Origin of the sequence: Acidovorax sp. FG27 (genome assembly GCF_040365715.1) — a bacterium.
Lineage (GTDB): Bacteria > Pseudomonadota > Gammaproteobacteria > Burkholderiales > Burkholderiaceae_C > Paracidovorax.
The window spans coordinates 1-53737 of record NZ_BAABVY010000007.1; the positions used below are offsets into that span (position 1 = coordinate 1).

61 protein-coding genes and 1 tRNA gene are annotated in these 53737 nt (G+C 67.5%); 19 read left to right on the forward strand and 43 right to left on the reverse strand.

The window, feature by feature from the left end; all coding sequences use genetic code 11:
- Positions 1–78 precede the first annotated feature (78 nt).
- Together ABWV53_RS04300 and ABWV53_RS04305 are read right to left on the reverse strand one after the other, a co-directional pair.
- Positions 79–732 carry a DUF3016 domain-containing protein gene (locus ABWV53_RS04300; RefSeq protein WP_353363312.1) on the reverse strand — a complete coding sequence of 218 codons (654 nt, stop codon included), beginning with the start codon at positions 730–732 and terminating at the stop codon, positions 79–81.
- A gap of 56 nt (positions 733–788) precedes the next feature.
- Positions 789–1727 (reverse strand): LysR family transcriptional regulator, encoded by a 939-nt coding sequence (locus ABWV53_RS04305; RefSeq protein WP_353363314.1) that lies wholly within the window; start codon positions 1725–1727, stop codon positions 789–791.
- Positions 1728–2056: 329 nt separating this feature from the next.
- On the opposite strand from ABWV53_RS04305, the gene ABWV53_RS04310 reads away from it, so the two are divergent.
- From ABWV53_RS04310 to ABWV53_RS04335, 6 genes are all read left to right on the forward strand, one after another.
- Positions 2057–4267 carry a malate synthase G gene (locus ABWV53_RS04310; protein ID WP_353363316.1) on the forward strand — a complete coding sequence of 737 codons (2211 nt, stop codon included), beginning with the start codon at positions 2057–2059 and terminating at the stop codon, positions 4265–4267.
- A gap of 184 nt (positions 4268–4451) precedes the next feature.
- The gene (locus ABWV53_RS04315; protein WP_353363318.1) at positions 4452–6020 is read left to right on the forward strand and encodes a methyl-accepting chemotaxis protein; all 1569 of its coding nucleotides are present in this window, start codon (positions 4452–4454) and stop codon (positions 6018–6020) included.
- Positions 6021–6226: 206 nt separating this feature from the next.
- Positions 6227–6466, forward strand: a complete 240-nt coding sequence (locus ABWV53_RS04320) for a cysteine-rich CWC family protein (RefSeq protein ID WP_353363320.1) — start codon at positions 6227–6229, stop codon at positions 6464–6466.
- A 68-nt stretch (positions 6467–6534) separates the two neighbouring features.
- Positions 6535–6723, forward strand: coding sequence for a 4-oxalocrotonate tautomerase (locus ABWV53_RS04325; protein WP_353363322.1), 189 nt, complete (start codon positions 6535–6537; stop codon positions 6721–6723).
- A 13-nt stretch (positions 6724–6736) separates the two neighbouring features.
- A complete protein-coding gene (locus ABWV53_RS04330) occupies positions 6737–8209 on the forward strand; it encodes a DHA2 family efflux MFS transporter permease subunit (RefSeq protein WP_353363324.1) in 1473 nt (490 codons plus the stop codon).
- Positions 8210–8247: 38 nt separating this feature from the next.
- Positions 8248–9021: a class II glutamine amidotransferase gene (locus ABWV53_RS04335; protein ID WP_353363326.1), complete on the forward strand. Its 774-nt coding sequence runs from the start codon at positions 8248–8250 to the stop codon at positions 9019–9021.
- A gap of 178 nt (positions 9022–9199) precedes the next feature.
- On the opposite strand, the gene ABWV53_RS04340 is transcribed toward ABWV53_RS04335, so the two are convergent.
- From ABWV53_RS04340 to ABWV53_RS04350, 3 genes are all read right to left on the reverse strand, one after another.
- Positions 9200–9352: a hypothetical protein gene (locus ABWV53_RS04340; RefSeq protein WP_353363328.1), complete on the reverse strand. Its 153-nt coding sequence runs from the start codon at positions 9350–9352 to the stop codon at positions 9200–9202.
- A gap of 137 nt (positions 9353–9489) precedes the next feature.
- Positions 9490–10155, reverse strand: a complete 666-nt coding sequence (locus ABWV53_RS04345; RefSeq protein ID WP_353363330.1) for a ChrR family anti-sigma-E factor — start codon at positions 10153–10155, stop codon at positions 9490–9492.
- Positions 10152–10742 carry a sigma-70 family RNA polymerase sigma factor gene (locus ABWV53_RS04350; RefSeq protein WP_353363332.1) on the reverse strand — a complete coding sequence of 197 codons (591 nt, stop codon included), beginning with the start codon at positions 10740–10742 and terminating at the stop codon, positions 10152–10154. The genes ABWV53_RS04345 and ABWV53_RS04350 overlap by 4 nt, the downstream gene beginning before the upstream one ends.
- Positions 10743–10922: 180 nt before the next feature.
- On the opposite strand from ABWV53_RS04350, the gene ABWV53_RS04355 reads away from it, so the two are divergent.
- Positions 10923–12314, forward strand: coding sequence for an NAD(P)/FAD-dependent oxidoreductase (locus tag ABWV53_RS04355; protein WP_353363334.1), 1392 nt, complete (start codon positions 10923–10925; stop codon positions 12312–12314).
- A 48-nt stretch (positions 12315–12362) separates the two neighbouring features.
- On the opposite strand, the gene ABWV53_RS04360 is transcribed toward ABWV53_RS04355, so the two are convergent.
- Together ABWV53_RS04360 and ABWV53_RS04365 are read right to left on the reverse strand one after the other, a co-directional pair.
- Positions 12363–12438, reverse strand: a tRNA-Arg gene (locus ABWV53_RS04360).
- A 52-nt stretch (positions 12439–12490) separates the two neighbouring features.
- A complete protein-coding gene (locus ABWV53_RS04365; protein ID WP_353363336.1) occupies positions 12491–13174 on the reverse strand; it encodes a TetR family transcriptional regulator in 684 nt (227 codons plus the stop codon).
- A 130-nt stretch (positions 13175–13304) separates the two neighbouring features.
- Between ABWV53_RS04365 and ABWV53_RS04370 the strand changes: the two genes are divergently transcribed.
- The 4 genes from ABWV53_RS04370 to ABWV53_RS04385 all read left to right on the forward strand — a co-directional run bounded on the left by ABWV53_RS04370 (position 13305) and on the right by ABWV53_RS04385 (position 19933).
- Positions 13305–14585, forward strand: a complete 1281-nt coding sequence (locus ABWV53_RS04370) for an efflux RND transporter periplasmic adaptor subunit (protein WP_353363338.1) — start codon at positions 13305–13307, stop codon at positions 14583–14585.
- 24 nt (positions 14586–14609) lie between these two features.
- Positions 14610–17768 carry an efflux RND transporter permease subunit gene (locus tag ABWV53_RS04375; RefSeq protein ID WP_353363340.1) on the forward strand — a complete coding sequence of 1053 codons (3159 nt, stop codon included), beginning with the start codon at positions 14610–14612 and terminating at the stop codon, positions 17766–17768.
- Positions 17769–17800: 32 nt separating this feature from the next.
- Entirely contained in the window at positions 17801–19270 is a 1470-nt protein-coding gene (locus tag ABWV53_RS04380) for an efflux transporter outer membrane subunit (RefSeq protein ID WP_353363342.1), read from the forward strand.
- Positions 19271–19381: 111 nt separating this feature from the next.
- Entirely contained in the window at positions 19382–19933 is a 552-nt protein-coding gene (locus tag ABWV53_RS04385; protein ID WP_353363344.1) for a c-type cytochrome, read from the forward strand.
- A 75-nt stretch (positions 19934–20008) separates the two neighbouring features.
- Here ABWV53_RS04385 and ABWV53_RS04390 read toward each other — a convergent pair whose 3' ends face one another.
- From ABWV53_RS04390 to ABWV53_RS04400, 3 genes are all read right to left on the reverse strand, one after another.
- A complete protein-coding gene (locus ABWV53_RS04390) occupies positions 20009–20566 on the reverse strand; it encodes a DUF2946 family protein (RefSeq protein ID WP_353363346.1) in 558 nt (185 codons plus the stop codon).
- A complete protein-coding gene (locus ABWV53_RS04395) occupies positions 20559–21596 on the reverse strand; it encodes a YheT family hydrolase (RefSeq protein WP_353363348.1) in 1038 nt (345 codons plus the stop codon). Before ABWV53_RS04395 ends, ABWV53_RS04390 begins: the two co-directional genes overlap by 8 nt.
- 61 nt (positions 21597–21657) lie before the next feature.
- Positions 21658–22113 carry a YybH family protein gene (locus ABWV53_RS04400; RefSeq protein WP_353363350.1) on the reverse strand — a complete coding sequence of 152 codons (456 nt, stop codon included), beginning with the start codon at positions 22111–22113 and terminating at the stop codon, positions 21658–21660.
- Positions 22114–22268: 155 nt separating this feature from the next.
- On the opposite strand from ABWV53_RS04400, the gene ABWV53_RS04405 reads away from it, so the two are divergent.
- From ABWV53_RS04405 to ABWV53_RS04415, 3 genes are all read left to right on the forward strand, one after another.
- Positions 22269–22871 (forward strand): LemA family protein, encoded by a 603-nt coding sequence (locus tag ABWV53_RS04405; protein WP_353363352.1) that lies wholly within the window; start codon positions 22269–22271, stop codon positions 22869–22871.
- A 23-nt stretch (positions 22872–22894) separates the two neighbouring features.
- Positions 22895–23845, forward strand: coding sequence for a TPM domain-containing protein (locus ABWV53_RS04410; protein WP_353363354.1), 951 nt, complete (start codon positions 22895–22897; stop codon positions 23843–23845).
- Between the two features lie 157 nt (positions 23846–24002).
- Positions 24003–24539, forward strand: a complete 537-nt coding sequence (locus ABWV53_RS04415; protein WP_353363611.1) for a TPM domain-containing protein — start codon at positions 24003–24005, stop codon at positions 24537–24539.
- A 269-nt stretch (positions 24540–24808) separates the two neighbouring features.
- Here ABWV53_RS04415 and ABWV53_RS04420 read toward each other — a convergent pair whose 3' ends face one another.
- From ABWV53_RS04420 to ABWV53_RS04460, 9 genes are all read right to left on the reverse strand, one after another.
- Positions 24809–25228: a F0F1 ATP synthase subunit epsilon gene (locus ABWV53_RS04420; RefSeq protein WP_056662531.1), complete on the reverse strand. Its 420-nt coding sequence runs from the start codon at positions 25226–25228 to the stop codon at positions 24809–24811.
- A 132-nt stretch (positions 25229–25360) separates the two neighbouring features.
- On the reverse strand, positions 25361–26794 hold the full coding sequence (gene atpD / locus ABWV53_RS04425; protein WP_353363356.1) for a F0F1 ATP synthase subunit beta: 1434 nt from the start codon (positions 26792–26794) through the stop codon (positions 25361–25363).
- A gap of 36 nt (positions 26795–26830) precedes the next feature.
- A complete protein-coding gene (atpG, locus tag ABWV53_RS04430) occupies positions 26831–27700 on the reverse strand; it encodes a F0F1 ATP synthase subunit gamma (protein WP_353363358.1) in 870 nt (289 codons plus the stop codon).
- An 18-nt stretch (positions 27701–27718) separates the two neighbouring features.
- Positions 27719–29272 (reverse strand): F0F1 ATP synthase subunit alpha, encoded by a 1554-nt coding sequence (atpA, locus tag ABWV53_RS04435; RefSeq protein ID WP_056662523.1) that lies wholly within the window; start codon positions 29270–29272, stop codon positions 27719–27721.
- Between the two features lie 43 nt (positions 29273–29315).
- Positions 29316–29861 (reverse strand): F0F1 ATP synthase subunit delta, encoded by a 546-nt coding sequence (locus ABWV53_RS04440; RefSeq protein WP_353363361.1) that lies wholly within the window; start codon positions 29859–29861, stop codon positions 29316–29318.
- 13 nt (positions 29862–29874) lie between these two features.
- Positions 29875–30345 carry a F0F1 ATP synthase subunit B gene (locus tag ABWV53_RS04445; protein WP_056662516.1) on the reverse strand — a complete coding sequence of 157 codons (471 nt, stop codon included), beginning with the start codon at positions 30343–30345 and terminating at the stop codon, positions 29875–29877.
- 34 nt (positions 30346–30379) lie between these two features.
- Complete coding sequence (atpE, locus tag ABWV53_RS04450) at positions 30380–30628, reverse strand: F0F1 ATP synthase subunit C (protein WP_011793551.1); 249 nt, start codon at positions 30626–30628, stop codon at positions 30380–30382.
- Between the two features lie 58 nt (positions 30629–30686).
- Complete coding sequence (gene atpB / locus ABWV53_RS04455) at positions 30687–31565, reverse strand: F0F1 ATP synthase subunit A (protein ID WP_353363364.1); 879 nt, start codon at positions 31563–31565, stop codon at positions 30687–30689.
- 15 nt (positions 31566–31580) lie between these two features.
- Positions 31581–32057, reverse strand: a complete 477-nt coding sequence (locus ABWV53_RS04460; RefSeq protein ID WP_353363366.1) for an ATP synthase subunit I — start codon at positions 32055–32057, stop codon at positions 31581–31583.
- A 361-nt stretch (positions 32058–32418) separates the two neighbouring features.
- Here ABWV53_RS04460 and ABWV53_RS04465 point away from each other — a divergent pair, with 361 nt between their 5' ends.
- From ABWV53_RS04465 to lipA, 3 genes are read left to right on the forward strand one after another with little or no spacing between them, the layout of a single operon-like run.
- Positions 32419–32733 carry a YbeD family protein gene (locus tag ABWV53_RS04465; protein WP_353363368.1) on the forward strand — a complete coding sequence of 105 codons (315 nt, stop codon included), beginning with the start codon at positions 32419–32421 and terminating at the stop codon, positions 32731–32733.
- A gap of 28 nt (positions 32734–32761) precedes the next feature.
- Entirely contained in the window at positions 32762–33454 is a 693-nt protein-coding gene (lipB, locus tag ABWV53_RS04470) for a lipoyl(octanoyl) transferase LipB (RefSeq protein WP_353363613.1), read from the forward strand.
- A 15-nt stretch (positions 33455–33469) separates the two neighbouring features.
- A complete protein-coding gene (lipA, locus tag ABWV53_RS04475) occupies positions 33470–34459 on the forward strand; it encodes a lipoyl synthase (RefSeq protein WP_353363370.1) in 990 nt (329 codons plus the stop codon).
- A 132-nt stretch (positions 34460–34591) separates the two neighbouring features.
- Here lipA and ABWV53_RS04480 read toward each other — a convergent pair whose 3' ends face one another.
- The 8 genes from ABWV53_RS04480 to ABWV53_RS04515 all read right to left on the reverse strand — a co-directional run bounded on the left by ABWV53_RS04480 (position 34592) and on the right by ABWV53_RS04515 (position 40926).
- A complete protein-coding gene (locus tag ABWV53_RS04480) occupies positions 34592–35359 on the reverse strand; it encodes a GGDEF domain-containing protein (protein ID WP_353363372.1) in 768 nt (255 codons plus the stop codon).
- Complete coding sequence (locus ABWV53_RS04485; protein ID WP_353363374.1) at positions 35359–35748, reverse strand: DUF1987 domain-containing protein; 390 nt, start codon at positions 35746–35748, stop codon at positions 35359–35361. The genes ABWV53_RS04480 and ABWV53_RS04485 overlap by 1 nt, the downstream gene beginning before the upstream one ends.
- A gap of 32 nt (positions 35749–35780) precedes the next feature.
- Complete coding sequence (locus tag ABWV53_RS04490) at positions 35781–36353, reverse strand: SiaB family protein kinase (protein WP_353363376.1); 573 nt, start codon at positions 36351–36353, stop codon at positions 35781–35783.
- Between the two features lie 14 nt (positions 36354–36367).
- Positions 36368–37606, reverse strand: a complete 1239-nt coding sequence (locus ABWV53_RS04495) for a SpoIIE family protein phosphatase (protein ID WP_353363378.1) — start codon at positions 37604–37606, stop codon at positions 36368–36370.
- Positions 37607–37759: 153 nt separating this feature from the next.
- Positions 37760–39520: a phosphoenolpyruvate--protein phosphotransferase gene (gene ptsP / locus ABWV53_RS04500; RefSeq protein WP_353363380.1), complete on the reverse strand. Its 1761-nt coding sequence runs from the start codon at positions 39518–39520 to the stop codon at positions 37760–37762.
- 82 nt (positions 39521–39602) lie between these two features.
- A complete protein-coding gene (locus tag ABWV53_RS04505; RefSeq protein WP_353363382.1) occupies positions 39603–39872 on the reverse strand; it encodes an HPr family phosphocarrier protein in 270 nt (89 codons plus the stop codon).
- Positions 39841–40293, reverse strand: a complete 453-nt coding sequence (locus ABWV53_RS04510; RefSeq protein WP_353363384.1) for a PTS sugar transporter subunit IIA — start codon at positions 40291–40293, stop codon at positions 39841–39843. Before ABWV53_RS04510 ends, ABWV53_RS04505 begins: the two co-directional genes overlap by 32 nt.
- An 84-nt stretch (positions 40294–40377) precedes the next feature.
- The gene (locus ABWV53_RS04515) at positions 40378–40926 is read right to left on the reverse strand and encodes a hypothetical protein (protein WP_353363386.1); all 549 of its coding nucleotides are present in this window, start codon (positions 40924–40926) and stop codon (positions 40378–40380) included.
- Between the two features lie 210 nt (positions 40927–41136).
- Here ABWV53_RS04515 and ABWV53_RS04520 point away from each other — a divergent pair, with 210 nt between their 5' ends.
- Positions 41137–41640 (forward strand): TlpA disulfide reductase family protein, encoded by a 504-nt coding sequence (locus tag ABWV53_RS04520; RefSeq protein WP_353363388.1) that lies wholly within the window; start codon positions 41137–41139, stop codon positions 41638–41640.
- Between the two features lie 315 nt (positions 41641–41955).
- On the forward strand, positions 41956–42399 hold the full coding sequence (locus ABWV53_RS04525) for a GNAT family N-acetyltransferase (protein ID WP_502903832.1): 444 nt from the start codon (positions 41956–41958) through the stop codon (positions 42397–42399).
- Positions 42400–42711: 312 nt separating this feature from the next.
- Here ABWV53_RS04525 and ABWV53_RS04530 read toward each other — a convergent pair whose 3' ends face one another.
- The 16 genes from ABWV53_RS04530 to rpsL form a co-directional block, all read right to left on the reverse strand.
- Complete coding sequence (locus ABWV53_RS04530; RefSeq protein WP_353363392.1) at positions 42712–43218, reverse strand: peroxiredoxin; 507 nt, start codon at positions 43216–43218, stop codon at positions 42712–42714.
- Positions 43219–43392: 174 nt separating this feature from the next.
- The gene (gene rpsQ, locus ABWV53_RS04535) at positions 43393–43662 is read right to left on the reverse strand and encodes a 30S ribosomal protein S17 (protein ID WP_353363394.1); all 270 of its coding nucleotides are present in this window, start codon (positions 43660–43662) and stop codon (positions 43393–43395) included.
- Between the two features lie 12 nt (positions 43663–43674).
- Positions 43675–43872 (reverse strand): 50S ribosomal protein L29, encoded by a 198-nt coding sequence (gene rpmC, locus ABWV53_RS04540; RefSeq protein ID WP_056662461.1) that lies wholly within the window; start codon positions 43870–43872, stop codon positions 43675–43677.
- Positions 43873–43886: 14 nt separating this feature from the next.
- Complete coding sequence (gene rplP / locus ABWV53_RS04545; protein WP_056662458.1) at positions 43887–44303, reverse strand: 50S ribosomal protein L16; 417 nt, start codon at positions 44301–44303, stop codon at positions 43887–43889.
- A 2-nt stretch (positions 44304–44305) separates the two neighbouring features.
- Positions 44306–45190, reverse strand: coding sequence for a 30S ribosomal protein S3 (gene rpsC / locus ABWV53_RS04550; protein ID WP_056662455.1), 885 nt, complete (start codon positions 45188–45190; stop codon positions 44306–44308).
- 14 nt (positions 45191–45204) lie between these two features.
- Entirely contained in the window at positions 45205–45537 is a 333-nt protein-coding gene (gene rplV / locus ABWV53_RS04555; RefSeq protein ID WP_005796970.1) for a 50S ribosomal protein L22, read from the reverse strand.
- Positions 45538–45546: 9 nt separating this feature from the next.
- Positions 45547–45822 carry a 30S ribosomal protein S19 gene (gene rpsS, locus ABWV53_RS04560; protein ID WP_027997031.1) on the reverse strand — a complete coding sequence of 92 codons (276 nt, stop codon included), beginning with the start codon at positions 45820–45822 and terminating at the stop codon, positions 45547–45549.
- Between the two features lie 10 nt (positions 45823–45832).
- A complete protein-coding gene (gene rplB / locus ABWV53_RS04565) occupies positions 45833–46657 on the reverse strand; it encodes a 50S ribosomal protein L2 (RefSeq protein WP_056662452.1) in 825 nt (274 codons plus the stop codon).
- Positions 46658–46972: a 50S ribosomal protein L23 gene (rplW, locus tag ABWV53_RS04570; protein ID WP_056662449.1), complete on the reverse strand. Its 315-nt coding sequence runs from the start codon at positions 46970–46972 to the stop codon at positions 46658–46660.
- Positions 46969–47589, reverse strand: a complete 621-nt coding sequence (rplD, locus tag ABWV53_RS04575; protein WP_056662448.1) for a 50S ribosomal protein L4 — start codon at positions 47587–47589, stop codon at positions 46969–46971. The genes rplW and rplD overlap by 4 nt, the downstream gene beginning before the upstream one ends.
- Complete coding sequence (rplC, locus tag ABWV53_RS04580; protein WP_056662445.1) at positions 47589–48263, reverse strand: 50S ribosomal protein L3; 675 nt, start codon at positions 48261–48263, stop codon at positions 47589–47591. Before rplC ends, rplD begins: the two co-directional genes overlap by 1 nt.
- Positions 48264–48503: 240 nt before the next feature.
- Complete coding sequence (rpsJ, locus tag ABWV53_RS04585; RefSeq protein ID WP_005796953.1) at positions 48504–48815, reverse strand: 30S ribosomal protein S10; 312 nt, start codon at positions 48813–48815, stop codon at positions 48504–48506.
- Between the two features lie 24 nt (positions 48816–48839).
- Positions 48840–50030: an elongation factor Tu gene (gene tuf / locus ABWV53_RS04590; protein ID WP_353363402.1), complete on the reverse strand. Its 1191-nt coding sequence runs from the start codon at positions 50028–50030 to the stop codon at positions 48840–48842.
- Between the two features lie 227 nt (positions 50031–50257).
- Positions 50258–52360 carry an elongation factor G gene (gene fusA, locus ABWV53_RS04595; RefSeq protein WP_353363404.1) on the reverse strand — a complete coding sequence of 701 codons (2103 nt, stop codon included), beginning with the start codon at positions 52358–52360 and terminating at the stop codon, positions 50258–50260.
- A 91-nt stretch (positions 52361–52451) separates the two neighbouring features.
- Positions 52452–52925 (reverse strand): 30S ribosomal protein S7, encoded by a 474-nt coding sequence (rpsG, locus tag ABWV53_RS04600; protein ID WP_056668881.1) that lies wholly within the window; start codon positions 52923–52925, stop codon positions 52452–52454.
- 170 nt (positions 52926–53095) lie between these two features.
- Positions 53096–53473: a 30S ribosomal protein S12 gene (gene rpsL / locus ABWV53_RS04605; RefSeq protein ID WP_015012185.1), complete on the reverse strand. Its 378-nt coding sequence runs from the start codon at positions 53471–53473 to the stop codon at positions 53096–53098.
- Between the last annotated feature and the right edge of the window lie 264 nt (positions 53474–53737).

The window sequence follows — 53737 nt, forward strand, 5'->3', positions numbered from 1 at the left end:
GCTATGGCGAGCATTTGCAACGCCGAGGGGGCGTGTTTTTGCGGTGCGAACGGGCATGGCGGGGTCTTTTGCACGTTCTCAGTCCGGACGGCGGCCGAGTTCGGTGGACAGCCAGTCGTCGATCAGGCCCTTCTCGTAGCGCAGCGGGTCGCTGGCGGACGGGGTGCTCCGCGCCATGAACATCGCGTCGCGCAACTGCCGCCGGCCCTGCTTGAGCACGCGGCCCTGGTCGGTGCGCAGCGTGAATTCCAGGTCGATGCGGGGCGGGTAGATGTCGCGCACGATGCGCACGTCGGCCGCGCCGCCGCCGCGGCCGGGCTCGAAGGCGCCGGCGCGCTGCACGTCGGCAAGGCGCACGTCCAACCGCTGGTCGGGCGCCAGCAGGGGCGCGGCGCGGTCGGCCAGGTAGAGGCTCAGCGCGTCCAGCCAGGCGCGGCGGGCCCGTTCGGACTCGCGCGGCGACTGGCGGGCGTCGCTCATGCGCTGCGGATCGGCATAGGTCACGCTGACGATGCCGGGCGGCACGCCCTCCTGCTTCGTGCGGGCGGGCGGCGCGCCGACGCCCGGGCCGGCGGCGGACGGCGTGGGAATGGCGGAGGTGGCCGGCCCGCCCGGCGGCGTGTGCGTGCAGGCCCCGAGCAGCACGGCGGCCGAAAGCAGCGCGGCACGTAAGGTCCACGCAGGGGCGGGGCGGGCGACGGCGAGGGGGCGAATGCGGGCGGGCTGGCTCATGGCGCAAAAACTCCTGTGGAAGGCGGTGATGTCGGGACGCGCGGGCGGCAGGCGGCTCATGCGCTGGCGCGCCGCCAGAAGTCGGGCTGCGCGTACTGGTGCTTCAGGTAGTCGATCCAGAGCCGCACGCGCAGCGGCAGGTGCTTGGCGTGCGGAAAGACCACGTAGATGCCGTTGGGCGGGGCCGCGAAGTCCTCCAGCACGGCCACCAGGCGGCCGGCGGCGATCTCGGCCTCGACCTCCCAGGTGCTGCGCCAGGCGATGCCCCAGCCGCCCAGGCACCAGTCGTGCAGCACCTGGCCGTCGGAGCAGTCCAGCGGGCCGCCGGGCTTGAAGTGCACGACCTCCTGCGGGCCGCCGCCACCCTCTTGCCGGGGCAGCCGGAAGGCCCAGCCGCGCGTCTGCGAGGCATCGCTGGATAGCGTGAGGCAGTCGTGCTGCGCCAGCTGGTGGGGGTGCAGCGGCACGCCGCGCCGCGCCAGGTAGGCCGGCGTGGCCACGCACAGGCGCCGGTTGTCGGCGATGCGCACGCTGACCAGGGACGAATCGGGCAGGTCGCCCACGCGCACGGCGCAGTCGAAGCCCTCGCCCGCCATGTCCACCACCCGGTCGCTCAGGTTGAGGGAGATGGTGACTTCCGGGTGCAGGTCGCGAAAGCGCGGCACCAGCGGCGCGACGTGCCGGCGGCCGAAGCCGGCAGGGGCGGTGATGCGCAGGTGCCCTGTGGCCTTGACGCCGCCGGCGGACACGCTGGCCTCGGCATTGGCCACGTCGGCCATCAGGCGCTGGCAGTCTTCCAGGAAGGCGCTGCCTTCGTGCGTGAGGCTGATGCGCCGCGTGGTGCGCACCAGCAGCTTGACGCCCAGGTGTTCTTCCAGCGCATCGAGCCGCCGGCCCATGATGGCCGGCGCCACGCCTTCCGCACGGGCGGCGGCGGTCAGGCTGCCGCGCGTGGCCACCGAGACGAAGGATTCGAACGCCTTGAGCTTGTCCATGGCCGGCGATTATGGGCACGGGTGTCACCACTGGACACAGTTGCTTGCGGGATTACACAGGTGCGATTACCAGCCAAATCAGCCCCCAGCGCTTGATATATAAGCGCCTACAGCTATTATTTCAATAGCAAAGAGTGGGTGCTGCGCTGCGCCCCCGCAGGGATGGGGCCGCCCCACCCCTCCACTTGTGCGCAAAAGTCACTGGTTTTGCGCTTTCCGCGCCGTTTATGTGTGTGGAGAATTCCAATACAGTGGATTCGACGGCGGCGTGCCGGCCTGCCCGTTGCGCGCCACTCCCTTGTGTTCACCCCCACCGACCGAGACCCTCCATGACCGATCGCACCACTGTCAACGGCCTGCAAGTGGCCTCTTCCCTGCACCGCTTCATCGAAGACCGCGTGCTGCCCGGCACCGGCCTGGATGCCGCCGCCTTCTGGCAGGGCTTCGGCGAGCTGGTGCGCGAGCTGGCGCCCAAGAACATCGCCCTGCTGGCCGAGCGCGACCGCCTGCAAACCGAGCTGGACACCTGGCACCGCGCCAACCCCGGCCCGATCCAGAACATGGTGGCCTACCGCGCCTTCCTGGAAAAGATCGGCTACCTGGTGCCGCAGCCCGAGGGCGTGCAGGCCACCACCGCCAACGTGGACGACGAACTCGCCACCCAGGCCGGCCCGCAGCTGGTGGTGCCCATCCTGAACGCACGCTATGCGCTCAACGCCGCCAATGCGCGCTGGGGCAGCCTGTACGACGCGCTCTACGGCACCGACGCCATCTCCGAAGAAGGCGGCGCCGAGAAAGGCAAGGGCTACAACCCGGTGCGCGGCGCCAAGGTGATTGCCTTCGCCCGCGAGGTGCTGGACCAGGCCGCGCCGCTCGCCAGCGGCTCGCACAAGGACGCCACGGCCTACCGCGTGGAAGGCGGCCAGCTGGTGGTCGAGCGCCAGAACGGCGAGACGACCGGCCTGCAGGACGCCGCCCAGTTTGTGGGCTACCAGGGCGATGCGGCCCAGCCGTCGTCGGTGCTGCTGCGCCACAACGGCCTGCACCTGGACATCCAGATCGACCGCAGCACGCCCATCGGCAAGACCGACCCGGCCGGCGTGAGCGACCTGGTGCTGGAAGCCGCGCTCTCCACCATCCTCGACCTGGAAGACTCCGTCGCCGCCGTCGATGCCGAGGACAAGGTGGCCGGCTACGCCAACTGGCTGGGCATCCTGCAGGGCACGCTGACCGAATCCTTCGCCAAGGGCGGCCAGACCGTCACGCGCGGGCTGAACGCCGACCGCGTGTACACCGCGCCCGCCGGCAGCGGCGAGGTGCGCCTCCACGGCCGCTCGCTCATGTTCCTGCGCAACGTGGGCCACCTGATGACCAACCCGGCCGTGCTGTGGACCGACGCGCAGGGCCAGGAGCGCGAGATTCCCGAAGGCATCCTCGACGCCGTGGTCACCACCACCATCGCCCTCTACGACCTGCAGGGCAAGGGCCAGAACGGCGTGCGCAACTCGCGCAAGGGCAGCGTCTACATCGTCAAGCCCAAGATGCACGGCCCGGCCGAAGTGGCCTTCGCCAGCGAGCTCTTCGCCCGCGTGGAGCGCCTGCTGGGCCTGCCGCAGAACACCGTCAAGCTGGGCATCATGGACGAGGAGCGCCGCACCAGCGTGAACCTGAAGGCCTGCATCGCCGCCGCCTCGGCGCGCGTGGCGTTCATCAACACCGGCTTCCTGGACCGCACGGGCGACGAGATGCACACCGCCATGCAGGCCGGCCCCATGGTGCGCAAGGGCGACATGAAGGCCAGCGCCTGGATCCAGGCCTACGAGAAGAACAACGTGCTGGTGGGCCTGTCGTGCGGGCTGCGCGGCAAGGCGCAGATCGGCAAGGGCATGTGGGCCATGCCCGACCTGATGGCCGACATGCTGAAACAGAAGATCGCCCACCCCCAGGCCGGCGCCAACACCGCCTGGGTGCCCAGCCCCACCGGCGCCACGCTGCACGCGCTGCACTACCACCAGGTCAACGTGGCCGAGGTGCAGAAGGAACTGGAGAAGACCAGCGCCGACGCCGAGCGCGACAACCTGCTGACCGGCCTGCTGACCATTCCCGTGTCGCCCAAGCCGCAGTGGAGCGATGCCGAGAAGCAGCAGGAGCTGGACAACAACGCCCAGGGCATCCTGGGCTACGTGGTGCGCTGGATCGACCAGGGCGTGGGCTGCTCCAAGGTGCCCGATATCCACAACGTGGGCCTGATGGAAGACCGCGCCACGCTGCGCATCAGCAGCCAGCACATGGCCAACTGGCTGCTGCACGGCGTGGTGACCGAGGCGCAGGTGCGCGCCACCTTCGAGCGCATGGCCGCCGTGGTGGACCAGCAGAACGCCGGCGACCCGCTCTACCAGAAGATGGCCGGCCGCTTCAATGAATCCGCCGCCTACCGGGCCGCCTGCGACCTGGTCTTCAAGGGCAAGGAGCAGCCCAGCGGCTACACCGAGCCGCTGCTGCACGCCTGGCGCCTGAAGGTCAAGGCCGGCCAGGCCTGAAGCGACGAAGACGGGCCGGCGCGGGAGCCGCCGCGCGCTGCCTGACGACTACCCCGGGCCGTGTCCATCGGCCCGGGGTTTTTGCTTTCCGGGCGCCCGCCTAATCCCTATGGGCTAGGTCGCAGGCCTTCAGAACGGCGCTATCGAGCCGATAGACAAGGCCTAACGAATCCCGGAGCGCAGCATGCGGCTCGACCATCTTTCCATCGGCCGCCGCCTGGCGCTGGCCTTCGTCGCGCTCATCGTGCTCACCGCCGCCATCCTGGCGATCGGCGTGTGGCGGCTGCAGGCGGTGGCCGCCGCCACCGACACGATGATGGCTCAGCCCCTGACCAAGGAACGGCTGGTGTCGGACTGGTACCGCACCATCCACACCAGCGTGCGGCGCACCACCGCCGTGGTGAAGAGCGCCGACCCGGCGCTGGCGACCTTCTTCGCCGCCGAGAACGCGGAATCGTCGCGCATGGCCAGCGAGCAGCAAAAGCAGCTGGAGGCGCTGCTGGAGTCGCCCGAGGAAAAGGCGCTGTTCGCAACGCTGTCGCAGGCCCGGCAGCAGTACGTGGCGGCGCGCGACGCGATCACGCAGGCCAAGGCGGCCGGCCAGGCGGACGCGGCAGAGCGCCTCTTCGACAGCCAGTTCCGCCCGGCCGGCGTGCAGTACCTGGCCAGCCTGCAGGCGCTGCTGGACCAGCAGCGCGCCGGCATCAACGCCACCGCCCAGGGCATCCGCGCAGGCTTCGAGCAGGGACGGGCGCAGATGCTGGCGCTGGGCGCCGTCGCGCTGCTGGCGGCGGCGGCGCTGGCGTTCTTCATCACCCGCAGCATCACCCGCCCGCTCACCCGGGCGGTGGATGTGGCCGAGACCGTGGCCCGCGGCGACCTGACGGCCCGGGCCGAGAGCACCGCCCGCGACGAGACCGGCCAGCTGCTGCGTGCGCTGGACGCGATGGGCACGCAACTGCGCACGGCCGTCAGCCAGGTGCGCCACGGCGCGGACGGCATCGCCCTCGCGTCGAGCGAGATCGCCACCGGCAACCTGGACCTCTCCAGCCGCACCGAGGAGCAGGCCAGCGCGCTGCAGCAGACCGCCGCGTCGATGGAGCAGATGACCTCCACCGTGCGCCAGAACGCCGACAACGCCGCCCAGGCGGATCATCTGGCCCGCTCGGCCAGCGACATGGCGGTGCGCGGGGGCGAGGTGGTGGGCCGCGTGGTGACCACGATGGGCGGCATCCACACGGCATCGCGCAAGATCGTGGACATCATCGGCGTGATCGACGGCATCGCCTTCCAGACCAACATCCTGGCGCTGAACGCGGCCGTCGAAGCGGCCCGCGCCGGCGAGCAGGGCCGGGGCTTTGCCGTGGTGGCGTCGGAAGTGCGCACGCTCGCCCAGCGCAGCGCCACCGCCGCCAAGGAGATCAAGACGCTGATCGACGACTCCGTCACGCAGGTGGATGCCGGCAACCGGCTCGTGGAGGAAGCGGGATCGGTGATCCGCGACGTGGTGGCGGGGGTGCGCCGGGTGACCGACATCGTGGGCGAGATCAGCGCCGCGAGCCAGGAGCAGACCTCCGGGCTGGAGCAGGTGAACCAGGCCATCTCGCAGATGGACCAGGTCACCCAGCAGAACGCCGCCCTGGTGGAGGAGGCCGCCGCGGCGACCGGCTCGCTGGAAGCGCAGGCCGCGCAGCTGGTGCAGGCGGTGGCGGTGTTCCGGATCGCGGACACGGCGGTGCGCCTGAACGCATAGGCCGCCGGGGCGCCAGGGCGGCAGCACGGACGCCGGGGGTGGGCACGCCTCGGCCGACCAGCGCATTGCTATTGTTTTTATAGCTTCCGGCGCAGCATGCATGAGCGCGGGAGCCTGTTTTGGCTTGAAAACGAGCGGCGCAGCACGCCTACACTGCGGGTTCGAGCACTCTCTACGCTCCCACCACGCCCTCGCATCGCCCCGCCGTGACCGCCACCCGCCCGCCCACCGATCCATCGCGCTGCCCGCTGTGCGGCCAGGCCAACCGCTGCGCGATCGAAGCCGGCCAGCCGGCAGCGGATTGCTGGTGCATGGCGGCCTCCGTGGCGCCCCAGGCGCTCTCCGCCGTGCCGCCGGACCAGATCGGCCGCGCCTGCCTGTGCCCGGCCTGCGCGGCCGGCACAGAGGCGCCCGACGCCCTGCCGCCGTCCCCTGCGCCGATATGATGGCCGGCTGCACATCCACCCCTGCGGGCCGCCCTCGCCGCCCGCGCAACCTCTAAGGACACACACCCATGCCCACGTACCACGTCGAGATGATGGAAGGCCGCACCGTCGAGCAAAAGAAGAAGCTGGTGGAGGAGATCACCCGCGTCTCCGTCGAGGTGCTGGGCGGCTCGCCCGAGTCGGTGGACATCCTCATCACCGACGTGAAACGCGAGAACTGGGCCACCGGCGGAAAGCTCTGGTCAGAACGCAGCTGACCGCAGGAGAGCGATGACCGCCTCCGCCGCCCTGCTGCGCGAACGCTACGGCGAGCGCTACCGCTGGCTGCTGCTCTTGTCCGTGATGGTGGGCACGATGGCCTCCATCATGTCGTCCACCATCGTGAACGTGGCCATTCCCGACATGAGCCACCACTTCGCGCTGGGGCAGGAGCGCGCGCAGTGGGTCACCTCGGGCTTCATGGTGGCGACCACCGTCGCCATGCTGACCACGCCCTGGCTGCTCTCGCGCTACGGCTACCGCGCCACCTACGTGGGCGCCATGGTGCTGCTGCTGGCCGGCGGCATCGGCGGCGGCGTGGCGGGCAACTTCGGGCTGGTACTGGTGGCCCGCGTGCTGGAGGGGCTGGCCGCCGGGGTGGTGCAGCCCATTCCGGCGGTGATCATCCTCTACGCCTTCCAGCCGCACGAGCAGGGCCGCGCCAGCGGCATCTTCGGCATGGGCGTGGTGCTGGCGCCGGCCATCGGGCCCAGCGTCGGCGGGCTGCTGGTGGACTGGTTCGGCTGGCGCTCCATCTTCTTCATGGTGGTGCCTTTCTGCATCGCCTCCATCGCGCTGGCCTTCAAGTACGTGCCGGCCAGCGGCCCCGGCGGGCGCGCCGCCGACCGGGCGGGCGACAGCCTGGACTGGCGCGGCCTGGTGCTGGGCGGGGTGGGCACGCTGTGCCTGCTCAACGGCCTGGTCGCGCTGCACAGCGGCCCGGCGATCGAGGCCGGCGCGCTGCTGCTGGCGGCCCTGGGCGCGCTGGTGGGCTTCATCGGCTGGCAGCGCCGGCTGCAGCGGCAGGGCCGCCGCCCGCTGATGGACCTGCGCATCTTCCAGTACCGCCCGTTCGCCATGGGCAGCATCGTGGCCTTCATCTACGGCACGGCGCTGTTCGGCTCCACCTACCTGCTGCCGGTGTTCATGCAGCTGGGGCTGCAGTTGTCGGCGTCGCACGTGGGCACCATCATGCTGCCGGCGGGCATCGTGCTGGCGCTCACGATTCCGCTGGTGGGCCGCATGGCCGACACGCAACCCACGCAGCTGCTGGTCAGCATCGGCCTGGCGCTGCTGGCGCTGTCGTTCGGGCTGATGGTGCTGGTCGATCTGCACAGCGGCCTCTGGATGCTGGTGGGCTTCGCGGTGCTGGGGCGCATCGGCCTGGGCTTCATCCTGCCTTCGCTCAACCTGGGCGCGATGCGGCCGCTGGACAAGCCGCTCATCGCGCAAGGCTCCAGCGCCATCAGCTTCGTGCGCATGCTGGGCGGGGCGGCGGGCGTGAGCCTGTGCGGCATCGTGCTGGAATGGCGCATCGCCGCGCACGGCGATTCGCTGCAGACGGTGGCCAGCAGCGCCGCCCGCATCCAGGCCTTCGGCGAGACCTTCCTGCTGCTGACGGCGCTGTGCCTGGCGGCGCTGCTGGCCGCCTGGCAGCTGCGCGACCCGCGCCGGCCCGTAGCGCCGGCCGCCCGACCCGAATAGCCCACCCCGACGACGAGACAAGAAAGGCCGCGACCGCCATGTGCCAGCTGCTGGGAATGAACGCCAACACGCCGACCGACGTGACCTTCAGCTTCACGGGCTTCGCGCAGCGCGCGGGCAACACGGCCGACCATTCCGACGGCTGGGGCATCGCCTTCTTCGAGGACCGGGGCCTGCGGCACTTCGTGGACCACCAGCGCGCCGTCGATTCGCCGGTGGCCGAATTGATCCGCCGCTACCCCATCCGCAGCCAGAACGTGATCGCGCACATCCGCAAGGCCACGCAGGGCAGCGTGGTGCTGCAGAACTGCCACCCCTTCGTGCGCGAGCTGTGGGGCCGCTACTGGGTGTTCGCGCACAACGGCGACCTGAAGGACTTCCGGCCGCGCCTGCATTCGCACTTCCAGCCGGTGGGCTCGACCGACAGCGAGCACGCCTTCTGCTGGATCATGCAGGAGATCGCCAAGTCGCATGCCGGCGTGCCCAGCATCGCCGAACTCACGCTCACCCTGCAGGAGCTGGCCGCGCGCATCGCGCCGCACGGCACCTTCAACTTCCTGCTGTCCAACGGGCAGGCGCTCTGGGCGCATGCCTCCACCTCGCTCTACTACATCATCCGCAAGCACCCGTTCTCGCAGGCGCATCTGTGCGACGAAGACCTGCACATCGACTTCTCGGCCCACACCACGCCGCACGACCGCGTGGCCATGGTGGTGACGGCGCCGCTCACCACCAACGAGACCTGGACCGCCTTCGACAGCGGCGAGCTGCGCGTGTTCGTGGACGGGGAGTGCCTGCCGCGCCTGGGCTGACCCGGCGGGGCAAGGCTCAGAAGGTGTGAATGAAGCCGGCGCGCCCGAGCGGGCCGCACAAACGCGTCCCGTCAAGGCGCAAAGCGCAGCCATAGCTCGGGCTATGGCGAGCATTTGCAACGCCGAAGGGGCGTGTTTTTGCGGTGCGAGCGGGCATGGCGGGTTCTTTCATACCTTCTCAGCCCAGCGGCTTCCAGATCGGCGGCTCGGGGTCGGGCAGCAGCACGGCCGTGTGGGCGCCGGAGCGCATCACCATGGCCTCGCGCTGGCGTCGGCGCTTGAGCTCGCGGGGCTTGGGCTTGTCGGGGTGCTGGCGGTAGGTTTTGGACACGGAGGTCTCCCAAAGCGGCATGGGCCCATTAAAGGGATTCCGCAAGGCACTGCCATGTCAGACGGTGCCGCAGCCTGCCATCGGTGAGGCACGGCGTCGCGCGGGGCAGACGCCGGCACCCCCGGCGCGGGCCGGGGCTACAGGCCGACGAGCCGGCCGATGGCGCGGGCGATGCGCCCCGCCGGCAGCAGGTTGCCCTGCACGCTGGCCAGGCAGACGCAGATGCCGTCGCCCGACACCACGGGCTGGTGGTGCACGGTGTCGTCGGCGCCGTCGAAGTCCCCCGCGCCATAGTGCTGGCGGCCATCGTGGAAGGAGCCGTACAGCACCTGCGTCATCTCCAGCTCGCTGTGGCTGTGCACGGGCAGCTTCCTGCCGGCGGCCATGCGCAGCAAAAAGAGATTGCTGTCCGGGTCGTGCGGTACGGTCACCCGGCTCCAGTGCATGCCCGGCCCGACCCAGCGCCAGGGCGCGACGGCGCAGCCGTGCAGCGCCTGGGGCCACCGCACGCCGGGCGGCAGCGGCGGCCGGCCCGCGCGGACCGCAACGGCAGCGGTGGTCGGACGGGGCGGCGTGGCTTGCGCGTCGATGGCGGCCAGGGTGCGCGCCAGCGCGTCGGGCTGCGGTATCGCGGGCTCGATGGTCTCCAGCAGCGCGCCGCCCAGGGCCTCGAACGCCTGCTGGCGCTGGCGGCAGTGCGGGCACTGCTCGATGTGGCTGGCGACGACGATGGCCGGCCCGGCCGGCAACTGGCCGGCGGCGTGGGCGAGCATGAGCGCGTCTTCGGGGTGGTGGCGGATCATGGCTCGAGCGCGCCCAGCAGCCGGCGCAGATGGTGGATGGCAAGCCGCACGCGCGACTTCACGGTGCCCAGCGGAATGCCCAGCTCCTGGGCGATGCGAGCATGCGGGTGTTCTTCGAAAAAGGAGAGCCGCAGGATGTGGGCCTGCTCCTGCGACAGCTGGCGCAGCGCGTCGCGCAGGCGCGTCTCGCGCTCCTGGATGCTGAGCAGCTCGTCGGGCTGCGGGGCGGTGTCTTCCAGCGCATCGGCATCGCATTCGCCCGCGTCGGCACCCAGCGCCTGGCCCTTGCGGCGCAGCTGGTCCACCCGCAGGTTGCGGGCGATGGTGAAGATCCAGGTGGACACGCCGGCATGGGCGGCGTCGTAGAGCGCGGCCTTGCGCCAGACGCTGACCATGGTTTCCTGCATCAGCTCCTCGGCCAGGCCCTCGGGACTGCCGAGCCGCATCAGGTAGGCCTTGACCCGGGGCGCGAAATGCTTGAACACGGCGGCGAAGGCCTGCCGGTCCTGGTGCGCCGCGACGGCCTGCAGCCAGGCACTCAACTCGTCGCCGTTCGGCATCGCGCCGCTGGGAGGGTTCGTGGTCACGATCGACAGGTAGGGCGGCCGCGACCTCGCTGCCGTGGCGGGCCCGTCGGACGGCGAAAAGGCGGTGGTCATGCTGCTGTTACGCAGCGCTCGCGGCATTAGATCACACCACCTTCGGGGCTCCGGCGCGCATGGAAACGTCAACCAAATCCAAACGCGGTGCGCTGCCGTATACCGCGCATGTCGTATTTGCAAGCAGAAGAAAACCCCGGCACGGGGAGCCCTCGGGAGCGGGCCGTGGGCCAGGCGCCGGACCAGGCGCTGGACGTCGCCGTGATCGGCAGCGGCATCTCCGGCCTGTCGGCCGCATGGCTGCTGTCCGCCCGCCACCGGGTGAAGCTGTTCGAGGCCGAGGATCGCCCGGGCGGCCAAGCCCATGCGGTGGACGTCGCCACGGCCCAGGGACGGATCCCGGTGGACATGGGCTTCATCGCCTACCACGAGCCGGCCAGCCCCAACCTCGCCGCCCTGCTCCGGCACCTGGGCGTGGAGACCGTGGCCGCCGACCTGTCGTTCGCCGTGAGCCTGGACCGCGGAGCGCTGGAGTACAGCGACTCCGGCTTGAGCGGCCTCTTCGCGCAGCGGCGCAACCTGCTGCGCCCGCGCTTTCTCGGCATGCTGGGCGACCTGGTGCGCTTCTATCGGCAGGGGCCGCAGCGGGCGGCGCGGTACGGGCTGGCGCCCCTCGACGATTTTCTGGACCGCCAGGGTTACGGCCGGGCCTTTCGCGAAGACCACCTCTACCCGATGGCGGCCGCCATGGGGTCCATCCCGGCCGGGCAGGTGGGCCAGTACCCGGTGGAGGCTTTCTTGCGCTGGTGCGAGAACCACCGCCTGCTCAGCCTGGGCGAGCGCCGCGACGGGCGCACGGTGCGCGGCGGCAGCCGCCAGTACGTGCAGCGGCTGGTGGCGTCCCTGGGCCCCGGCCTGCGGCTGGGCCAGGCCGCGGTGGAGGTGCGGCGCGTGCCGGGCGGCGTGTTCGTGCGCACGGCGGATGCGCGGGAGTCCGGCCGGTTCGACCAGGTGGTGATCGCCACCCACGCGGACCAGGCCCTGCGCCTGCTGCCCCGGCCGAGCGACGACGAGCGGGCGCTGCTGGGTGCGTTCGCCTACACCCGCCACCGGGCGGTGCTGCACACCGACCCGTCACTGATGCCGCGACGCAGAGCGGTGTGGTCCGGCGCGAACTACCTGGCGGACCGGGCTGCCCCGGGCGGCCCCTGCGTGAGCTATTGGATGAACCGGCTCCAGCCGCTGCCGGCCGGCCAGGACTGGTTCCTCACGCTGAACCCGCTGCAGGAGCCTGCGGCCCGGCACCAGGTGCACACGCAGACCCGCGAACATCTCCGCCTGGACGTGGCTGCGCTGCGTGCGCAGCGCGTGCTCTGGTCGCTGCAGGGCCGCCAGCGCACCTGGTTCTGCGGCGCCTACTTCGGCTCGGGGTTGCATGAAGACGGCCTGCAGGCCGGGCTGGCCGTGGCGGAGGCGCTGGGCGGGGTGCGCAGGCCCTGGAACGTGGCCGGCGAATCCGGCCGCATCCACCTGCCCGCGCAGCCGGTGCAAGCGGCCTGACGGCCGGTGCCGGCGGCCCGACGGATGCGCCGGGGCGGCGAAGGAAAATGGTGCGGCTGGCGGGGATCGAACCCACGACCCTTGGCTTCGGAGGCCAATACTCTATCCACTGAGCTACAGCCGCTTGACGGGGGCCGCGCGTGGTACGCGGCCAAGCGGCGGATTATCGCACGCCCTCAGAGCCTGAAACCCAAGCCCTTGAGATATGCGTCCACGACCATGCGGCTCACGCCCAGCAGATCGAAGTCGGCATGGTTCAGCAACCAGGTCTGCATCAGCCCCTCGAACACGGAGCGCAGGCCGATGGCGGCGCAGTGGGCGCCCTGCGGCAGCGTGATGCCCTGGGCCGCGGCGGCGGCCTGCAGGTCGTCCTCGAGTTTCTGCTGGAAGCCTCCGCACTCGGAGATGTGCCGGTCGCGCGCGGTGGCGAGTTCGTCCACGTACTCGACGCGGAACAGCGCGATCTCGAACACCCGGCAGGCGCGGGCGTCGGTGGCGATGGTGCGCAGCACGTAGTCGATGCGGTCACGCAGGCGCTGCAGCGGCTCCTCCTGCGAGCGGGAAAACTCCTCGTCGTCACGGTTCGCCCGCTGCAATGGCGACGTGGCGCGGTCCATCATCGCGGTGAACAGGTCGCCCTTGTCCTTGAAATGCCAGTAGATGGCGCCACGGGTGGCACCCGCGGCGCATGCGATGTCGTTCAACGACGCGCGGGATACGCCCTTGTCGTAGAAAACTTGCTCCGCCGCGTCCAGCAAACGCGAACGCGTAGCATCTGCATCCTGTTTGGTTTTTCTAGCCATGGGTTTGGAATGTCTCCTGCCGGCGTCGTGGAAAGCGCCGTCGTAGTAATTATACATTCATGTTTGTATGTACAATCTGCCCTCTTTCCGAAGCCCCTCCTGCGTGCTGGCGTGTGCCGGCCGGGAGGCCGACGGCTCGGAATTCCCGTTTTTTGCTTGTTGCCTTGCCTTGATCCGAAGGACTTCCATGCAGCGCCTGCCCGCCGATTCCGCCATCCATCCCACCCCCCGGCCCCGCTTCCGCACCACCGCCTCGGCCGTGGCCGCGGCCCTGGTGGCCGCCGTCCTGCTCAGCGCCTGCGGCAAGAAGGACGACGGGGCGGCCGCCTCCGCGCAGCCGCAGCAGCCGCCGCCCGCCCAGGTGGGCGTGGTGACCGTGACGCCGGGCGACGTGGGCCTGGTCACCGAACTGCCCGGCCGACTGGAAGCGTCCCGGGTCGCGGAGGTGCGGGCGCGGGCCGCCGGCATCCTGCAAAAGCGCCTCTTCACGGAAGGCAGCGACGTCAAGGCCGGCCAGCGGCTCTTCACCATCGACAGCGCGCCCTACCAGGCCACGCTGGAAAGCGCCCAGGCGAGCGTCGCGCAGGCCGAGGCCAACGTCGCCCAGGCGCGCGCGCTGGCCGAGCGCTACCGCCCCCTGGTGGCGGTGAACGCCATCAGCAAGCAGGAATACGACAACGCGGTCGCCTCCCAGAAGACGGCCGAGGCCAACCTGGCCGCCGCCCGGGCGGGGGTGACCTCCGCGCGCATCAACCTGGGCTATGCCGCGGTGACGGCGCCGATCTCCGGCCGCATCGGCCGGGCGCTGGTGACCGAAGGCGCGCTGGTGGGCCAGGGCACGGCCACCGAACTGGCGGTCATCCAGCAGATCAACCCGCTCTACGTGAACTTCACGCAGTCGGCGGCGGACGCGCTCAAGCTGCGCACGGCCATCGCCAGCGGCAAGTACAAGCAGTCGGCCAGCGGCTCGGCCAACGTGCGCCTGGTGCTGGAAGACGGCAGCGTGTACGGCCAGACCGGCCGGCTGCTGTTCACCGACCTCACGGTGGACGCCACCAGCGGCCAGGTGACGCTGCGCGCGGAAATCCCGAACCCCGACCGCCTGCTGCTGCCCGGCCTGTACGTGCGCGTGCGGCTGGAGCAGGCCCAGGTGGACAACGGCGTGCTGCTGCCGCAGCAGGCCGTGACGCGCTCGGCCAAGGGCGACACCGTGATGGTGGTCGGCCCCGACAACCACCTCACCCCCCGCACCGTGAAGCTGGGCCCCGCGCAGGGCACCAGCTGGGTGGTGACCGACGGCCTCAAGGCCGGTGAGAAGGTGATGGTGGACGGCTTCCAGAAGCTGCCGCGCGGCAAGCCCGGCGACCCCATCGTGGTGAACCCCGTGCCGTGGCAGGCACCCGGCGCCAAGCCGGCCGCCGCGCCCGCATCGGCCCCTGCAGCCGCAGCCGCCCCCGCCAAGTCGTAAGAACAAGAACAAGGAGCGCGGCACATGGCCAAGTTCTTCATCGAACGGCCCATCTTTGCATGGGTCATCACGATCTTCATCATCGTGATGGGGGGTATCTCCATCACCAAGCTGCCGATCGCGCAGTACCCGGCCGTGGCGCCGCCGACCATCCAGGTGTCGGTGGCCTACCCCGGCGCCAACGCCCAGACGCTGGAGGACAGCGTGCTCGCGGTGATCGAGCGCGAGATGAACGGTGCGTCGGGCCTGGCGTATGTCGAGACGACCAGCCAGGCCAACGGCACCGGCTCCATCACGCTGAGCTTCGAGCCCGGCACCAACGCCGATCTGGCGCAGGTGGACGTGCAGAACCGCCTCTCGCGCGCCACGCCGCGGCTGCCGAGCGCGGTGACGCAGCAGGGCGTGCGCGTGGAGCAGTCGCGCTCGAACTTCCTGATGTTCGCCATGCTGACGACGGAAAACCCGGACGTGAGCATCGAGGCGCTGAACGACTACGCCGCCCGCAACGTCGTGCCCGAGCTGCAGCGCGTGGCCGGCGTCGGCACGCTGACGCAGTTCGGCTCGGAACGCGCCATGCGCGTGTGGGTGGACCCGGCCAAGCTCAAGGGCTTCAACCTGTCGCTGGACCAGGTGAACGCGGCCATCCGCGCGCAGAACGTGCAGGTGTCTGCCGGCAACCTGGGTGACCTGCCGGCCGAAAACGGCCAGCCCGTGGCAGCCACCATCGTGGTCAAGGGCCAGCTCTCGACGGCCGAGCAGTTCGGCAACGTGGTGCTGCGCGCCAACACCGACGGCTCCTCCGTGCGGCTGCGCGACGTCGCCCGCATCGAGCTGGGCTCGCAGAGCTACAGCACCAGCGCGCGCCTGAACGGCAAGCAGGCTGTGGGCCTGGGCGTGCAGCCCACCCCGTCGGCCAATGCGCTGGCCACGGCCAAGGCCGTGAAGGCCAAGCTGGAGGAGCTCAAGAAGTTCTTCCCGCAGGGCGTGAACTATGTCGTGCCCTACGACACCTCCAAGTTCGTGTCGGTCTCCATCGAGAAGGTGGTGCACACGCTGATCGAGGCCGTGGTGCTGGTGTTCATCGTGATGTTTTTGTTCCTGCAGAACTTCCGCTACACCATCATCCCGACCATCGTGGTGCCGGTGGCCCTGCTGGGCACCTTCGGCGTACTGCTGGCGATGGGTTTCTCGATCAACGTGCTGACCATGTTCGGCATGGTGCTGGTGATTGGCATCGTGGTGGACGATGCCATCGTGGTGGTGGAGAACGTGGAGCGGATCATGGCCGAAGAGGGCCTGCCGCCGCTGCAGGCCACGCGCAAGGCCATGGGCCAGATCTCCGGCGCCGTGATCGGCGTGACCGTGGTGCTGATCTCGGTGTTCGTGCCGCTGGCGTTCTTCGCCGGCTCCACCGGCAACATCTACCGCCAGTTCGCGGCGACGATGGCCACCTCGATCGCCTTCTCGGCCTTCCTGGCGCTGTCGCTCACGCCGGCGCTCTGCGCCACGCTGCTGAAACCCGTCGATCCGGACCATCACGCGGAAAAGAAGGGCTTCTTCGGCTGGTTCAACCGCTCGTTCAAGCGCACCACGCACCGCTATGAAAGCTGGATGGGCAAGCTGCTGCGCCGCGGCGGCCGCATGATGATCATCTACGCCGTGCTGTTGGGCGCGGTGGCGCTGGTGTACACCCGCCTGCCCACGTCGTTCCTGCCGAACGAGGACCAGGGCTACATCATCACCAACGTGCAACTGCCCCCGGGTGCGGCGCAGTCGCGCACGTCGGCGGTGCTGTCGCAGGTGGAAGATTTCATGCTCAAGCAGCCCGAGGTGGAAAACATCGTCACCGTGGCCGGCTTCTCGTTCTCGGGCCAGGGGCAGAACGCGGGCCTGGCCTTCGTGATCCTGAAGGACTGGAGCGAGCGCGAGGGCGCGGACCACTCGGCCTCGGCCGTGGCCGGCCGGGCCTTCGGGGCGCTTTCGGGCATCCGCGACGCGTTCATCTTCGCGCTGAGCCCGCCGCCCATCCCCGAGCTGGGCACCGGCACGGGCTTCAACTTCCGCCTGCAGGACCGCGCCGCCCAGGGTCACGACGCCCTGCTGGGCGCGCGCAACCAGCTGTTGGGCATGGCCTCGCAGAGCAAGGTGCTGGCGGGCGTGCGCCCCGACGGCATGGAAGACGCGCCGCAGATGCAGATCGACATCGACCGCGACAAGGCCAACGCCCTGGGCATCACGTTCGACAGCATCAGCAGCGCGCTGTCCACGGCCCTGGGCTCGGCCTACATCAACGACTTCCCGAACCAGGGCCGCCTGCAGCGCGTGGTGGTGCAGGCCGATTCCGCGGCGCGCATGCAGCCCGAGTCGGTGCTGGATCTGCCGGTGCTGAACAACAAGGGCCAGACGGTGCCGCTCTCGACCTTCGCGACCACGCGCTGGATCACCGGCGCCATGCAGACGGTGCGCTACAACGGCTATCCGTCGATCAAGATCGCGGGTGACGCGGGGCCTGGCTACTCCACCGGGGACGCCATGAAGGAAATGGAACGCCTCGCCGGCCAGCTGCCCCCGGGCTTCGGCTTCGAATGGACCGGCCAGTCGCGCGAGGAGAAGCTCGCGGGCTCCCAGGCCACCATCCTCTACGCGTTCTCGCTGCTGGCGGTGTTCCTGTGCCTGGCCGCGCTGTATGAGAGCTGGACCATTCCGGTGTCGGTGATGCTGGTGGTGCCGCTCGGCGTGCTGGGCGTGCTGCTGGCGACGCTGCTGCGCGGCATGTCCAACGACGTGTATTTCCAGATCGGGCTGGTGACCATCATCGGCCTCTCGGCGAAGAACGCCATCCTGATCGTGGAGTTCGCGAAAGACCTGCAGGCCGAGGGCAAGAGCGTGCTGGAGGCGGCGCTGGAAGCCGCCCACCTGCGATTCCGCCCGATCATCATGACCTCGCTGGCGTTCACGCTGGGCGTGGTGCCGCTGTTCATCGCCTCGGGCGCGAGCTCGGCCAGCCAGCGCGCCATCGGCACCGGCGTGATCGGCGGGATGATCACCGGCACCGTGCTGGCGGTGGTGTTCGTGCCGGTGTTCTTCGTGCTGGTGCGCTCGTTCTTCAAGGGCAGCAAGCGCCAGCAGGAACACGACGCCCACCAGGCCCAGCTGCACCGCCATGCGGAGGACGCGCAATGACGCCCTGCCGCGCCTTTCTGGAGAACCGACCCATGACGCACACCACTCCGTTCGCGCGCCCCGCCGCGCTGACCGCCGTGGCCCTGGCCGCGCTGCTGGCGGGCTGCAGCTTCATTCCCACCTACGAGCGGCCCGCCGCGCCGGTGCCGGCCACCTACGGCACGCCGGGCGCCGCCGCCGCCGCATCGCCCGGCGCGAACGTGAGCGAGGGCGCGAATGCGCGGGCAGCCGCCGACATCGACTGGAAGGAGTATTTCTCCGACCCCCGGCTGCAGGCGCTGATCGGCATCGCGCTCAACAACAACCGCGACCTGCGCGTGGCGGTGCTCAACATCGAGCAGGCGCGCGCGCAGTTCCAGATCCAGCGGGCCGGCCAGTTCCCCACCGTGAACGGCGTGGCCAACGCCACCCGGCAGCCCAGCGCCGCCACCGGCCAGTACGCCAACCAGTACCAGGTGGGCCTGGCCCTGTCGGCATGGGAGATCGACTTCTTCGGCCGCATCGCCGCGCTGAAGGAACAGGCGCTGGCGCAGTACCTGGCGACGCAGGAAGCGCGCAAGGCCGCGCAGATCAGCCTGGTCGCCTCGGTGGCGACGGCCTGGTTCAACCTGCAGGCCGACGAGGAGCTGCTCGATATCTCGCGCCGCACGCTCAGCACGCGGGACGAGTCGGTGCAGCTGACCCGGCTGCGGCTGGAAAACGGCGTGAGCTCCGAGTTGGACAACAGCCAGGCCATCAGCCTGGCCGAAGCCGCCCGCGCCACCTACGCGCAGCAGCGCCGCCAACGCCTGCAGGACGAGAACACGCTGGCCCTGCTGCTCGGCCAGCCGGTGCCGGCCGAGATCCTGTCCAGCCTCTCATCGGCGCGGCTGGCCAACGCCCAGCCCATGCCGCCGCTGCCGGCCGGCCTCCCGTCGGACCTGCTGGCGCGCCGGCCGGACATCCGCCAGGCCGAGCAGCAGCTGATCGCGGCCAATGCCAACATCGGCGCGGCCCGGGCGAACTTCTTCCCGCGCATCGCGCTCACCGCCAGCGTGGGCACGGTCAGCGACGAGCTGTCGGGCCTGTTCAAGGGCGGCAGCTGGGCGTTTTCGCTCGCCCCGCAACTGGCGCTGCCGCTCTTCGACGCAGGCCGCAACCAGGCCACGCTGGAATCGGCCCGCGCCGGCCGCGAGATCGCGGTGGCGCAGTACGAGCGCTCCATCCAGTCGGCCTTCCGCGAGGTGGCCGATGCGCTGGCCGGTGAAGCCACGCTGCAGGACCAGCTCAACGCCCAGCGCACCCAGGCGCAGGCCGACAGCAAGCGCTTCGAGCTGTCGGACCTGCGCTATCGCAACGGCGTGGCCAGCTACCTGGACCTGCTGGATGCGCAGCGTTCGCTGTTCGCGTCCGAGCAGAACCTGGTGCAGACGCGCCTGCTGCGCCTGCAAAATCAGGTCGCGCTGTACCGCGTGCTGGGCGGCGGATGGAGCGAAACGCCGCAAACGGCACCACGTTCTTGACGTAGCGCAAGGGGGCGCGGGGGGCCGTTTTCCCCAACGGCCGGCCCGCGGGGCGACTCCTATAATGAAAAAATTCACGATAGCGAGCCCCCAAGCCCCACAGAGGACGTCATGAGCGACACCCACGAAGAAGCGCATACCGGACCGATCAAGAACCCCAAGCAGCTGCTGGTGACGGTCCTTTTTTCTTTCGTGCTTCCGATCTTCGCCATCATCGGGCTGGTGATGTTCGTGACCTCCGGCAACAAGCCGGCCGAGGGCGGCGCCAATCCCGAGAAGGCGGTGGCCGAACGCATCCAGAAGGTCGGCATGGTGGAGGTGCGCGACGCCAACCGTCCGCTGCGCCCCGGCGAGGAAGTCTTCAAGGGCCAATGCGCCGCCTGCCACGCCACCGGCGCCGCCGGTGCGCCCAAGCTGGGCGATGCCGCCGCCTGGGCGCCGCGCATCCAGCAGGGCTTTGCAACGCTGGTGCAGTCGGCGCTCAAGGGCAAGGGCGCCATGGCACCGCAAGGTGGCGGCGAATTCGACGACACGGAGATCGCACGCGGCGTGGCCTATCTCGCCAACTCCGCCGGCGCGAAGTTCGCCGAGCCTGACCGGCCCGGCGCGGCGCCCGCAGCGGCTGGCGCCTCCGCTCCAGCAGCGCCCGCATCGGGCGGCTGAGACACCTGGCAACGGCGCCTGGCGTCGGCCAGCCGCCTTGTTCGACCCGGAGCCGGCTTGCAGCCGGCTTTTTTCTTACGCCGGCGGCGGTGCGCTCTCTGGAGTGCCCGACGCCTGCCGAGCGGGACTGCGCACGAACCCGTAGCGCCCAGGCAGGTCGGCCGACTGCACCGAATGCGGCTCCCACCGGCCCTGCTCGATGGCATCGGCCACCTGCGGCACGTCGAGCGTGTGCACCAGGCCCAGGCCCGCGCCGCAGGCCAGGTAGACATAGCCGTTTTCATCCACCAGACAGTAGCCGCCCTCGGTCAGGCGCGCGCCGTTCTGGGCCACCGGCACGCCATCCGCGCCGAAGCGCCAGACGAGCGGCGTCGCTTCCAACTCCACGTACACGCGCTGCGGGCCGTTCTGGAAGAACCAGCGGCCCTGGGCGTCGGCCTCGTAGTTGCGCTGGATGAATTCGATCAGCTTGTCGTGCTGCAGGCGCGAGCCCCGCGCCTGCGGGAACGGGCCCTGGGCCTGCGTGGCGTCGTCGCGCATGTACCAGTGGCCGCGCGCGTCCAGGCCCAGCCAGCCGTAGCAGTCGGGAACGTGGGGCCACTTGGCGATGGCCTGCCTGACGATGTCATCCATGGGGCGATTCTGCCTGGGCGGGGTGTGCCGCCGCGTAGGTGGCGGCGCCCTGCGCGGCCAGCCAGTCGGCCACCGCGCCCGGCATGGCCCGCACGTGCCCCGGGAAGGTCCCCGCCGGGAAGCCGACATGCCCGCCGCCCGCCGGCTGCCAGAGCGTGACGTGCCGGCCCACCTGCTGCGGCGTGGGCAGGCTGGCGGCCGGCACGAACGGGTCGTTCAGCGCGTTGAGCACCAGGGCCGGCACGCGGATGGCGGGCAGCAGGGGCTGGGCCGAGGCCCGCCGCCAGTAGTCGTCGGTGTCGCGAAAGCCGTGCAGCGGCGCCGTGAACACGTTGTCGAAGGCATGGAGGTCGCGCGCCGCCAGCAGCGCCTGGCGGTCGAAGAGGCCCGGGTGCTGCTGCAGCTTGGCCAGCGCCTTGGGCACCATGCTGCGCAGGAACATGCGGTTGTAGACCTGGCGGTTGAAGCCCCGGCCGATGGCCGCGCCGCCCGCGGCCAGGTCCAGGGGCGCGCTGACGGCGGCCACGGCATTCACCAGGTGGGCGGCATGACTCCCGGCCTCGGCGGCCCAGCGCAGGAGCGCGCTGCCCCCGAGCGAAACGCCCACGGCCCACACCGGTGCGCCGGCCGGCCCGCCGGCGTGGGCCAGCCGCCGCAGCAACCAGTCGATCTCTTCGTGGTCCCCCGAGTGGTAGGCGCGGGGGCCGAGGTTGAGTTCGCCGCTGCAGCCGCGAAAGTGCGGCACGGCGAAGCGCCAGCCCCGTTCGCGGGCCACGTCGGCAAAGGCCTCGGCATAGTGGCTGCGCGACGAGCCCTCCAGCCCGTGGAACAGCACCAGCAGGGGCGGTGGCACGGCGCGCCGCACGGCATCTGGCGCCAGGAAATCCACGTCCACGAAGTCGCCGTCGGGCGTGGTCCAGCGTTCGCGGCGGTAGACGGGGCGCGGCCCGACGGTGCGGCGGGCGAACAGGGCCGGCCAGATGGTTTGCGCGTTGCCGCCCGGCAGCCAGATGGGCGCTCTATATTTCATAGCACCATGCGCCGGGCGGACGGGCGCCAGCGGGCCAAAACACCATGAACCCTGGGCGGAATCAGTGCAGCCGGCCCGCAGGCGGGGCGGACTCGGGCGCGGCGGCCGCCTGCACCGTGCCGGGGCTGGCATGGTGGGCCACCAGCCGCCAGCCCTGGGCGGTCTTGTGATAGACGTTGGTGGCCTGCACCACCGCCTCGCGCGGGCCGTCGGGCAGCATCACCTCGACCCGCTCGACCACGCTGTGCACGGCGCTGGCCAGCGCCTGCACGCGGTGCACCTGGGTCGGCCGCGCGCGCAGCGTGCCGTGCTCGAACATGGCGGCGAAGGCCGAGCGGATCGCGCCCGGGCCCAGCAGCCGGGGGCCGCCGGGGTGCACGCAGACGATCTCGTCGTCGTCCGCCCAGCAGGCCATCAGGCGGTCGATGTCGCCGGCCTGCAGTGCGTCGTAGAAGGCGGATTCGGTGTCGTCGGGCGAGCCGCCGAGCGTGGCGGCGCGCAGGGAAGGTCGGGTCATGGACGGGCGCGGGTGGACTGTGGTGGTGCGCCATTGTCCGAGGCGCCGCCCGCGTTGTCACGGACAAAGGCGGCTGGCGCCAGCAGGCACAATGCGGCCTGCCCCAGCGGCCATTGGCAGTGTCGCCGGCTTCGCGGCGCCGGGGCGGCACCACCATGAAACGTCTTTTCGCCCTGCTTGCCACCGTGCTCGCCCTCTCGGGCTGCGGCTACAACGACTTCCAGCGCCTGGACGAACAATCCAAGGCGGCGTGGAGCGAGGTTCTCAACCAGTATCAGCGGCGCGCCGACCTGGTGCCCAACATCGTCGCCACCGTCAAGGGCGAGGCGGCCTTCGAGCAGGACACGCTGACCCGCGTGGTCGAGGCGCGCGCCAAGGCCACGTCGATCCAGGTGACGCCCGAGACGCTGAACAACCCCGAGGCGTTCAACAAGTTCCAGCAGGCGCAGGGCGAGCTGTCGGGCGCGCTGTCGCGGCTGATGGTGGTGGCCGAGCGCTACCCGCAGTTGCAGGCCAACCAGGCCTTCCGCGACCTGCGCGTGACGCTGGAAGGCACCGAGAACCGCATCACCGTGGCGCGCAACCGCTACATCCAGACGGTGCAGGAGTACAACGTGCTGGCACGCAGCTTTCCCACCAACCTGACGGCCAAGGTGTTCAGCTACGACCCCAAGCCCAGCTTCGCCGTGCAGAACGAGGCGCAGATCAGCACACCGCCCACGGTGGACTTCTCGCGCCCGGCGGCCTCGCGCCCCTGAGGCCCTCTGTTTTCAGGCCAAACATGCCGTTAGCGCCCGTGGTACAAGCGCTGCTAGCTATATTATTGATAGCGTCAGCCTGGCTCTTGCCGCCGCCGGCCGCCGCGCAGGCACTGCTGCCGGTGCCGCCGCTGTCGGCTCGGGTGATCGACCAGACCGGCACCCTGCCGGCCGCCGACCGCCAGGCGCTCGAGGCGCGCCTGGCCGGCATCGAGCAGCGGCACGGCTCGCAGGTGGTGGTGCTGATGGTGCCTACGACCCGCCCCGAAGACATCGCGGCCTATGCCAACCGCGTGGCCAACCAGTGGAAGATCGGCCGCCGCGACGTGGGTGATGGCGTGATCGTGCTGGTCGCCCAGCAGGACCGCAAGATGCGCATCGAGGTCGCCAAGGCGCTGGAGGGCGCCCTGCCCGACATCGCCGCCGCGCGCATCATAGACGGCGCCATGAAGCCGCGCTTCCAGCAGAACGACTTCGCGGGCGGGCTGACGGCGGCGGTCAACCAGATCGAGGCGCGCATCGCCGGGGAGGGCCTGCCGGTGCCCGGCGACACCACCACGCAGCGCTCCGGCCAGGGCCAGCCTGGCGACGGCTTCGACTGGACCGACCTGGCCGTGTTCCTGTTCTTCGGCGTGATGGTGGGCGGCCCGCTCGCCCGCCGCGTCTTCGGCAAGGGGCTGGGCGGGCTGCTGGTGGGCGGCGGCGCGGGCGGGCTGGCCTTGCTGGTCACCTCCAGCCTGCTCATCGCCGGTGGCGTGGCGGTGCTGGCGCTGCTCTACACCTGGCTCTTTGGCGGACGCACGGGCACCGTCTGGCATGGCGGTGGCGGCAGCGCGGCCGCCGGCGGCATGGGTGGCTGGGCGGGTGGTGGCGGCGGCTGGAGCGGAGGCTTCGGCTCGGGTGGCGGGGGTGGCGGATTCAGCTCCGGCGGCGGCGGCGACTTCGGGGGCGGCGGGGCCTCCGGCGACTGGTAGACACAGGCTCATGAAGACGACGACGATGACGACTACGACATCCGGCGGTGCACCGTCTCCGCCCGGCTCCGGCTCCCCTTCCACCGCCCCGTCGGGCGCGCGCCCTCCGCAGCCGCCCTCGCCGCGCGCGCCGTCGCTCTGGCAGCGCCTGGCACGCATGTGCCGCCATCGCTGGTCCGAAGGCGCCGTGCGCCGCGCTCTGCCGGGCGACGCGCTGCAGCGACTCACGCGCCGGGTCGCCGCCAGCGAGCAGCGCCACACCGGCCAGATCCGCATCTGCATCGAAGGCGGGCTGCCCTGGTCGTACCTGCTGCGCGGCGCCAGCGCCCGCGAACGGGCGGTGACCCAGTTCGGCAAGCTGCGCGTCTGGGACACGGAGCACAACAACGGCGTGCTGATCTACCTGCTGCACGCCGACCACGCCATCGAGATCGTCGCCGACCGCGCCCTGGCCCGCGTCATCTCGCCGCAAGCCTGGCGCGACTTGGTGGCCGACATGGGCGCCGCGTTCCGCGCGAACCGGCACGAAGAGGGACTGACGCAGGCGCTGGCGGAGGTATCGGCACTGCTGGTGGCGCACTTTCCGGCCACGGAAGCGGCGGCTGACGGGCCAGACCTGGTCATCGCCGAAAGCGCCGGCGATGGCTTGCCGGATGCCCCCGTGATGTCGCGCAGGCGAGGCCCCGCAGACTGAACGCAGATCGGAGCAGCACACTCAGTCTTCCGGCGGCACCTGGGTGTTCTCCGGGCACTCCCGCCAGAGCAGCCACCTCGCCTGCGCGGCAGAGGTGTGGACATCCGAGGTCAGGCCAGTGTCCGCGCAGCAGTCGACCCACGGTGAACGGGAAAAGCTTTTGCCCATGAAAAAAGCCGCCCGGACGGGGCGGCTTCGTGGTGCTTTGCGGCCTGGCAGACCGCCAGGCTCTTTACCGAGGCTTGCGGCGGCGCATGCAGCCCGGAGGCTCAGCGCTTCTGGCGGAACCGGCGCAGCGCGGCGATCTGGGCGGCCATGACGGCCAGCTCGGACTGGGCCTTGGCCAGGTCGAGGTCGCTCTTGGCGTTCTTGAGCGCTTCCTCGGCGGCGGCCTTGGCGGCGCTGGCCTTCTCGTCGTCCAGGTCCTTGCCGCGGATGGCGGTGTCGGACAGCACGGTCACGCGGTCGGGTTGCACTTCCAGGATGCCGCCGGCGACGAAGACGAATTCTTCATTGCCGTCGGCCAGCTCGATGCGCACGGAACCGGGCTTGATGCGCGTGATCAGGGGCGTGTGCTTGGGCAGGATGCCCAGTTCACCCGCTTCACCCGGCAGCGCCACGAAGCGTGCCTCGCCCGAGAAGATGGACTCCTCGGCGCTGACGACGTCGACGTGAAAGGTGTTGGCCATGGTCGTTCCTTCAATGTTCAAAAAGTGGGGGCAAGCAGTCGTGGCAGCGCCGGCGCTTCAGGCACGCGGCGCGGTGAAAGGCCCGAAGCCGTTCACGCGCCGAACACGCCGGGCGGGGCCGCCCCGGCGGGCTTACGCAGCCAGCTTCTTGGCCTTTTCGAAGGCTTCGTCGATGGTGCCGACCATGTAGAACGCCTGCTCGGGCAGGTGGTCGCACTCGCCAGCCACGATCATCTTGAAACCACGGATGGTTTCGGCCAGGGGCACGTACTTGCCGGGCGAGCCGGTGAACACTTCGGCCACGTGGAACGGCTGCGACAGGAAACGCTGGATCTTCCGGGCGCGGGCCACGGCCAGCTTGTCTTCGGGAGCCAGTTCGTCCATCCCCAGGATGGCGATGATGTCGCGCAGTTCCTTGTAGCGCTGCAGCGTGCCCTGCACGCCGCGGGCGACCGCGTAGTGCTCTTCGCCCACGACTTGCGGGTCGAGCTGGCGGCTGGTGGAGTCCAGCGGGTCCACGGCGGGGTAGATACCCAGCGAGGCGATGTCGCGCGACAGCACCACGGTGGAGTCCAAGTGGGCGAAGGTCGTGGCAGGCGATGGGTCGGTCAAGTCATCGGCAGGCACGTACACGGCCTGGATGGAGGTGATCGAACCGACCTTGGTGGAGGTGATGCGCTCTTGCAGGCGGCCCATTTCCTCGGCCAGCGTGGGCTGGTAGCCCACGGCGGAAGGCATGCGGCCCAGCAGCGCGGACACTTCGGTGCCGGCCAGCGTGTAGCGGTAGATGTTGTCCACGAAGAACAGCACGTCGCGGCCTTCGTCGCGGAACGACTCGGCGATGGTCAGGCCGGTCAGGGCCACGCGCAGACGGTTGCCCGGGGGCTCGTTCATCTGGCCGTAGACCATGGCGACCTTCGACTCTTCGAGCTTCTCGAGGTTCACGACGCCGGAATCGGCCATTTCGTGATAGAAGTCGTTGCCTTCGCGGGTCCGCTCGCCCACACCAGCGAACACCGACAGACCGCTGTGGGCCTTGGCGATGTTGTTGATGAGTTCCATCATGTTCACGGTCTTGCCCACGCCGGCGCCGCCGAACAGGCCCACCTTGCCGCCCTTGGCGAACGGGCACACCAGGTCGATCACCTTGATGCCGGTTTCCAGCAGCTCTTGCGATGGCGACAGTTCGTCGTACGCAGGAGCCTTGCGGTGGATGGAAGCCGTCAGGGCCTGGTCGACCGGACCGCGCTCGTCGATGGGCGCGCCCAGCACGTCCATGATGCGGCCCAGGGTGGCCTTGCCAACGGGCACGCTGATGGGGTTGCCGGTGTTGGACACCACGATGCCGCGGCGCAGGCCGTCGGACGAACCCAGGGCGATGGTACGCACCACGCCGTCGCCCAGCTGCTGCTGGACTTCCAGCGTCAGCGTGGAGCCTTCGAGCTTCAAGGCGTCGTAGACCTTGGGCATCTGGTCACGCGGAAACTCCACGTCCACCACGGCGCCGATACATTGAACAATCTTGCCCTGAACACCAGTGTTCATTTGGGAATTCTCTTGAGCCATTTTTCTCGCTCCAAATAGGTTTGTCTGTCGAGCTGCTTACACAGCGGCGGCACCGGACACGATCTCGGACAGTTCCTTCGTGATCGCCGCCTGACGCGTCTTGTTGTAGACCAGCTTCAACTCGCCGATGACGCTGCCGGCGTTGTCGGTGGCGGCCTTCATGGCCACCATCCGCGCCGACTGCTCGGACGCCATGTTTTCAGCCACGGCCTGATAGATCAGCGATTCGACATAGCGAACCAGCAGCTCGTCGATGACGCTCTGCGCATCGGGCTCGTAGATGTAATCCCAGCCGTGTTCGGTGGACTCGGCCTGCATCTGCGCGGAGGACAGGGGGAGCAGGCGCTCCACCACCGATTCCTGCTTCATGGTGTTGATGAACTTGGTGTAGCTGAGGTACACCGCATTGATCTTGCCTTCGGCATAAGCGTCGAGCAGCACCTTCACGGGGCCGATGAGCTTGTCGAGATGCGGCGTGTCGCCCAGGCCGGTGACGTGCGAAACCACCTTGGCGCCGACGCGGTTCAGAAAGCCCAGGCCCTTGTTGCCAATGGCCACGGCTTCGGTGGACACGCCAGCGGACTGCAGGTCGCGCAACTGGGTCGTCACGGCACGCAACACGTTGGTGTTCATGCCGCCGCACAGGCCCTTGTCGGTCGTCACCACGATCATGCCGGCCACCTTGGCTTCCGTGTTTTCCTTCATGAAAGGATGCACGTACTCAGGGTTGGCCTTACCGAGGTTGGCCGCGATGTTGCGGATCTTGTCGCTGTAGGGACGGGCAGCCCGCATCCGGTCCTGCGCCTTGCGCATCTTGGATGCGGCCACCATTTCCATGGCCTTGGTGATCTTCTTGGTGTTCTCCACCGATTTGATCTTGCCGCGTATTTCCTTGCCTGCTGCCATGAGGTTTCCTCGTTCGGTTTAGGCGAACGACTTCTTGAACGCGGTGATCGCAGCCGTCAGCTCGGCTTCTGCGTCCTTGTCCATGGCCTTGGCCTGCTCCAGCTTGGCGAGCAAAGCGCCGTGGCTGGTCTTCAGGAACTGGTGCAGGCCGTGTTCGAAGTCGAGCACCTTCTTCACTTCGATGTCGTCCATGAAGCCCTTGTTCACCGCGAACAGCGTGGCACCCATCAGCGAGATGGGCAGCGGGCTGTACTGGGCCTGCTTCAGCAGTTCGGTCACGCGGGCACCGCGGTCCAGCTGCTTGCGGGTGGCTTCGTCCAGGTCGGAGGCGAACTGCGCGAACGCAGCCAGCTCACGGTACTGGGCCAGGTCGGTACGGATACCGCCGGACAGGCTCTTGATGATCTTGGTCTGGGCTGCACCGCCGACGCGCGACACCGAGATACCGGCGTTGATGGCGGGGCGGATACCGGCGTTGAACAGGCTGGTTTCCAGGAAGATCTGGCCGTCCGTGATCGAGATCACGTTCGTCGGCACGAAGGCGGACACGTCGCCGGCTTGCGTTTCGATGATCGGCAGCGCCGTCAGCGAACCCGTCTTGCCCTTGACTTCACCCTTGGTGAAGGCTTCGACGTAGTCGGCGTTCACGCGGGCCGCACGCTCCAGCAGACGGCTGTGGAGATAGAACACGTCGCCAGGATAGGCTTCGCGGCCTGGGGGGCGGCGCAGCAGCAGCGAGACCTGGCGGTAGGCCACGGCCTGCTTGGACAGGTCGTCATAGACGATCAGCGCGTCTTCGCCGCGGTCACGGAAGTATTCGCCCATCGTACAGCCGGAGTAGGCCGACACGTACTGCATGGCAGCCGATTCGGAGGCCGATGCGGCCACCACGATGGTGTATTCCATGGCGCCGGCTTGCTCGAGGGCGCGCACGACGTTCTTGATGGACGATGCCTTCTGGCCGATGGCGACGTAGATACACGTCACGCCCTGGCCCTTCTGGGCAATGATGGCGTCGATGGCGACGGCCGTCTTGCCGGTCTGGCGGTCACCGATGATCAGCTCGCGCTGGCCACGGCCCACGGGCACCATCGAGTCGATGGACTTCAGGCCGGTCTGCAGCGGCTGGTCCACGGACTTCCGTGCGATCACGCCGGGAGCGACCTTCTCGATCACGTCCGTCAGCTTGGCGTTGATGGGGCCCTTGCCGTCGATCGGCTGACCCAGCGCGTTGACCACGCGGCCTACCAGCTCGGGGCCCACGGGCACTTCCAGAATACGGCCCGTGCACTTGACGGTGTCGCCTTCGGAGATGTGCTCGTACTCGCCCAGAATCACGGCGCCGACGGAGTCGCGCTCGAGGTTCAGCGCCAGGCCGTAGGAGGGCTGGCCGTCCTGCGTGGCAGGGAACTCGAGCATTTCGCCCTGCATCACGTCCGACAGGCCATGCACGCGCACGATACCGTCCGACACCGACACCACGGTGCCCTGGTTGCGGATGTCGCTGCTCGCTGCCAGACCTTCGATGCGGCTCTTGATCAGTTCAGAAATTTCTGCGGGATTGAGTTGCATGACTCTTTCCTTCTTTCTTTGGTTAGCCCAGACCTCAAGCCGCTTACGCAGTGAGGGCCGCTTTCATTTGTTCCAGACGGGCTTTGACCGAGGTGTCCAGCACCTCGTCACCCACCACTACGCGAATGCCGCCGATCAGGGATTCGTCCACCTGGACCGACGAGACACTCAGCTTGCGGCCGAAGCGCTTTTCCAGCGCTGCATCCAGGCCCGCCAGCGCGGCGGCGTCCAGCGGGAAGGCGCTGTACACCACGGCATCGGAGGAACCGTTGCGCTGATTGACCAGCGCGCGAAACTGCGCCGCCACTTCAGGCAGTGCGTCCACCCGGCCGTTGTCGATGATCACGCGCAGGAAGTTGCGCGCCGCATCGGGCAGCGGGTTGCGCACCACCCCCGCGATCACGTCGAACACCTGGTCCGACGTCACCTTGGGATTGTCCGCGAGCTGGCGCAGCTGCGGGTTGGCGGCGATCGCCGCCATCTCTTCCACCCAGGCGACGGTGCCGCTCAGGTCAGTGCCCGGCGCGGCGGTGCTGGCCTTGAAGAGCGCTTCCGCGTAGGGGCGGGCAATGGTGGCGAGTTCTGCCATGGTTGCGCGCTCCTTACAGCTCGGTCTTCAGGCGGTTCAGCAGATCCGCGTGGACGCCGGCATTGACTTCCTTGCGGAGGATCTGCTCGGCACCCTTCACCGCCAGGGCCGCGACCTGCTCACGCAGGGCCTCGCGGGCCTGGATGGTTTGCTGCTCGGCATCGGCACGGGCGGCGGCAACGATCTTATTGCCCTCTTCCGTGGCGCGCGCCTTGGCTTCTTCGATGATGGCCTGAGCGCGGCGGTCGGCGTCCGCGATCCGCGATGCCGTCTCGTTGCGCGTCTGGGCCAGTTCCTTTTCCACGCGCTGGTTCACAGCGGTGAGCTCGGACTTGGCGCGGTCGGCGGCAGCGAGGCCATCGGCGATTTTCTGGGCTCGCTCATCCAGCGCCTTCGCGATCGGGGGCCACACGAACTTCATCGTGAACAGCACCAGGATCAGAAAGACGATGGCCTGAACGAACAGGGTCGCGTTGATACTCACGGCAACACCTTTCTATTTGGGCGTTGAACGGAGCTTAGGCCAGGACGAAGGGGTTGGCGAAAGCGAACAGCAGGGCGATGGCAACGCCGATCAGGAAGGCGGCGTCGATCAGACCGGCCAAGATGAACATCTTGGTTTGCAGTTCGTTGATCAGTTCAGGCTGGCGAGCCGAAGCTTCGAGGTACTTGCCACCCATCAGAGCGATACCGATCGAAGCGCCGATAGCGCCCAGACCCACGATCAGACCACAAGCCAGAGCGACGAGACCGAGAATGTTTTCCATGATGACTCCTAGGATGAAAAGAAAGAAAAGTTAAAGGAAAGAGAAAGAGACAAACGACTCAGTGAGCGTCATGCGCCTGGCCGAGATAGATCAGCGCAAGCATCATGAAGATGAAGGCCTGCAGGGTGATCACCAGAATGTGGAAGATCGCCCAGATAGAGCCCGCAATGATGTGCCCCACGGGGAGCAACACACCGGAAAGCGACATGGCTGCCGCGCCGCCCATCAGGGCGATCAGCATGAACACCAACTCACCAGCGTACATGTTGCCGAACAGCCGCATACCGTGCGACACCGTCTTGGCAACGTATTCAATGATCTGCATGAGCAGATTGACCACGCCCAGGACCAGGGCGAAGACAGGATTCTTGCTGGTGCCGAAGGGCGCAGTGACCAGTTCGTGCGCCCAGCCGCCCAGGCCCTTGATCTTCACGCTGTAGTACAGGCAAAGGACCAGCACGGCGAAGGACAGGCCCAGCGTGGTGGACAGGTCGGCCGTCGGCACGACGCGCAGGTACGCATGGTGCGGATCGTGGCCGGCGGCGCCGTAGATCTGCGCCCAGATGGCCGGCAGCAGGTCGACCGGCAGCATGTCCATGGCGTTCATCAGGAAAATCCAGACGAACACCGTCAGCGCCATGGGGGCGATGAACTTGCGGCTTTCGGCATTGTGGATGTTGGCCTTGGCCTGGTTGTCGACCATCTCGACCAGGATTTCCACCGCGGCCTGGAAACGGCCCGGCACGCCGGAGGTGGCCTTGCGGGCGCACATCCAGAACGTGAACAGGGCGATCGCACCGAGAACCAAACCCACGATCACGGAGTCGTAGTTCACCACGGAGAAATCGACGATGGACTTCTGCTTGATGTTCTGGAGATGCTGCAAGTGGTGAACGATGTATTCACTGGCAGTCGGGGCGTGCGCTTCTGCGGCCATCGGACAACTCTTCTCTCAAATATCAACCGGTTTGCGAACACCGGGCCGCGCCATGAGCGCGATCCAGTACGTTTTCATCGTCACCACCATGCCGACCAGCAGCGCCAGCCAGCTCAGGTCCGGCACCAGCCGGGACGCCGCCGCCAGCATGGCGACGGTCACTGCAATCTTGACCAACTCCCAACCCATCAACCCCCCCAGCGCCGCACCGGCAGAAGCCCGCCGACGTGCCATACCCCGAGCGAACAGGGCAGCGGGAACAACGACGGCCAGCGCACCATAGGCGGCGGACCAGGCGACATGGGACTTGCCGGACACCAGCCAGGCCAGCAAGGCTATGGCGATACCGACCAGCGCCTGACATCCAACGATCCGCCAGACAGAAATCGGCGGATTGCGTTGCCGCCACTGCTGCGCTTCCTGCGCAGTCAGGGGCTTGAAGTCGGCGCCCTCAGCCTCAGTTTCCGTCACGGGAGCGTCTGTTTTCGTCATGGAATGCCGCTCGCCTTGGGAGACCGAAACTTTCACAAAGCCCCTGATTATAAGTAAAAACCCATGCGAATCCGCAATGCCCTGTGACATGCAGGCGGTGCGGCGCCCTGATACGGGGCATCTTCGCGCCACCCAGCGCCGCCGATGCACTTGCGTGGTGCCTCTTTTCTCAGGGTGGCCGCGGGCAGTTCGCTCGGTCACACGGCGGCAGGTCCGGCGCCTCGGCGCTCCACAGCCTGGCAGCGCACTGTGACAGCTTCACGGCTCGAGAACCCTCAGACTCCGCAGGCAATGTCGCACAATCCCAACGCCGGGACACTTGTTCTTCCTTCCTCCGCAGCAGCCCTCTTCCGTTTTTGCCATGACACAGCCCCCTGCCTCCACGCCCTCCGATGCCGCCTCTGCCGGCGACGCACGCAAGGACTCGTTGATCGACTACCCGTCGGCCTTCCCCATCAAGGTGATGGGGCAGAAGGTGGACGGCTTCGTGGGCGCCATCACGGAGCTGGCGCGGCGCTTCGACCCCGGCTTCGATGCCTCCACCATCGAACTGCGCGACAGCCGGGCCGGCAACTACCTGGGCGTGACGATCACCGTCACCGCGACCAGCCGCGAGCAACTCGACGACCTGTACCGCGCACTCTCCTCGCACCCGCTGGTCAAGGTCGTCCTCTGACGGTGGCCGCAGCATGCAGGCGGCCATGATGCAGCCGCGCCACCTCGGCCGCGCCGATTACGCCGAGACCGTGGAGGCCATGCAGCGCTTCACGCAGGAGCGCGGCGACGGCACGCCCGACGAACTCTGGGTTTGCGAGCACCCACCCCTCTACACGCAGGGCGTGGCGGGCCAGGCCAGCCATTTGCTCGCCACCGCCGACATTCCCGTTTTCGCCAGCAACCGGGGCGGCCAGGTGACCTACCACGGCCCGGGCCAGGTGGTGGCCTACCCGCTGGTCGATCTGCGCCGCGCCGGTTATTTCGTCAAGGAGTACGTCTACCGCATCGAAGAGGCGGTGATCCGGACGCTGGGTCACTTCGGCGTGACGGGCCACCGCGTGGCCGGCGCGCCAGGCATCTACGTGCGGCTGGACGACCCCGGCAGCCATGCCGTGCTGCCGCAACGGCCGCAGCACGCGGGCGCTGCAGGCCCCGCACCAGCACCCGACTTCAACGGCCTGGGAAAGATCGCGGCGCTGGGCATCAAGGTGAGCCGGCACTGCACCTACCACGGCGTGGCATTGAACGTGGACATGGACCTGGAGCCCTACTCGCGGATCAACCCTTGCGGCTACGCGGGGCTCGCCACGGTGGACCTTTCTACAATCGGGGTCCACACCACCTGGGACGAAGCCGCCGCCGTGCTGGCGGGGCAACTCGCCACGCGCCTCGCTCCCTGACCTGCAAGACCCGCCATGAGCACTCCCGAAGTCGTCCGCGAAGCGCAATCCTCCGCCACCTACAACCCGCTGGCCAAGCAGAAGGCCGCGGCCAAGCTGTCGCGCATTCCGATCAAGGTCGAGCAGGGCGAGGTGCTGAAAAAGCCTGAGTGGATCCGCGTCAAGGCCGGCTCGCCCACCACGCGCTTCTACGAGATCAAGGAGATCCTGCGCGAGCACAAGCTGCACACCGTGTGCGAAGAGGCGTCGTGCCCCAACATCGGCGAATGCTTCGGCAAGGGCACGGCCACGTTCATGATCATGGGCGACAAGTGCACGCGCCGCTGCCCGTTCTGCGACGTGGGCCACGGCCGGCCCGACCCGCTCGACAAGGACGAGCCGCTGAACCTGGCGCGCACGATTGCCGCGCTGCGGCTGAAATACGTGGTGATCACCAGCGTGGACCGCGACGACCTGCGCGATGGCGGCAGCGGGCATTTCGTGGAGTGCATCCAGAACATCCGCGCGCTTTCGCCCACCACGCAGATCGAGATCTTGGTGCCCGACTTCCGCGGCCGCGACGACCGCGCGCTGGAGATCCTCAAGGCCGCGCCGCCCGACGTGATGAACCACAACCTGGAAACCGCGCCGCGCCTCTACAAGGAAGCGCGCCCGGGCTCCGACTACCAGTTCAGCCTGAACCTGCTCAAGAAGTTCAAGGCACTGCACCCCGGCGTGCCGACCAAGAGTGGCATCATGGTGGGCCTGGGCGAGACGGACGAAGAAATCCTGGAGGTGATGCGCGACATGCGCGCGCACGACATCGACATGCTGACCATCGGCCAGTACCTCGCCCCCTCCAACAGCCACCTGCCCGTGCGCCGCTACGTGCACCCGGACACCTTCAAGATGTACGAGGAAGAAGCCTACAAGATGGGCTTCACGCACGCGGCCGTGGGCGCGATGGTGCGCTCGAGCTACCACGCGGACCAGCAGGCCCACGCAGCCGGCGTGGTCGCGGCCTGAGCGGCGCAGCACTGCGCGACGCAGCCACGGGTGGGCGCCACGCCAGCCCGCCCGTCCCTCCAGCCATCGTTGCTGCCTTGACCCGGTGACGCCGTCGCTGGCGCGGGCGGCCTCCGTGTCGACGGCCTGCCTTCAGGCACATGCCGCCAGAGGCGACGGCTCCACGCCTTCCGCGACGCACACCCGGTTGCGGCCGCCCCGCTTGGCTGCATAAAGCGCCTCGTCGGCCAGCCCATAGGCGTGGTCGAAGTCGCCGCCCGCCTCGACGGCGCAGAGGCCGAAGCTCGCGGTCACGGTGCTGGCATCGGGCAGTCCGAACGGGTGGGCCTCGATGGCGCGACGCAGGGCATCGGCCACCGGCAACGCGTCCGCCAGTCGCTGGCCTGGCAGCACCACGGTGAATTCCTCGCCCCCCACGCGGCCCACCTGCGCGCAGGCGGGCACCACGGCTGTCAGGCAGTCCACCACCCCCAGGATGACCCGGTCGCCCACCGGATGCCCGAAGCTGTCGTTGACGCGCTTGAAGAAGTCGATGTCCAGAACGATCAGCGCCAGAGCGCCGCTGCGCAGCCGGCGGTTCACCTGCTCGATGATGGCCGCCCGGTTGAGCACGCCGGTCAGTGGATCGTGGTTCGCGCGGAATTCCAGCTGCGCGGCCAGGTCCTGCAAGCGCATGTTCAGCTGGTTCATCTCCAGCTCGGCGCGGTCGCTGCGCCGCACCAGCCGGCGGGTTTCGCGCAGCAGGCGTTCATAGGCCGACAGCAGATCGCCCAGGGCCTGGTGGCAGGGCGCGTGACCGTTGTCGCCGTGGGCACGGTGCACCTCGCGCGCCGCTTGCAGCGCCTGGTGTTCGGCATCGAACAGGTCGGGCGGCGCGGCCGCCGGCACGGGCTGCGGCATCAGCCGGCACTCACGGGATGGGTCGTGAAATGCAGGGCCGGGAAGTCTTCGCTGAGCTCCTGGCCGAATTCGAGGATGGTGTCGTCCTCTTCGTCGTGGTACCAGCGCACGGCCACCTCGTTGCCTTGCGCGGCCGCATCGCTCAGCGCCTCGATGAGGTTGAAGAGCATCTTGGTGCTGGAGCTGTTGAAGTAGGCCAGCGCGATGCTCACCTCGATCCGGCGCCCCGACTGCGCGGCCAGATAGATCTTGAGCTGCGAGAGGATGCCGCCGTAGAACGCGGCGGCATTCTCGGGATACGACTCGCCGCGCAGGCTGAGCGCATGGGTGTCGAACTGAAAGTCCACCTCGGGCGAACTGGGGGTGGGGGCGATGTAGAGATTGTCCATCTGTGTTCTCGATTCGGGTCCGTCAGGCGCGCTCAGATGGCGGCCTTCAAATAGAACACCGGGGGCTTGCCGGGCTCCTGGGCGGCGTCGAAGTCGAACTCCAGCGGCTCGCGGGCATCGCGCGCCATGGTGAGAAAGCCCATGCCCGCGCCCTTGCTGCCTTCCGGGCTTTCCTCCCGCAGGGTCTGGCGATAGGCCTGCTTGATCTCGTCGAGCGTCATGCTGCGCAGCGCGTCCAGCTTGCCGCGCAATTCATCGGCGATGCGCGGCTCGACCGGGTTGGCGCACACCACCGTGAAGCTGCCGTCGGCCTCGCGGCGAATGCACACCGACCCGTGCCGCAGCTCGCCGTTGTCCTGGCTGGCGGGCGTGAGCGCGTCGGCCGAGTAGTGCACGATGTTCTGCGCCATCTCCACGAAGGCCGAAAACAGCTTGCGGCGCGTGGGGCCGGCCACGCCCGCCACTTCCAGCTGCAGCTTCACCGCGTCCGCCATGGCGGCGATGATGGTCTGCGAGAAATAGCCCACGTAGTAGAAGATGACCTGGTGCTGGCGGGCCAGCTGGAAGAAGGAGCCGTATTTGTCGGCGATCTGGTGGGAGGGCATGTCCTTGGTCCGTCTCAGGTGCGAAAGCAAAAGAAAGTCAGGTCGTCGCGGCGATGCTGCTCGCCCTGCCAGTCCCGTAGCGCGCCGTGGACGGCGTGGTTGACCTCCTCGGGTGTGCCGTGCCGGTGCTCGATGAGCAGTTCACGCAGCCGGCGCTTGCCCAGGGCGATGGCGCGCGGCCCGCCCACCTGATCGATCAGGCCGTCGGTGGTGACGAAGACGAGCGTTCCGGGCGGCAGCAGCAGCTCCTGGTTGGCCCAGCAATGGTCGAAGTCGCTGTCCACGTAGCCCACGCCCTTGCGCTGGCCTTCCACCACCTCCACCTCCACCTCGCCGGCGCCCGGGCGCACGAGCATGAGCGCGAGCCGTGCTCCAGCGAAGACCAGGCGCCCCGGCGCCGGCTCGAACCAGAAGCAGGCAGCGTCCATGCCATCGTCCGACCCCGGCGTGGCGTCCTGGCCATCCATCTGGCCGAGCATCTGCTTGATGCTGCGGTTGACGCTGCCCAGCAGCAAGGCCGGGTCGCGCGGGCCGTGCTGCCTGATGGCCTGGCCGAGATTGGTGGAGGCGATCAGGGTCATGAACGCGCCCGGCACACCGTGGCCGGTGCAATCGGCCACCGTGGCGAACCAGCCGCCCTCCTCGGTGCTGAACTGGTAGAAGTCGCCGCCCACCACATCACGCGGCTCCCAGACCAGGTGCGCGCCCGGGCAGACGCGGGCCAGTGCGTCGAGCGAGCTGCGCAGCGTGGAGCGCTGGATCACGCTCGCGTAGTCGATGCTGTGCATGATCTGCTGGTTGCGCGCGGCCTGCATGTCGGCCACCACGCGCATCAGCTGCAACCCCTGGCCCACGCCGGCATAGGCGCCTCGATCGGTGACGATGAAACCGTCGGACAGCGCCTTTTCGCCGCACTCCACCGTCCGGAAGGTGAGCGCCTCGATGTCGAGGGCCGAGTCCACGATCAGCGGCTCCTTGTCCATGAAGGCGATGCAGCTCTTGCGGCCGTACAGCTCCATGCGGAACGGCTTGCTCATCTGCGACAGGAAGATGTTGCGGTTGATGAGGCCGATGGGCTGCAGGCCCTCGACCACCGGCAGGCTGACCAGGTCGCGGTGCTTGCCGAACACCTCCATGACCTGCTCGTTGGTCTGGTCGGCGGTCATGCAGGGCACCGCATTGCACAGGTCCGCGGCGCTGGGCTGACGGGAACGGGGCCGAAAGCCGCTCAAATACTCGGAAGTTGCGGACATGGGGGGCTGCCAATTTGTGTGAACAAATGCTAGCCAGCAAACGTGTCAGTTCAGTGACGGCCTGGTGACGTGGCGCCTGCGCTCCCCGTGACGCCCACGATGGGTGCCCGAGCCCCGCCGCCGGACCAGGGCGACGCTCCCGCCCTGCGCAGGCTACCCGGCGGCCAGCAGGGCCGCGGGGTCGTCCGACTCCAGCACCTGCTGCGCCCAGGCCGCCAGCTTGCGGGTGTCGGCGCGCAGCACCTCCTGCTTCACGGCCAGGATCTGCGCCGGATGCATCGAGAAGCTCCGCAGGCCCAGGCCCAGCAGCAGCCGGGTCATGGTCACGTCGCCAGCGGTCTCGCCGCATACGCACACGCTCTTGCCCAGCGCGTTGCCGGCGGCGATCACGTCGGCCACCAGGCGCAGCACGGCCGGGTGCAGCGGGTCATACAGGTGCGCCACCGCCTCGTCCACCCGGTCGATGGCCAGCGTGTACTGGATCAGGTCGTTGGTGCCGATCGAGAGGAAGTCGAAGTGGCGCAGGAAGCTGCGCACGATGAGCGCGGCGGCCGGCACTTCGATCATCGCGCCCAGCTGGACGGCGCCGTACGTGGCGCCCCGCGCATCGAGTTCGGCCCGGGCCAGCTCGACCTGCGCCAGGGTCTGGCGGATTTCGGTCACGTGCGCCAGCATCGGGAACAGCAGGTTCACCGGCCCGTGCGCGGCCGCCCGCAGCACCGCCCGCAGCTGCGTGCGGAACATGGCCGGATCGGCCAGGCTCCAGCGGATGGCGCGCAGGCCCAGCGCCGGGTTCAGGTGCGTGTCCTTGTGCGTCTTGTCGAGCGGCTTGTCGGCGCCCACGTCGATGGTGCGCAGCGTGACCGGCAGGCCCTGCATGCCTTCCACCGCCTCGCGATAGGCCTGGTACTGCGCCTCTTCATCGGGCAGGTGGCCGGCCCGGTCCATGAACAGGAATTCGCTGCGAAAGAGCCCGACGCCGACCGCGCCCGCCCGCACCGCCCCGGCGGCGTCGGCGGGCTGCTCGATGTTGGCCAGCAGTTCGATGGGCTGGCCGTCGAGCGTGACCGCGGGCGTGTGGCGCAGGCGCGAAAGGCGCTCGCGCTCGAGCGAGCCCTGGCGCTGGCGGAACCCGTATTCCGCCAGGATGATGGCGGACGGGTCCACGATGACCACGCCGGCATCGCCGTCGATGATGACCCAGTCGTCCTGCCGCACCAGCTGGCTGGCGGCCCTCGCGCCCACCACGGCCGGAATGTCCATGCTGCGCGCGACGATGGCGGTGTGGGACGTCTTGCCGCCCACGTCGGTCACGAAGCCGGCGAACACGCTGCGCTTGAACTGCAGCATGTCGGCGGGCGACAGATCGTGCGCCACCAGCACCAGCGGCACGTCCACCGTGTCGTCGAGCAGCAGCTCCTGACCCAGCCTGCGGCGCGCGCCGCCGCCAGGCGGTGGCGCCACCGGGCTGGCCACGCCCTTCATGTGCCGCAGGATGCGCTCGACCACCTGCTCCAGGTCGGCCTTGCGCTCGCGCAGGTACTCGTCCTCCATCTCATCGAACTGCCGGGCGATGATCTCCAGCTGCGTGGTCAGCGCCCATTCGGCGTTGTAGAGCCGGTCGGTGATCCAGTGCTTGACGCCGCTGACGAGCGCCTCGTCCTGCAGCAGCATCAGGTGCACGTCCAGCAGCGCGGCCAGCTCGGGCGGCGCGTCGGGCGGCATGTCGGCCTGCAGGCGCTGCAACTCGTCGATCACCGCGTTGCGGCCGTTGCGCACGCGCACGATCTCGGCGCCGACCTGATCGGCCTTGATGAAGTAGTGCGCCACGTCGATGCGGCTGGAGGCCACCAGCACCGCGCGGCCGATGGCGATGCCGCGAGACACCGGCAGGCCGTGGATGGAGAACGTCATGCGGGCGCCCCCATTGCCGGGGCCGGACGTGCCCGGCGCCCTTGCGGCCGAGGGCGGGGCCCGACGAAGGCGCCCGCCCGCATCATTCGCCTTCGCCGAACTTGCCGTCGATCAGCGCCACGAGCGCATCCATGGCCTCCCGCTCGCGCGCGCCGTCGGTTTCCAGCTCCACCACCGAGCCCAGCCCGGCGGCCAGCATCATCACGCCCATGATGCTCTTGGCATTGATGCGCCGCTCGCCCCGCGACAGCCACACATCGCACGGGAAGCTGCCGGCCAGCTTGGTGAGCTTGGCGGAGGCCCGGGCATGCAGGCCGAGCTTATTGCTGATGGTGATAGTTTTCTTGATCATGGTGAGACCGTCGGATCTGATTCTGGGGCGCCGAGATGGCCACCTGCATCACCCCCTGCGTGCCGCCGACCACGGCGCGCGCGACCAGCGCCTCCAGCGGCTCGGACCGGTAGCTCACGGCGCGCAGCAGCATCGGCAGGTTGGCGCCGCAGACCAGCCGCGAGGTGTGGCCGTCCACCAGCCGCTGGGCGACGTTGCAGGGCGTGGCGCCGAACACGTCGGTCAGCACCAGCGTGGGCCGGTCGTCCTGCAGACCCATCAGGATGCGGGCCGCGGCGAGCGATTCCTCCGGCGACGCCGCCGGATGCACGTCCAACGCCACCACGTCGTCGGCGCAGTCGGCGAACACATGCAGCGCGCATTCGCGCAGGGCATGGGCCAGGGGAGCATGGGCGATGAGGAAGATGCGCGTGGTGGTCATGGCAGGCAGGTGTGGCCTGCATTATGGCGCCGGGGCTGCCCGCCGGCGGTCGCCTCGGGGCATGGCGCCCCGGCGCCCGGCGGCTCATTGCAGTGCCAGTCCGGCGAAGAACGTGTCGGCCACCGACGGGCGGGCGGCGGGGGCATACACCACCGCGTGGTAGAGATGCACCTCACGCCCCTGCAGCCGTGCGAACCACGCCGCATGGGCCGTGATGGCCGCGCCGTCGGGCCGGCGCCCCTGCGCCGTGGTGCGCACCGCCGACGGCAGGGCCAGTGCCTTCGGCGGCGTGAAAGGCTCGGCGGCGGCGGGGCTGGCCGGCGCCTGCATGCGGGCCAGCACGGCCGATCGCCACTGCGCCAGGGCCGCATCGGCCGCCTCCGGGCCGAAGGCGCGCATGTGCGACACGGCGAAGGTCGCGCCGTCCGCATCGCATCCCCAGAGCGCCAGCTCGGCCGGGCGCCCGCCCAGGTCCACCGGGCGCACCGCGTGGTCGGGCTTGCAGGGCATCAGCGCGACCAGGCCCGTATCCGCCAGCGGCACGTTGCGCCAGTTGAGCGCCGGGCTGCAGCCGGCCGCCAACGCGGCCAGGCACAGGGCGGCCCCGGGCCGGGCTGTTCGGAGTGAATACATCCAGCCGATTATGGTCAGCCCCGGCCCTGATGCACGTCAACTGCCCGGGCCGACTCGCGCAGGCCAGGCGAACTTCTGGCGACCGCCGCGATCCATCGCACACGCTGGCCTGCCCGCTGCTGCACAATGCAGCGAGCGCCTCCCGCCTCGGCCGCAATCCGGCGCAGGGCAGCAGAGCCGCACCGCACACCCACCTGAGAGAAACGACACATGCGCATCACCCATGGGCTGGCCGCCGCCGCGATCGCGGGTTGCGCCGCCGTGGCGGGCTGGATCTTCCTATCCACCGGCAAGGCCGCCGCGCCGGCGTCCACCTTCGTGCTGCTGGACGGCACGCGCCAGACCACCGACGACCTGCGCGGCAAGGTCACGCTGGTGAATTTCTGGGCCACGAGCTGCGTCACCTGCGTGGCCGAGATGCCCGAGATCGTCGCCACGCACCAGAAGTACCAGAGCCGGGGCTACGACACGCTGGCCGTGGCGATGAGCTACGACCCGCCCAGCTACGTCGTCAACTTTGCCGAGACGCGCAAGCTGCCCTTCAAGGTCGCCATCGACAACACCGGCGCCGTCGCCCAGGCCTGGGGCGACGTGAAGCTGACGCCCTCGACCTTCATCGTCAACAAGCAGGGCGAGATCGTGAAGACCTACGTCGGCGCTCCGGACTTTCCCGAACTGCACAAGCTCATCGAGCGGCTGCTGGCGGAAACCTGAGTGGCCGCCCCGCGGCAGCGCCCGAGGCCGTGACTTTCAAGCCTTTTCGGCTGCCAGCGCTTGCTCCATATGGGCCTATAGCTATCAATAGCATAGCGGCGTGCATTCATGCACTGGCCCCCCTCTCCTTCGCGCCGGCCCTCGGCCTGGTGCGCTGGCGCAGGCCCGCCACGCGGCCCTGCCGAAATCGCTCCCGCTACACTGGGCTCCTGTTCCGTTCTCCCTGGGTCGGCCCGCCTTCGTTCGGCCGACGCATCCTGCCCCGTGGACCACACGCCCGCCGTCACCCTGCTGACCCCCTCCCACCCCGACGAGATGCCCGCCGTGCAGGCCATCTTCCGCGAATACGCCGACTCGCTCGGTGTCGACCTGGCCTTCCAGGATTTCGAGGCCGAACTCGCCGGGCTGCCGGGTGACTACGCCCCGCCCCGTGGGCACCTGCTGCTGGCGCAGGTGGACGGCAGCATCGCCGGCTGCTGCGCGCTGCGGCCCCTGGACGCGGCCGATTACCCCAACGCGAGCGAGATGAAGCGGCTGTACGTGCGCAAGGCCTTCCGCGGCTTCGGCCTGGGCCGTCAGCTGGCCGAAGCCACGCTGGATGCGGCCCGGCAGGCGGGCTATGCATGCGTGCTGCTCGACACGCTGGACGGCATGGAGTCGGCCCGCGCACTGTACGCCGACCTCGGCTTCGAAGAGATTCCGCCCTACTACCACAGCCCGCTCGAGGGATCGCATTACCTGAAGGCGGACATCGACTGACCCGCAGCCGGGGCGGAGCGGCGGGAGTGTCACCGGCCCGGCTGCACCGCCAGGCGCCTCGCCCTTCCTTTACGCCGCCGCCATCCGACGCCGCGGCAGGACCATGCGGGACAGTTCTACGCGTCTTTTCGGCCTCCAGCGCCGATGTGGCCAGCGCAAGACGCTATCCAATTAATAGCAGATGCCCGCGTGAGTCCATCGCGGGGCGATGACGACCGGCCAGCGGTACTTCCACGCCGATCCTGCCGCCTGGAATGCAGCGCGCCGGGCAGGCCATCGACCTGCCCGGCGCGAAGAGCGAGCCCGCGTCGATCAGCCCCGGGCCTGGCCCAGCAGCGTGGCCGCGTCGCTCACTTCGAACTTGCCAGGAGCCTCGATGTTCAGCGTCGCGACCTTGCCGTCCTTGACCAGCATGGAATAGCGGTTGCTGCGCAGGCCCAGGCCCTTGCCGTTCAGGTCGAGCGTCAGGCCGGTCGCCTTGGCGAAGGCTGCATCTCCGTCGGCCAGCATGCGGACCTTGCCGCCGGTCTTCTGGTCGCGCGCCCAGGCGCCCATCACGAAGGCGTCGTTCACGCTCAGGCACCAGATCTCATCGACGCCGGCGGCCTTGAAGGCCTCGGCCTGCTCGACGTAGCCCGGCACGTGCTTGGCCGAGCAGGTGGGCGTGAAGGCGCCCGGCACGGCGAAGACCGCGATGGTCTTGCCGGCGGTGGCCTTGGCCACGTCCACCGGATTCGGGCCGATGCTGCAGCCGTTGCCTTCGACTTCCGAAAATTCCATCAGGGTGGTGGCTGGCAGTGCGTCGCCGACTTGGATCATGGCTATCTCCTCAGGATGATGAGTGGAAGGGAAAGGACCGAAGGATCGCGAACCGGCAAGGGCATCAGGCCCGCGCCAGCCGAATCGCTTCGGAAATAAAAAAACGACCCACATTGTGGGTCGTTTTTCAGGGTTGTGCGGTCTGAAGACCTTGCGGGTCTGTCAGCGCAACGATCAGAGCAGGCCGGCCTTCTGGACCAGACGGGTCGCAACCCAGTTCTTGGTCTTGGACAGGGGACGGCTCTCGGTGATCTCGATCGTGTCGCCCAGCTTGTACTCGCCCTTTTCGTCGTGGGCGTGGTACTTGCTCGACTTGGCGACGATCTTGCCGTAGAGCTCGTGCTTCACACGGCGCTCGACCAGCACGGTCACGGTCTTCTGGCGCTTGTCGCTGACCACCTTGCCAATCAAGGTGCGCTTGAGGGATCTTTTAGCTTCCGTCATGTGGGCTCCTCTTTACTTGGCGGCTTGCTTTTCAGCAAGGATGGTCTTGGCGCGGGCGATATCACGACGGGTGATACGCAGCGTGTTCGTGTTGGCCAGTTGTTGCGTGGCCTTCTGCATGCGCAGACCGAAATGGGCCTTTTGCAAGGACTTGATTTCGGCTTCGATGCCGGCGACGTCTTTTTGGCGCAGTTCAGCAGCTTTGGTCATTTCAATTCTCCTGATCAAGCGCCGATTTGACGAGCCACGAACGTGGTGCGCAGCGGCAGCTTGGCGGCAGCCAGGCGGAACGCTTCACGGGCCAGTTCTTCAGGGACGCCGACGATCTCGAACACCACCTTGCCGGGCTGGATTTCAGCCACGTAGTACTCGGGGTTGCCCTTACCGTTACCCATACGCACTTCTGCGGGCTTGGTGGAGATCGGCTTGTCGGGGAACACGCGGATCCAGATACGGCCGCCACGCTTCACGTGACGGGAGATCGCACGACGTGCGGCCTCGATCTGGCGGGCCGTCAGACGGCCACGGTCCGTGCACTTCAGGCCGAAGTCGCCGAAGGCCACCGAGTTGCCACGGGTGGCAACGCCGGTGTTACGGCCCTTCTGCTCTTTGCGGTACTTGCGGCGAGCGGGTTGCAGCATCTTTATTCTCCTTTGCCGTCCGCTGCTGTAGCGGGCGCGTCAACCTTGCGAACGCGCTTAACGGCGGTGTTATCGGCGCCACCGGCACCGGCGGGCTTGTCGCTGCCGTCCGCAGGAGCCGCATTGGCACCCACGGGACGACGTGGACCACCACGGCCTGCACCGGGACGGTCGCCACCTGGGCGGCCATCGCGGCGGGGACCACGGGGACGGCGCTCTTCTTCAGGACGCGGCGTCTCTGCGGCGGGCAGATCGTTGCGGCCCAGCGTGTCGCCCTTGTAGACCCAGACCTTCACGCCGATCACACCATAGGTGGTCTTGGCTTCGGAGGTGCCGTAGTCGATGTCGGCGCGCAGGGTGTGCAGTGGCACACGGCCTTCGCGGTACCACTCGGTACGTGCGATTTCGATACCGTTCAGACGGCCAGCCGACATGATCTTGATGCCTTGGGCACCCAGACGCATGGCGTTCTGCATGGCGCGCTTCATGGCGCGGCGGAACATGATCCGCTTTTCCAGCTGTTGCGTGATGCTGTCGGCGATCAGCTTGGCATCGATTTCGGGCTTGCGCACTTCTTCGATGTTCACTGCGACAGGCACGCCCAGGCGGGTAGCCAGTTCACGCTTGAGGTTCTCGATGTCCTCGCCCTTCTTGCCGATCACCACGCCCGGACGTGCCGAGTAGATGGTGATGCGTGCGTTCTTGGCAGGACGCTCGATCAGGATGCGCGAGACGGCGGCGTTCTTCAGCTTGGCCTTCAGGTATTCGCGCACCTTGATGTCTTCGGCCAGCATGCCGGCGAAGTCACGGTTGCTTGCGTACCAGCGGCTGGCCCAGTTGCGGCTGACCGCCAGGCGGAAGCCGGTAGGATGGATTTTCTGTCCCATAGTCTTCCGAGCCTTTAGTTGCCGACCGTCACGTACACATGGCACGTGGGCTTGCTGATGCGGTTGCCGCGGCCCTTGGCGCGCGCGGTGAAGCGCTTGAGCGTCGTGCCTTGTTCGACGTAGATGGTCTTGACCTTCAGTTCGTCGATGTCGGCGCCGTCGTTGTGCTCAGCGTTGGCGATGGCGGACTCCAGAACCTTCTTGACGATGCCGGCAGCTTTTTTCTGCGTGAACGTCAGGATGTTCAGGGCTTGATCGACCTTCTTGCCGCGGATCAGATCTGCGACCAGACGGCCCTTGTCGACCGACAGACGGACGCCCCGGAGGACTGCACGTGTTTCAGACATGGTCGTTCCTTACTTCTTGACTTTTTTGTCAGCAGGGTGACCCTTGAAGGTGCGCGTCAGGGCGAATTCGCCCAGCTTGTGGCCCACCATCTGGTCGGTGACATAGACCGGCACGTGTTGCTTGCCGTTGTGCACGGCGATGGTCAGACCGATGAAATCGGGCAGAACCATGGAGCGACGCGACCAGGTCTTGACTGGTTTCTTGTCCTTGGTGGCCACGGCCTTCTCGACCTTCGCCAGCAAGTGGTGGTCAACAAACGGACCCTTTTTGAGAGAGCGAGTCATTTGTTATCCCTTACTTCTTGCGACGCGACACAATCATTACTTGTGTGCGCTTGTTGTTGCGGGTGCGATAACCCTTGGTCAGATTGCCCCAAGGATCGACAGCATGGCGGCCTTCGCCGGTACGGCCTTCGCCACCACCGTGCGGGTGATCCACCGGGTTCATGGCCACGCCGCGAACCGTCGGACGAATACCCATCCAACGCTTCACACCGGCCTTGCCCAGTTGGCGCAGGCTGTGTTCTTCGTTGGCCACTTCGCCAATGGTGGCGCGGCATTCGATGTGGATCTTGCGCACTTCACCCGAGCGCATACGCACCTGGGCATAGACGCCTTCACGGGCCAGCAGCGTAGCCGAGGCACCCGCCGACCGGGCGATCTGCGCACCGGCACCGGGCTTGAGCTCGATGCAGTGGATGGTCGAACCTACGGGGATGTTGCGGATGGGCAGCGTGTTGCCTGCACGGATCGGGGCTTCCGAACCGGACATCAGCGTTGCGCCGGCTTCCAGGCCACGCGGAGCGATGATGTAGCGACGCTCGCCGTCGGCATAGCACACCAGGGCGATGTGGGCCGTACGGTTCGGGTCGTACTCAACGCGTTCGACCTTCGCAGGAATGCCGTCCTTGTTGCGCTTGAAGTCCACCACGCGGTAGTGGTGCTTGTGGCCACCGCCCTTGTGACGGGTGGTGATGTGACCGTTGTTGTTACGGCCGGCCTTCTGGAACTGGGGCTCCAGCAGGGGGGCGTAAGCGTCACCCTTGTACAGGTGGTCACGCGTGACCTTCACCACGGCACGTTGGCCCGGCGAGGTCGGTTTCATTTTGATGACTGCCATTTACGCGGCCTCCCCGGACAGGTTCAGCTCTTGGCCTTCCTTCAGCGTCACGTAGGCCTTGCGCACGTTGTCGCGGCGACCCATCGTCTTGCCAAAGCGCTTGGCCTTGCCTTTGGTGTTCACCACAGAAACGCCCTTGACCTCGACCTTGAACATCAATTCCACAGCGGCCTTGATTTCTGGCTTGGTAGCATTCTGCAGCACCTTGAACGTCACAGCATTGGACTTCTCGGCAACCATGGTGGCCTTTTCGGACACGATGGGAGCGACCAGCACCTGCATCAGACGGCCTTCGTCAAACTGGATCGTGCTCATGCGAACATCTCCTTGAGTTTGTCGATAGCGCCCTTGGTGACGAGCACTTTCTTGTAGTGCACCAGCGACACGGGATCTGCGTAACGTGGTTCGACGATGAACACGTTCTTCAGATTGCGCGAGGCAAGGTACAGGTTTTCGTCCACTTCTTCAGCGATCACCATCACCGATTGCAGATTCATCGCCTTGAACTTGTCGGCGAGGACCTTGGTCTTCGGCGAGTCGATCGTCAGCGAGTCCACCACGGCCAGGCGGCCTTCGCGGGCCAGCTGGGACAGGATGGCGGCCATGCCGGCGCGGTACATCTTCTTGTTGATCTTCTGCGTGAAGTTTTCTTCAGGCAGGTTAGGGAAGATGCGACCGCCCCCACGCCACAGAGGCGAGGAGGTCATACCGGCGCGGGCGCGGCCGGTGCCCTTTTGCTTGAAAGGCTTCTTGGTCGAGTGGCGAACCTGCTCGCGGTCCTTCTGGGCGCGCGTGCCTTGGCGGCCGTTGGCCTGGTAGGCGACGACGATCTGGTGCACCAGGTCTTCGTTGAATTCACGACCGAACACGGTCTCAGGGGCATCGAACTTGGATGCGGCCTGGCCTTGGTCATTCAGGAGTTCGAGCTGCATTAGTTCGCTCCTTCAGCGGCTTTGGCCTTGACTGCGGGACGCACCGTCACGAAGCCACCCTTGGAGCCCGGAACAGCGCCCTTGATCAAGAGCAGTTGGCGTGCTTCGTCGATACGAATCACGTCGAGGTTTTGCGTGGTGACCGTCACGTCGCCCAGGTGGCCCGTCATGCGCTTGCCGGGGAACACGCGACCGGGGTCTTGTGCCATACCGATCGAGCCGGGGACATTGTGCGAACGGCTGTTACCGTGGGAGGCGCGCTGCGACGACATGTTGTGGCGCTTGATCGTGCCGGCGTAGCCCTTACCGATCGACGTGCCTTGCACATCGACCTTCTGGCCCACTGCGAACACGTCAGCCACGGGCACGGCGGCACCGGCGGCATACTTGCCGGCGGTTTCAGCGGTCACGCGGAATTCGCGGATGATTTCACCGGCTTCGACACCCGCCTTGGCGAGGTGACCGGCTTCTGGCTTGGTCACGCGCGATGCTTTGCGCGAACCGAACGTGACCTGCAGGGACACGTAGCCATCGTTCTCTTCGGTTTTGATCTGGGTCACGCGGTTGTTGGACACATCCACCACCGTGACAGGCACTGCGTCCCCGTCATCGGTGAACAGACGCATCATGCCCACCTTGCGACCCAGCAACCCCAGGGAGTTGCTCAGACTCATTGGTTTTCTCCAAAACTTTCACCGCCTCGACTTCAATTGGCCAAGGCGTTTGCACGGTCGGCCGCACTGAAAGTGCATGACCTGCGTGCGCGAAAGAAGGTTGATAAAACTTCGCCGCACTGCGCACCCCAAAGATGCGCAAAAAAGGCGAAGCCGCAAAGTATAACGCGGGCCGCCTTTTCAGGCAAGCCCGCGTCATATTGGCAGCGCGGCGTCAGCGCCGCGCCACGGTCAGCGCAATTACTGCAGCTTGATCTCGACGTCCACGCCAGCCGGCAGGTCGAGCTTCATCAGGGCGTCCACCGTCTTGTCGGTCGGGTCCACGATGTCCATCAGACGCTGGTGGGTACGGATTTCCAGCTGGTCGCGCGACGTCTTGTTGACGTGCGGCGAACGCAGGATGTCGAAGCGCTTCATGCGCGTTGGCAGGGGCACGGGGCCCTTGACGATGGCGCCGGTGCGCTTGGCGGTGTCGACGATTTCAGCGGCGGACTGGTCGATCAGCTTGTAATCGAAAGCCTTCAGGCGGATGCGGATCTTTTGCTTGGACATGGCAGCTCCTTTATTGCTTAAATATTAAGCAATGACCTTGGCCACGACGCCGGCGCCGACGGTACGGCCGCCTTCACGGATGGCGAAGCGCAGGCCTTCTTCCATGGCGATGGGGTTGATCAGCTTGACGGTGATCGACACGTTGTCGCCGGGCATGACCATTTCCTTGCCTTCTGGCAGCTCGATGGCGCCAGTGACGTCGGTCGTGCGGAAGTAGAACTGTGGACGGTAGTTGTTGAAGAACGGGGTGTGGCGGCCGCCTTCGTCCTTGGACAGCACATACACCTCAGCCGTGAAGTGGGTGTGTGGCTTGATGGAGCCTGGCTTGCACAGCACCTGGCCGCGTTCCACGTCTTCGCGCTTGGTGCCGCGCAGCAGCAGGCCGACGTTGTCGCCGGCTTGGCCCTGGTCCAGCAGCTTGCGGAACATTTCCACGCCGGTGCAGGTGGTCTTTTGCGTGTCGCGGATACCGACGATTTCGATTTCTTCGCCGACCTTGATGATGCCGCGCTCGATACGGCCGGTCACCACGGTGCCGCGGCCGGAGATGGAGAACACGTCTTCCACGGGCATCAGGAATGCGCCGTCCACGGCGCGCTCAGGCGTGGGGATGTAGGAGTCCAGGGCTTCTGCCAGCTTGTCGATGGCTTGCTCGCCCAGGGGGCCCTTGTCGCCTTCGAGGGCCAGCTTGGCCGAGCCGCGCACGATGGGGGTGTCATCGCCGGGGAAGTTGTACTTGTCCAGCAGTTCGCGGACTTCCATCTCCACCAGCTCCAGCAGCTCTTCGTCGTCCACCATGTCGCACTTGTTCAGGAACACGATGATGTAGGGCACGCCCACCTGGCGAGCCAGCAGGATGTGCTCGCGGGTCTGGGGCATCGGGCCGTCGGCGGCCGAGCACACCAGGATGGCGCCGTCCATCTGGGCGGCGCCGGTGATCATGTTCTTGACGTAGTCGGCGTGGCCGGGGCAGTCCACGTGGGCGTAGTGGCGGTTGGCCGTTTCGTATTCCACGTGCGCGGTGTTGATCGTGATACCGCGGGCCTTTTCTTCAGGTGCTGCGTCGATTTCGTCGTACTTCTTGGCTTCGCCGCCGAACTTGGCGGACAGCACGGTGGCGATCGCTGCCGTCAGCGTCGTCTTGCCATGGTCCACGTGGCCGATGGTGCCCACGTTGACGTGGGGCTTGGTACGTTCGAACTTACCTTTTGCCATTTTTGACTCTCCAAAGAGCAATGCCTGTGTCGGGGTTTAACGTCTGCACCCGATTGCTGAGTCGTCCCGCACAGGGCAACAGGACGGCACCGGGTCGCAGATTGCAAGAATCTTGCTGCTACTGATTTGATAGCTACCTGCGCTCATGGATCAAGCGCGGGCAGCCCATTTCTCTTGAAATCGCACCGCAAGGGACGGCCGGGGCCGCCCTTGCGGTGTGCGCGCCATTACTTGGCGCGGGCCGCCATGATGGCTTCGGACACGTTGCGAGGCGCTTCGCTGTAGTGCTTGAATTCCATCGTGTAGGTGGCGCGGCCTTGCGTTGCGGAGCGCAGCGAGGTCGAGTAGCCGAACATTTCCGACAGGGGCACTTCGGCCTTGATGGCCTTGCCGCCGCCGACCATGTCGTCCATGCCCTGCACCATGCCGCGACGCGAGGACAAATCGCCCATCACGGTACCGGCGTAGTCTTCCGGCGTTTCCACTTCCACGGCCATCATCGGCTCCAGGATCACGGGGTTGGCCTTGCGGCAGCCTTCCTTGAAACCGAAGATCGCGGCCATCTTGAACGCCAGTTCGTTCGAGTCCACGTCGTGGTACGAGCCGAAGTGCAGCGTGACCTTGACGTCCACGACCGGATAGCCGGCCAGCACGCCTTGGGTCACGGCTTCGTGGAAACCCTTTTCCACGGCCGGAATGAATTCGCGAGGAACCACACCGCCCTTGATGGCGTCGACGAACTCGTTGCCCTTGCCGGCTTCGTTCGGCTCGATCTTGAGCACAACGTGACCGTACTGGCCCTTACCGCCCGACTGGCGCACGAACTTGCCTTCGGCTTCTTCCACCGTCTTGCGGATAGTTTCGCGGTAGGCGACCTGGGGCTTGCCCACGTTGGCTTCCACGCCGAACTCGCGCTTCATGCGGTCCACGATGATTTCCAGGTGCAGCTCGCCCATGCCGGCGATCAGCGTCTGGCCCGATTCTTCATCGGTCTTCACGCGGAACGAAGGATCTTCAGCGGCCAGGCGTTGCAGGGCGATGCCCATCTTTTCCTGGTCGGTCTTCGTCTTGGGTTCCACGGCCTGCGTGATCACGGGCTCGGGGAACACCATGCGCTCCAGAATGATCTGGGAGTCGATGTCGCTCAGCGTTTCGCCGGTCGTCACGTCCTTCAGGCCCACGCAGGCAGCGATGTCGCCGGCGCGGATTTCTTCGACTTCCAGGCGTTCGTTCGCGTGCATCTGCACGATACGGCCGATGCGTTCCTTCTTGCCCTTGATCGGGTTGTAGACGGTGTCGCCCTTGGACAGAACGCCCGAATACACGCGCACGAAGGTCAGCTGGCCCACGAACGGGTCGGTCATCAGCTTGAACGCCAGTGCCGAGAACTTCTCGCTATCGTCGGCCTTGCGGGTGACGGGGTTCTCGTCTTCGTCGGTACCCGTCACATCATCGATGTCGGTAGGCGCCGGCAGGTAGTCGATCACGGCGTCGAGCATGCGCTGCACGCCCTTGTTCTTGAACGCGGTGCCGCACAGCATCGGCTGGATTTCCGTCGCGATCGTGCGCGTGCGCAGACCGGTCTTGATCTCTTCCTCGGAGAGGTCGCCCTCTTCCAGGTACTTGTTCATCAGTTCTTCGGACGCTTCGGCAGCGGCTTCGACCATCTTCTCGCGCCATTCCTTGGCGGATTCCACCAAGTTGGCCGGGATGTCTTCGTAGGTGAACTTCATGCCTTGCGAGGCTTCGTCCCAGATGATGGCCTTCATCTTCAGCAGATCGACCACACCGGTGAAGTTCTCTTCCGCGCCGATCGGGATCACCACGGGCACGGGGTTGGCCTTCAGGCGCAGGCGCATCTGGTCATAGACCTTGAAGAAGTTGGCGCCGGTACGGTCCATCTTGTTCACGAAGGCCAGACGGGGCACCTTGTACTTGTTGGCCTGGCGCCAGACGGTTTCCGACTGGGGCTGCACGCCGCCCACGGCGCAGTACACCATGCAGGCGCCGTCCAGCACGCGCATGGAACGCTCCACCTCGATGGTGAAGTCCACGTGGCCGGGGGTGTCGATGATGTTGAAGCGGTGCTCGGGGTAGGACATGTCCATGCCCTTCCAGAAGCAGGTCGTGGCGGCCGACGTGATCGTGATGCCGCGCTCTTGTTCCTGCTCCATCCAGTCCATGGTGGCAGCGCCGTCGTGCACTTCACCGATCTTGTGGTTCACACCGGTGTAGAACAGGATGCGTTCGGTCGTCGTGGTCTTGCCAGCGTCGATGTGGGCCGAGATACCGATATTGCGGTAGCGCTCGATGGGGGTCTTGCGTGCCATGATGTTTCTTTCGTTTAACGGCTAAGAGCCCGCCCGCCAAAAATGGCGAATCGGGCTCCCAGCTTTCGAGATATGGGGACGAAACCCGGACTTAGAAGCGGAAGTGGCTGAAAGCCTTGTTGGCTTCGGCCATACGGTGCACTTCGTCACGGCGCTTCATCGCACCGCCACGGCCTTCCGTGGCTTCCAGCAGTTCGTTGGCCAGGCGTTGCGCCATCGACTTCTCGCCACGCTTGCGGGCGGCTTCCTTGATCCAGCGCATCGACAGGGCCAGACGGCGCACGGGACGCACTTCGACCGGCACCTGGTAGTTGGCACCGCCCACGCGGCGGGACTTCACTTCGACCATGGGCTTCACGTTGTTGATGGCAACGGTGAAGGCTTCCAGGGGGTCCTTGTCAGGGTGCTTCTTCTCGATCAGTTCCAGGGCGCCATAGATGATGCGCTCTGCGACTGCCTTCTTGCCGCCTTCCATGATCACGTTCATGAATTTGGACAGCTCGACGTTGCCGAACTTTGGATCCGGCAGGATTTCACGTTTGGGGACTTCGCGACGACGTGGCATTTTTCACCTCTATCTTTGCTTCAGTTGGCGCCTTTCCAGGCACCGCGAGAGCCAATGCAGGACTCCCACTTACTCGACCCGCGCAGAACACCTGCGTTTGGGGCCACTACGCTGCTTCACCGCGCCACGCGGGAACAGCACCGAAAATTCTTTTGCAAAAAGCGCAGGGCTTACTTGGCCTTGGGCTTCTTGGCACCGTACTTGGAGCGCGCCTGCTTGCGGTCTTTCACGCCTTGCAAGTCGAGCGAGCCGCGCACGATGTGGTAACGCACACCGGGCAAGTCCTTGACACGACCGCCGCGAACCAGCACCACGCTGTGCTCCTGCAGGTTGTGGCCTTCGCCGCCGATGTAGGAGATGACTTCGAAGCCGTTGGTCAGGCGCACCTTGGCGACCTTACGCAGAGCGGAGTTGGGCTTCTTGGGCGTCGTGGTGTACACACGGGTGCACACGCCGCGGCGCTGAGGAGAGTTTTCCATCGCAGGGCTCTTGGACTTGGTCTTTTCGACCTCGCGCCCCTGACGGACCAATTGATTGATGGTTGGCATTGAAATACGTCCCTAAACGTGAATTTTTCCGTGTAAGCCGTGACGACTTCGTGAACACGAAAACGTGAATCCCTTCGGAAATTCCGAAAAGCCTTCTAATGTAGCAGCAAGCCCCCGAGCGGGCAAGCGACGCGCTTTCCCCATCGTCGCAAGATACGGCATGGCCCGTGAAGGCGCACAGCCCGTGCCAGGACCGCCGCGCAAGGGCCTCCGCGCCCGCAGTGTCTCCCCTGCCGAATGGCAGCGCCATTCGAGAGAAGGGGA

Bases quoted from the DNA above. Each gene is read 5' to 3' on its own strand.
- ABWV53_RS04300 (WP_353363312.1), bottom strand. From the start codon at position 732: ATGAGCCAGCCCGCCCGCATTCGCCCCCTCGCCGTCGCCCGCCCCGCC.
- ABWV53_RS04305 (WP_353363314.1), bottom strand. From the start codon at position 1,727: ATGGACAAGCTCAAGGCGTTCGAATCCTTCGTCTCGGTGGCCACGCGC.
- ABWV53_RS04310 (WP_353363316.1), top strand. From the start codon at position 2,057: ATGACCGATCGCACCACTGTCAACGGCCTGCAAGTGGCCTCTTCCCTG.
- ABWV53_RS04315 (WP_353363318.1), top strand. From the start codon at position 4,452: ATGCGGCTCGACCATCTTTCCATCGGCCGCCGCCTGGCGCTGGCCTTC.
- ABWV53_RS04325 (WP_353363322.1), top strand. From the start codon at position 6,535: ATGCCCACGTACCACGTCGAGATGATGGAAGGCCGCACCGTCGAGCAA.
- ABWV53_RS04330 (WP_353363324.1), top strand. From the start codon at position 6,737: ATGACCGCCTCCGCCGCCCTGCTGCGCGAACGCTACGGCGAGCGCTAC.
- ABWV53_RS04335 (WP_353363326.1), top strand. From the start codon at position 8,248: ATGTGCCAGCTGCTGGGAATGAACGCCAACACGCCGACCGACGTGACC.
- ABWV53_RS04345 (WP_353363330.1), bottom strand. From the start codon at position 10,155: ATGATCCGCCACCACCCCGAAGACGCGCTCATGCTCGCCCACGCCGCC.
- ABWV53_RS04355 (WP_353363334.1), top strand. From the start codon at position 10,923: ATGTCGTATTTGCAAGCAGAAGAAAACCCCGGCACGGGGAGCCCTCGG.
- ABWV53_RS04365 (WP_353363336.1), bottom strand. From the start codon at position 13,174: ATGTATAATTACTACGACGGCGCTTTCCACGACGCCGGCAGGAGACAT.
- ABWV53_RS04370 (WP_353363338.1), top strand. From the start codon at position 13,305: ATGCAGCGCCTGCCCGCCGATTCCGCCATCCATCCCACCCCCCGGCCC.
- ABWV53_RS04375 (WP_353363340.1), top strand. From the start codon at position 14,610: ATGGCCAAGTTCTTCATCGAACGGCCCATCTTTGCATGGGTCATCACG.
- ABWV53_RS04380 (WP_353363342.1), top strand. From the start codon at position 17,801: ATGACGCACACCACTCCGTTCGCGCGCCCCGCCGCGCTGACCGCCGTG.
- ABWV53_RS04385 (WP_353363344.1), top strand. From the start codon at position 19,382: ATGAGCGACACCCACGAAGAAGCGCATACCGGACCGATCAAGAACCCC.
- ABWV53_RS04390 (WP_353363346.1), bottom strand. From the start codon at position 20,566: ATGGATGACATCGTCAGGCAGGCCATCGCCAAGTGGCCCCACGTTCCC.
- ABWV53_RS04395 (WP_353363348.1), bottom strand. From the start codon at position 21,596: ATGAAATATAGAGCGCCCATCTGGCTGCCGGGCGGCAACGCGCAAACC.
- ABWV53_RS04400 (WP_353363350.1), bottom strand. From the start codon at position 22,113: ATGACCCGACCTTCCCTGCGCGCCGCCACGCTCGGCGGCTCGCCCGAC.
- ABWV53_RS04405 (WP_353363352.1), top strand. From the start codon at position 22,269: ATGAAACGTCTTTTCGCCCTGCTTGCCACCGTGCTCGCCCTCTCGGGC.
- ABWV53_RS04410 (WP_353363354.1), top strand. From the start codon at position 22,895: ATGCCGTTAGCGCCCGTGGTACAAGCGCTGCTAGCTATATTATTGATA.
- ABWV53_RS04415 (WP_353363611.1), top strand. From the start codon at position 24,003: ATGTGCCGCCATCGCTGGTCCGAAGGCGCCGTGCGCCGCGCTCTGCCG.
- ABWV53_RS04420 (WP_056662531.1), bottom strand. From the start codon at position 25,228: ATGGCCAACACCTTTCACGTCGACGTCGTCAGCGCCGAGGAGTCCATC.
- atpD (WP_353363356.1), bottom strand. From the start codon at position 26,794: ATGGCTCAAGAGAATTCCCAAATGAACACTGGTGTTCAGGGCAAGATT.
- atpG (WP_353363358.1), bottom strand. From the start codon at position 27,700: ATGGCAGCAGGCAAGGAAATACGCGGCAAGATCAAATCGGTGGAGAAC.
- atpA (WP_056662523.1), bottom strand. From the start codon at position 29,272: ATGCAACTCAATCCCGCAGAAATTTCTGAACTGATCAAGAGCCGCATC.
- ABWV53_RS04440 (WP_353363361.1), bottom strand. From the start codon at position 29,861: ATGGCAGAACTCGCCACCATTGCCCGCCCCTACGCGGAAGCGCTCTTC.
- atpE (WP_011793551.1), bottom strand. From the start codon at position 30,628: ATGGAAAACATTCTCGGTCTCGTCGCTCTGGCTTGTGGTCTGATCGTG.
- atpB (WP_353363364.1), bottom strand. From the start codon at position 31,565: ATGGCCGCAGAAGCGCACGCCCCGACTGCCAGTGAATACATCGTTCAC.
- ABWV53_RS04460 (WP_353363366.1), bottom strand. From the start codon at position 32,057: ATGACGAAAACAGACGCTCCCGTGACGGAAACTGAGGCTGAGGGCGCC.
- ABWV53_RS04465 (WP_353363368.1), top strand. From the start codon at position 32,419: ATGACACAGCCCCCTGCCTCCACGCCCTCCGATGCCGCCTCTGCCGGC.
- lipB (WP_353363613.1), top strand. From the start codon at position 32,762: ATGCAGCCGCGCCACCTCGGCCGCGCCGATTACGCCGAGACCGTGGAG.
- lipA (WP_353363370.1), top strand. From the start codon at position 33,470: ATGAGCACTCCCGAAGTCGTCCGCGAAGCGCAATCCTCCGCCACCTAC.
- ABWV53_RS04480 (WP_353363372.1), bottom strand. From the start codon at position 35,359: ATGCCGCAGCCCGTGCCGGCGGCCGCGCCGCCCGACCTGTTCGATGCC.
- ABWV53_RS04485 (WP_353363374.1), bottom strand. From the start codon at position 35,748: ATGGACAATCTCTACATCGCCCCCACCCCCAGTTCGCCCGAGGTGGAC.
- ABWV53_RS04490 (WP_353363376.1), bottom strand. From the start codon at position 36,353: ATGCCCTCCCACCAGATCGCCGACAAATACGGCTCCTTCTTCCAGCTG.
- ABWV53_RS04495 (WP_353363378.1), bottom strand. From the start codon at position 37,606: ATGTCCGCAACTTCCGAGTATTTGAGCGGCTTTCGGCCCCGTTCCCGT.
- ptsP (WP_353363380.1), bottom strand. From the start codon at position 39,520: ATGACGTTCTCCATCCACGGCCTGCCGGTGTCTCGCGGCATCGCCATC.
- ABWV53_RS04505 (WP_353363382.1), bottom strand. From the start codon at position 39,872: ATGATCAAGAAAACTATCACCATCAGCAATAAGCTCGGCCTGCATGCC.
- ABWV53_RS04510 (WP_353363384.1), bottom strand. From the start codon at position 40,293: ATGACCACCACGCGCATCTTCCTCATCGCCCATGCTCCCCTGGCCCAT.
- ABWV53_RS04515 (WP_353363386.1), bottom strand. From the start codon at position 40,926: ATGTATTCACTCCGAACAGCCCGGCCCGGGGCCGCCCTGTGCCTGGCC.
- ABWV53_RS04520 (WP_353363388.1), top strand. From the start codon at position 41,137: ATGCGCATCACCCATGGGCTGGCCGCCGCCGCGATCGCGGGTTGCGCC.
- ABWV53_RS04525 (WP_502903832.1), top strand. From the start codon at position 41,956: ATGCCCGCCGTGCAGGCCATCTTCCGCGAATACGCCGACTCGCTCGGT.
- ABWV53_RS04530 (WP_353363392.1), bottom strand. From the start codon at position 43,218: ATGATCCAAGTCGGCGACGCACTGCCAGCCACCACCCTGATGGAATTT.
- rpsQ (WP_353363394.1), bottom strand. From the start codon at position 43,662: ATGACGGAAGCTAAAAGATCCCTCAAGCGCACCTTGATTGGCAAGGTG.
- rpmC (WP_056662461.1), bottom strand. From the start codon at position 43,872: ATGACCAAAGCTGCTGAACTGCGCCAAAAAGACGTCGCCGGCATCGAA.
- rplP (WP_056662458.1), bottom strand. From the start codon at position 44,303: ATGCTGCAACCCGCTCGCCGCAAGTACCGCAAAGAGCAGAAGGGCCGT.
- rpsC (WP_056662455.1), bottom strand. From the start codon at position 45,190: ATGGGACAGAAAATCCATCCTACCGGCTTCCGCCTGGCGGTCAGCCGC.
- rplV (WP_005796970.1), bottom strand. From the start codon at position 45,537: ATGTCTGAAACACGTGCAGTCCTCCGGGGCGTCCGTCTGTCGGTCGAC.
- rpsS (WP_027997031.1), bottom strand. From the start codon at position 45,822: ATGACTCGCTCTCTCAAAAAGGGTCCGTTTGTTGACCACCACTTGCTG.
- rplB (WP_056662452.1), bottom strand. From the start codon at position 46,657: ATGGCAGTCATCAAAATGAAACCGACCTCGCCGGGCCAACGTGCCGTG.
- rplW (WP_056662449.1), bottom strand. From the start codon at position 46,972: ATGAGCACGATCCAGTTTGACGAAGGCCGTCTGATGCAGGTGCTGGTC.
- rplD (WP_056662448.1), bottom strand. From the start codon at position 47,589: ATGCAGCTCGAACTCCTGAATGACCAAGGCCAGGCCGCATCCAAGTTC.
- rplC (WP_056662445.1), bottom strand. From the start codon at position 48,263: ATGAGTCTGAGCAACTCCCTGGGGTTGCTGGGTCGCAAGGTGGGCATG.
- rpsJ (WP_005796953.1), bottom strand. From the start codon at position 48,815: ATGTCCAAGCAAAAGATCCGCATCCGCCTGAAGGCTTTCGATTACAAG.
- tuf (WP_353363402.1), bottom strand. From the start codon at position 50,030: ATGGCAAAAGGTAAGTTCGAACGTACCAAGCCCCACGTCAACGTGGGC.
- fusA (WP_353363404.1), bottom strand. From the start codon at position 52,360: ATGGCACGCAAGACCCCCATCGAGCGCTACCGCAATATCGGTATCTCG.
- rpsG (WP_056668881.1), bottom strand. From the start codon at position 52,925: ATGCCACGTCGTCGCGAAGTCCCCAAACGTGAAATCCTGCCGGATCCA.
- rpsL (WP_015012185.1), bottom strand. From the start codon at position 53,473: ATGCCAACCATCAATCAATTGGTCCGTCAGGGGCGCGAGGTCGAAAAG.